This window comes from Burkholderia sp. ABCPW 11 (assembly GCF_001523445.1).
Lineage (GTDB): Bacteria > Pseudomonadota > Gammaproteobacteria > Burkholderiales > Burkholderiaceae > Burkholderia.
In genome coordinates, this window is the sequence record NZ_LOVM01000030.1 from 1 (window position 1) to 57454 (window position 57454).

At 67.3% G+C, this 57454-nt stretch carries 48 protein-coding genes and 2 pseudogenes (1 of these 50 cut by a window edge); 24 read left to right on the forward strand and 26 right to left on the reverse strand.

Annotation, left to right across the window (positions count from 1 at the left end; genetic code table 11):
- The 7 genes from WS61_RS11360 to WS61_RS11390 all read left to right on the forward strand — a co-directional run.
- On the forward strand, window positions 1-3855 hold a 3855-nt coding region (locus tag WS61_RS11360; RefSeq protein WP_179949675.1), incomplete at its 5' end, for a YadA-like family protein.
- Window positions 3856-4007: 152 nt separating this feature from the next.
- Window positions 4008-4733, forward strand: coding sequence for an OmpA family protein (locus WS61_RS11365; protein WP_059500578.1), 726 nt, complete (start codon window positions 4008-4010; stop codon window positions 4731-4733).
- A gap of 96 nt (window positions 4734-4829) precedes the next feature.
- Window positions 4830-6989, forward strand: coding sequence for an Ig-like domain-containing protein (locus WS61_RS34835; RefSeq protein WP_157692726.1), 2160 nt, complete (start codon window positions 4830-4832; stop codon window positions 6987-6989).
- Window positions 6990-7115: 126 nt separating this feature from the next.
- The gene (locus WS61_RS34840) at window positions 7116-9428 is read left to right on the forward strand and encodes an Ig-like domain-containing protein (protein WP_179949676.1); all 2313 of its coding nucleotides are present in this window, start codon (window positions 7116-7118) and stop codon (window positions 9426-9428) included.
- A gap of 484 nt (window positions 9429-9912) precedes the next feature.
- The gene (locus WS61_RS11380; RefSeq protein WP_059500663.1) at window positions 9913-12243 is read left to right on the forward strand and encodes a type I secretion system permease/ATPase; all 2331 of its coding nucleotides are present in this window, start codon (window positions 9913-9915) and stop codon (window positions 12241-12243) included.
- Window positions 12240-13487 (forward strand): HlyD family type I secretion periplasmic adaptor subunit, encoded by a 1248-nt coding sequence (locus WS61_RS11385; RefSeq protein ID WP_059500579.1) that lies wholly within the window; start codon window positions 12240-12242, stop codon window positions 13485-13487. The genes WS61_RS11380 and WS61_RS11385 overlap by 4 nt, the downstream gene beginning before the upstream one ends.
- Before the next feature lie 2 nt (window positions 13488-13489).
- Complete coding sequence (locus WS61_RS11390; protein WP_059500580.1) at window positions 13490-14953, forward strand: TolC family protein; 1464 nt, start codon at window positions 13490-13492, stop codon at window positions 14951-14953.
- A gap of 326 nt (window positions 14954-15279) precedes the next feature.
- On the opposite strand, the gene slmA is transcribed toward WS61_RS11390, so the two are convergent.
- Genes slmA through argB form a run of 3 tightly spaced genes read right to left on the reverse strand, consistent with a single transcriptional unit; the run spans window position 15280 to window position 17596 of the window.
- Entirely contained in the window at window positions 15280-15942 is a 663-nt protein-coding gene (gene slmA / locus WS61_RS11395) for a nucleoid occlusion factor SlmA (protein WP_059500581.1), read from the reverse strand.
- Window positions 15909-16700: an HAD-IA family hydrolase gene (locus WS61_RS11400; RefSeq protein WP_059500582.1), complete on the reverse strand. Its 792-nt coding sequence runs from the start codon at window positions 16698-16700 to the stop codon at window positions 15909-15911. Before WS61_RS11400 ends, slmA begins: the two co-directional genes overlap by 34 nt.
- Window positions 16697-17596 (reverse strand): acetylglutamate kinase, encoded by a 900-nt coding sequence (argB, locus tag WS61_RS11405; RefSeq protein WP_027785735.1) that lies wholly within the window; start codon window positions 17594-17596, stop codon window positions 16697-16699. The genes WS61_RS11400 and argB overlap by 4 nt, the downstream gene beginning before the upstream one ends.
- Window positions 17597-17890: 294 nt before the next feature.
- On the opposite strand from argB, the gene WS61_RS11410 reads away from it, so the two are divergent.
- The 3 genes from WS61_RS11410 (at window position 17891) to WS61_RS11420 (ending at window position 20180) form a co-directional block, all read left to right on the forward strand.
- Entirely contained in the window at window positions 17891-18115 is a 225-nt protein-coding gene (locus tag WS61_RS11410) for a cysteine-rich CWC family protein (protein WP_059500583.1), read from the forward strand.
- Between the two features lie 90 nt (window positions 18116-18205).
- Entirely contained in the window at window positions 18206-19624 is a 1419-nt protein-coding gene (locus WS61_RS11415) for an ATP-binding protein (protein ID WP_059500584.1), read from the forward strand.
- A 13-nt stretch (window positions 19625-19637) separates the two neighbouring features.
- Complete coding sequence (locus tag WS61_RS11420) at window positions 19638-20180, forward strand: response regulator transcription factor (RefSeq protein WP_021156278.1); 543 nt, start codon at window positions 19638-19640, stop codon at window positions 20178-20180.
- A gap of 142 nt (window positions 20181-20322) precedes the next feature.
- On the opposite strand, the gene hslU is transcribed toward WS61_RS11420, so the two are convergent.
- The 8 genes from hslU to dapF all read right to left on the reverse strand — a co-directional run bounded on the left by hslU (window position 20323) and on the right by dapF (window position 28501).
- Window positions 20323-21666 (reverse strand): ATP-dependent protease ATPase subunit HslU, encoded by a 1344-nt coding sequence (gene hslU, locus WS61_RS11425; RefSeq protein ID WP_059500585.1) that lies wholly within the window; start codon window positions 21664-21666, stop codon window positions 20323-20325.
- A gap of 10 nt (window positions 21667-21676) precedes the next feature.
- Window positions 21677-22213 (reverse strand): ATP-dependent protease subunit HslV, encoded by a 537-nt coding sequence (gene hslV / locus WS61_RS11430; RefSeq protein ID WP_006760749.1) that lies wholly within the window; start codon window positions 22211-22213, stop codon window positions 21677-21679.
- A gap of 237 nt (window positions 22214-22450) precedes the next feature.
- Window positions 22451-22867, reverse strand: coding sequence for an RNA polymerase-binding protein DksA (gene dksA, locus WS61_RS11435; RefSeq protein WP_006477498.1), 417 nt, complete (start codon window positions 22865-22867; stop codon window positions 22451-22453).
- 493 nt (window positions 22868-23360) lie between these two features.
- On the reverse strand, window positions 23361-24452 hold the full coding sequence (locus WS61_RS11440) for a GTP-binding protein (protein WP_059500586.1): 1092 nt from the start codon (window positions 24450-24452) through the stop codon (window positions 23361-23363).
- A 191-nt stretch (window positions 24453-24643) separates the two neighbouring features.
- On the reverse strand, window positions 24644-25858 hold the full coding sequence (locus WS61_RS11445; RefSeq protein WP_059500587.1) for a class I SAM-dependent rRNA methyltransferase: 1215 nt from the start codon (window positions 25856-25858) through the stop codon (window positions 24644-24646).
- A 76-nt stretch (window positions 25859-25934) separates the two neighbouring features.
- A complete protein-coding gene (xerC, locus tag WS61_RS11450) occupies window positions 25935-26855 on the reverse strand; it encodes a tyrosine recombinase XerC (RefSeq protein WP_059500588.1) in 921 nt (306 codons plus the stop codon).
- 13 nt (window positions 26856-26868) lie between these two features.
- Window positions 26869-27594: a DUF484 family protein gene (locus tag WS61_RS11455; RefSeq protein WP_059500589.1), complete on the reverse strand. Its 726-nt coding sequence runs from the start codon at window positions 27592-27594 to the stop codon at window positions 26869-26871.
- 37 nt (window positions 27595-27631) lie between these two features.
- Window positions 27632-28501 carry a diaminopimelate epimerase gene (gene dapF / locus WS61_RS11460; protein WP_059500590.1) on the reverse strand — a complete coding sequence of 290 codons (870 nt, stop codon included), beginning with the start codon at window positions 28499-28501 and terminating at the stop codon, window positions 27632-27634.
- 391 nt (window positions 28502-28892) lie between these two features.
- Here dapF and WS61_RS33180 point away from each other — a divergent pair.
- Window positions 28893-29168 (forward strand): annotated as a pseudogene (locus WS61_RS33180) (type II toxin-antitoxin system RelE/ParE family toxin); the annotation flags it as partial.
- Window positions 29169-29184: 16 nt separating this feature from the next.
- Window positions 29185-29486, forward strand: a pseudogene (locus tag WS61_RS11470) (HigA family addiction module antitoxin).
- A gap of 25 nt (window positions 29487-29511) precedes the next feature.
- On the opposite strand, the gene lpxL reads toward WS61_RS11470, so the two are convergent.
- Entirely contained in the window at window positions 29512-30396 is an 885-nt protein-coding gene (gene lpxL / locus WS61_RS11475; RefSeq protein WP_059500592.1) for a lauroyl acyltransferase LpxL, read from the reverse strand.
- Window positions 30397-30661: 265 nt separating this feature from the next.
- Between lpxL and metK the strand changes: the two genes are divergently transcribed.
- On the forward strand, window positions 30662-31849 hold the full coding sequence (gene metK, locus WS61_RS11480) for a methionine adenosyltransferase (RefSeq protein ID WP_006482984.1): 1188 nt from the start codon (window positions 30662-30664) through the stop codon (window positions 31847-31849).
- A gap of 111 nt (window positions 31850-31960) precedes the next feature.
- On the opposite strand, the gene WS61_RS11485 is transcribed toward metK, so the two are convergent.
- Window positions 31961-32302 (reverse strand): hypothetical protein, encoded by a 342-nt coding sequence (locus tag WS61_RS11485; protein ID WP_034208660.1) that lies wholly within the window; start codon window positions 32300-32302, stop codon window positions 31961-31963.
- 352 nt (window positions 32303-32654) lie between these two features.
- Here WS61_RS11485 and WS61_RS11490 point away from each other — a divergent pair, with 352 nt between their 5' ends.
- On the forward strand, window positions 32655-33428 hold the full coding sequence (locus WS61_RS11490) for a phytanoyl-CoA dioxygenase family protein (RefSeq protein WP_059500593.1): 774 nt from the start codon (window positions 32655-32657) through the stop codon (window positions 33426-33428).
- Between the two features lie 150 nt (window positions 33429-33578).
- Here WS61_RS11490 and WS61_RS11495 read toward each other — a convergent pair whose 3' ends face one another.
- Complete coding sequence (locus tag WS61_RS11495) at window positions 33579-33785, reverse strand: DUF3185 family protein (RefSeq protein ID WP_034208658.1); 207 nt, start codon at window positions 33783-33785, stop codon at window positions 33579-33581.
- Window positions 33786-33978: 193 nt separating this feature from the next.
- On the opposite strand from WS61_RS11495, the gene mgrA reads away from it, so the two are divergent.
- Window positions 33979-35022: an L-glyceraldehyde 3-phosphate reductase gene (gene mgrA / locus WS61_RS11500; protein ID WP_059500594.1), complete on the forward strand. Its 1044-nt coding sequence runs from the start codon at window positions 33979-33981 to the stop codon at window positions 35020-35022.
- Window positions 35023-35129: 107 nt separating this feature from the next.
- Here mgrA and WS61_RS11505 read toward each other — a convergent pair whose 3' ends face one another.
- Window positions 35130-35315 carry a hypothetical protein gene (locus WS61_RS11505; RefSeq protein WP_006482800.1) on the reverse strand — a complete coding sequence of 62 codons (186 nt, stop codon included), beginning with the start codon at window positions 35313-35315 and terminating at the stop codon, window positions 35130-35132.
- 352 nt (window positions 35316-35667) lie between these two features.
- Window positions 35668-36564: a DMT family transporter gene (locus WS61_RS11510; RefSeq protein WP_059500664.1), complete on the reverse strand. Its 897-nt coding sequence runs from the start codon at window positions 36562-36564 to the stop codon at window positions 35668-35670.
- Window positions 36565-37385: 821 nt separating this feature from the next.
- On the opposite strand from WS61_RS11510, the gene WS61_RS11515 reads away from it, so the two are divergent.
- Both WS61_RS11515 and WS61_RS11520 read left to right on the forward strand, forming a co-directional pair.
- Window positions 37386-37598, forward strand: a complete 213-nt coding sequence (locus WS61_RS11515; protein ID WP_006477514.1) for a hypothetical protein — start codon at window positions 37386-37388, stop codon at window positions 37596-37598.
- Window positions 37599-37871: 273 nt separating this feature from the next.
- Window positions 37872-38894, forward strand: a complete 1023-nt coding sequence (locus WS61_RS11520; RefSeq protein WP_095211697.1) for a serine/threonine protein kinase — start codon at window positions 37872-37874, stop codon at window positions 38892-38894.
- 79 nt (window positions 38895-38973) lie between these two features.
- Here the strand turns inward: WS61_RS11520 and WS61_RS11525 are convergent, their stop codons facing one another.
- The gene (locus tag WS61_RS11525; RefSeq protein WP_059500596.1) at window positions 38974-40416 is read right to left on the reverse strand and encodes a coniferyl aldehyde dehydrogenase; all 1443 of its coding nucleotides are present in this window, start codon (window positions 40414-40416) and stop codon (window positions 38974-38976) included.
- 725 nt (window positions 40417-41141) lie between these two features.
- Between WS61_RS11525 and WS61_RS11535 the strand changes: the two genes are divergently transcribed.
- A complete protein-coding gene (locus WS61_RS11535) occupies window positions 41142-42782 on the forward strand; it encodes a GMC family oxidoreductase (RefSeq protein WP_059500598.1) in 1641 nt (546 codons plus the stop codon).
- Window positions 42783-42809: 27 nt separating this feature from the next.
- On the opposite strand, the gene WS61_RS11540 is transcribed toward WS61_RS11535, so the two are convergent.
- Genes WS61_RS11540 through fliF form a run of 6 tightly spaced genes read right to left on the reverse strand, consistent with a single transcriptional unit; the run spans window position 42810 to window position 49614 of the window.
- Entirely contained in the window at window positions 42810-44162 is a 1353-nt protein-coding gene (locus tag WS61_RS11540; RefSeq protein ID WP_059500599.1) for a flagellar hook-length control protein FliK, read from the reverse strand.
- Between the two features lie 31 nt (window positions 44163-44193).
- Window positions 44194-44652: a flagellar export protein FliJ gene (gene fliJ, locus WS61_RS11545; RefSeq protein ID WP_059500600.1), complete on the reverse strand. Its 459-nt coding sequence runs from the start codon at window positions 44650-44652 to the stop codon at window positions 44194-44196.
- Window positions 44653-44657: 5 nt separating this feature from the next.
- Window positions 44658-46157 (reverse strand): flagellar protein export ATPase FliI, encoded by a 1500-nt coding sequence (gene fliI, locus WS61_RS11550; RefSeq protein ID WP_373557118.1) that lies wholly within the window; start codon window positions 46155-46157, stop codon window positions 44658-44660.
- Window positions 46158-46189: 32 nt separating this feature from the next.
- On the reverse strand, window positions 46190-46873 hold the full coding sequence (fliH, locus tag WS61_RS11555) for a flagellar assembly protein FliH (protein ID WP_059500602.1): 684 nt from the start codon (window positions 46871-46873) through the stop codon (window positions 46190-46192).
- A complete protein-coding gene (gene fliG / locus WS61_RS11560) occupies window positions 46866-47861 on the reverse strand; it encodes a flagellar motor switch protein FliG (RefSeq protein ID WP_034208648.1) in 996 nt (331 codons plus the stop codon). The genes fliH and fliG overlap by 8 nt, the downstream gene beginning before the upstream one ends.
- Window positions 47851-49614, reverse strand: coding sequence for a flagellar basal-body MS-ring/collar protein FliF (gene fliF / locus WS61_RS11565; protein WP_059500603.1), 1764 nt, complete (start codon window positions 49612-49614; stop codon window positions 47851-47853). Before fliF ends, fliG begins: the two co-directional genes overlap by 11 nt.
- Before the next feature lie 248 nt (window positions 49615-49862).
- Here fliF and fliE point away from each other — a divergent pair, with 248 nt between their 5' ends.
- From fliE to WS61_RS11595, 6 genes are all read left to right on the forward strand, one after another.
- Window positions 49863-50207, forward strand: a complete 345-nt coding sequence (fliE, locus tag WS61_RS11570; protein ID WP_034208646.1) for a flagellar hook-basal body complex protein FliE — start codon at window positions 49863-49865, stop codon at window positions 50205-50207.
- 244 nt (window positions 50208-50451) lie between these two features.
- Window positions 50452-50886: a flagellar export chaperone FliS gene (fliS, locus tag WS61_RS11575; RefSeq protein WP_059500604.1), complete on the forward strand. Its 435-nt coding sequence runs from the start codon at window positions 50452-50454 to the stop codon at window positions 50884-50886.
- Window positions 50883-51215 carry a flagellar protein FliT gene (locus WS61_RS11580; RefSeq protein WP_059500605.1) on the forward strand — a complete coding sequence of 111 codons (333 nt, stop codon included), beginning with the start codon at window positions 50883-50885 and terminating at the stop codon, window positions 51213-51215. Before fliS ends, WS61_RS11580 begins: the two co-directional genes overlap by 4 nt.
- 152 nt (window positions 51216-51367) lie before the next feature.
- A complete protein-coding gene (locus WS61_RS11585) occupies window positions 51368-52714 on the forward strand; it encodes a flagellar hook-length control protein FliK (protein WP_059500606.1) in 1347 nt (448 codons plus the stop codon).
- Window positions 52711-53028: an EscU/YscU/HrcU family type III secretion system export apparatus switch protein gene (locus tag WS61_RS11590; RefSeq protein WP_059500607.1), complete on the forward strand. Its 318-nt coding sequence runs from the start codon at window positions 52711-52713 to the stop codon at window positions 53026-53028. Before WS61_RS11585 ends, WS61_RS11590 begins: the two co-directional genes overlap by 4 nt.
- A gap of 268 nt (window positions 53029-53296) precedes the next feature.
- On the forward strand, window positions 53297-54031 hold the full coding sequence (locus tag WS61_RS11595; protein WP_059500608.1) for a PepSY-associated TM helix domain-containing protein: 735 nt from the start codon (window positions 53297-53299) through the stop codon (window positions 54029-54031).
- Window positions 54032-54086: 55 nt separating this feature from the next.
- Here WS61_RS11595 and WS61_RS11600 read toward each other — a convergent pair whose 3' ends face one another.
- The 3 genes from WS61_RS11600 to rqpR all read right to left on the reverse strand — a co-directional run.
- Window positions 54087-55112 carry an XdhC family protein gene (locus WS61_RS11600; RefSeq protein WP_034208640.1) on the reverse strand — a complete coding sequence of 342 codons (1026 nt, stop codon included), beginning with the start codon at window positions 55110-55112 and terminating at the stop codon, window positions 54087-54089.
- A gap of 257 nt (window positions 55113-55369) precedes the next feature.
- Window positions 55370-56776: an amino acid permease gene (locus tag WS61_RS11605; RefSeq protein ID WP_059500609.1), complete on the reverse strand. Its 1407-nt coding sequence runs from the start codon at window positions 56774-56776 to the stop codon at window positions 55370-55372.
- Window positions 56777-56995: 219 nt separating this feature from the next.
- A protein-coding gene (rqpR, locus tag WS61_RS11610) for a response regulator transcription factor RqpR (RefSeq protein WP_059500610.1) crosses the window boundary here: on the reverse strand, window positions 56996-57454 show its 3' portion. The gene runs 198 nt beyond the window's last position; the window shows 459 of its 657 coding nt (coding positions 199-657); its start codon lies beyond the right edge, outside the window; its stop codon occupies window positions 56996-56998.

Genomic DNA, 57454 nt, shown 5'->3' on the forward strand with positions numbered 1-57454 from the left:
ACGACGCTGTCGAACGTGAAGGCCGGCAAGGCCGACATGGACGCGGTGAACGTGTCGCAACTGAAGTCGTCGGGTCTGGTCGATAAGGACGGCAAGGCACTGGCCGCAGTGACGTACGACAAGAATGCGGACGGCACGCCGGACTATCGCAAGGTGACGCTGGGCGGGATGGATGTACGTCAGACGGTGAAGCTGTCGAACGTGGCGACGGGGGTCGCAGGCACCGACGCGGTCAACGTCGATCAATTGACTGGCGGTCTCGACGATCTCGAGGACAAGCTCGTCAACGGTGCCATTGACTTCAAGTACATCAAGGTCAAGTCGAACGGCATCGCTGCGCGTGCGGTCGGTGACCAGACCGTCGCGATCGGTGCGGGAGCCAATGCAACGAATCGATATGCAATGGCGCTGGGCTCCGGTGCACGCGCTACCGGCGTGAATTCGGTGGCGATCGGCTACAACTCGGTGGCCGAGGAAGCCGATACGATCGCCGTTGGCAGCGAGGGCAAGACGCGCCGGATCGTTCACGTCGGCGAAGGCAGGGTCGATGCGCAGAGCACCGATGCAGTGAACGGCTCGCAGCTGTACGCTGCGCTGGATCAGATCAACGCATCGGTGGCGGAGCAGCAAAACCACCTCATGGCCCTGAAGCAGACTCGTGACGTCAGTTCGAAGCCCGGTAGCTTCGTGGCGATCGAAGGCTTTGGCGACGACGGCAGCATACCCAACATCGCGTCGATGAACGGTCGCGATCCGCTGTCGGGTACGGCTGCGGCAATCGGTGTGGCGTCGGCAGCGGCCGGGGTCAACGCCGTCGCGGTCGGCTTGCAGTCGGTCGCCGGATCGGACCATTCCGTCGGCATCGGCAGCATGGCCCAGACCGGCGTCGATCAGGAATATTCGGTCGCGATCGGCAGCATGGTGACGACGAACGGTGTGCGTGCGATCGCTGTCGGCTCCGAGGCGAAAGCGAACGGTGACAATTCGGTTGCGCTCGGCAACAACAAGGTCAGCGCGATCGGCGACAGTTCGGTGGCTATCGGCGATGGCGCGAAGACGATGGTCGGCGCGCGAAACAGTATCGCAATGGGCACGTCGGCATCGGTCATGCAGAACGTCAGCGATGCGATGGCACTGGGTGCCAATGCAAGCGTGACGGCGGCCGGCGCGGGCGGTGTGGCGCTGGGTGCCGGTTCGGTCGCGAACCGCGGCAATGCGTTGTCGGTTGGCTCTGAGCAGATGCAGCGCCAGATCGTCAATGTTGCGAAGGGTACGCAAGGCACCGACGCGGTGAACCTGAGTCAGCTCAAGGGCGTGACGGACGCGCTGGGCGGCGGCACGAGCATCGCCGGTGACGGCACGATCACGGCGCCGTCGTACAAGGTCGGGGACAAGGTCTACAACAACGTCGGCGATGCGCTCGCGGCAGCTGGTCAAGGCCAGGGCGGCACGGACCCGAACGCGGTGACTTACGACAGTGCACAGAAGGACGCCGTGACGCTGGCCGGTGCAGACGGCACGACGCTCACGAACGTGAAGACCGGTGAATTGTCGGCGACGAGCAAGGATGCCGTGACGGGTGCCCAATTGTTCGCGACGAACGAGAACCTCGCCGGTCTGCAACAGTCGCTGAAGGACGGTGGCGTGATCGACCCGACGACGGGCGAGTCGCTGGCGGTGACCTATGCCGATGCGACGAAGGCGAAAGCGACGTTGGCCGGTGCGGAAGGCACGATCCTGTCGAACGTGAAGGCGGGTGTGGCTGACAAGGACGCGGTGAACGTGTCGCAACTGAAGTCGTCGGGCCTGATCGGTAACGACGGCAAGGCGATTGCCGCAGTGACGTACGACCGCAACCAGGACGGCACGGCGAACTTCGGTTCGGTGACGCTTGGCGGCATGGGGGCCGCGGTTCCGGTCGCGCTGCACAACGTGGCATCCGGCAAGATCTCGACGGACGCGGTGAACGTGTCGCAGCTGACGGGGGTAACGGAAGCGCTTGGCGGCGGTGCGGGGATCGATGCCGATGGGTCGGTGAAGGCACCGTCGTACACGGTCGGCGGCAAGACCTACACCAACGTCAACGACGCACTGAAGGCCGCGGCTGAAAGTGGCAATGGCGGTGTCGGCGGCACGGATCCGAACGCGGTTGCGTACGACGACGCGTCGAAGACCCACGTGACGCTCGGCGGCTCGAACGGTACCGTGATCGGCAATGTCGCCAACGGCTCGCTCGCGGCCGACAGCACCGATGCGGTGAATGGAGCCCAGATGAACGCGATCGCGCGGGATGTCGCGCAAGGACTTGGTGGCCATGCATCGTTCGATCCGGTCACCGGCAAGCTGACGGCGCCGACGTACGAGTTGTCGGATGCGAAGGGTGGAACGACGCAGTATCGCAACGTCGGAGACGCCATGTCGAACCTTGACGAACGCGTGTCGGGCAACACGACGCGAATCGACTCGCTGCAGGCGGTTGCGGAGAATGCCGTGCAGTACGACGACGCATCGCGTGGCGCGGTGTCGCTCGGCGGCAAGAACGCGGCGGCCCCGGTCGCGCTGAAGAACGTCGCGGACGGCGCCGACGACACCGACGCGGTCAACGTGCGGCAACTTCGCTCGGCGGGCCTCGTGGGCGACAACGGCCAACTGCAGTCCGCGGTGGTGTACGACAAGCACGCCGACGGCACGACGAACTACGCTTCCGTCACGCTGGGTGGTGCAGGCGTGTCCGCACCGGTCGAACTGCATAACATCGCGTCCGGCAAGGATTCGACGGATGCCGTGAACGTGAGCCAACTGCGCGGCGTGACCAGCGCGCTGGGCGGCGGCGCGACGATCGATCCGAGCACGGGCAAGGTGATTGCCCCCACGTACGAGATCGGTGGCGAGAAGTTCGACAATGCAGGCGCTGCGCTGACGAACATCGACAATCGCGTCACGAAGATCCAGAACGGCATCGGCGACAGCGTCAGCCTGGCTGGCGCGGTGGTGTACGACAAGCTGCCGGAAGGCACGCCGAATTACGGCCGCGTGACGCTTGGCAACGGCATGTCGTCGGGCCCGGTAGTGCTGACGAACGTGGCCAAGGGCACGCAAGAGCATGACGCCGTGAACTTTGGCCAGTTCTCCGAGCTGCGCGGGAAGGTCGACGATCTCGGTGGCCGTATCGCCGGTCTGGGCGAGTCGGGCAGCGGTAGCGGGTCGAGCGGCGGCGGTACGTCCGGAACCGGCGCGATCGACGTCACCGGCGGTAGTGGCTCGACGAGCGGTCAGATCCTGGCGGCGAAGCCGGGCGACGGTAACGGCAACTCGGCTGCGGGCTCCGGTGCGCAGGTCGCGAACGGTGTCAACGACGGTTCGACGTTCGGTGCGAACTCCAAGGTCAACGCCGAAGGCGGCACGGCTGTCGGTCAGGGCGCAAGCGTCGCGTCCGGTGCAACCAATGCAGTCGCGATCGGTCACGACTCGGCCGCCACCGAAGCCAATACCGTTTCGGTAGGCAAGGAGGGAGCCGAGCGCCGAATCGTCAACATCGCGGATGGCGTGAAGGCGACCGATGCCGTCAGCAAGGGGCAGTTCGACCGTGCGATGGGCGGCATGCAAGGCCAGATCAATGATCTGTCGCGCAACGCGTACTCCGGTATCGCGGCCGCCACCGCTCTGGCGATGATTCCGAGCGTCGATCCGGGCAAGAACATCTCGTTCGGCATCGGCGGGGCGTCCTACAAGGGATACCAGGCCGTATCGCTCGGTGGCGAGGCACGCATTACGGAAAACATCAAGATGCGTGCCGGCGTTGGCCTCAGCAGCGGTGGCAACACCTTCGGCGTGGGTGCTGCATATCAGTGGTAAGACGGGCCCGGGCCTCCGGGCCCGGTCTCACGGCAGATCGCCGCGGGTTGGCAACGTTTCTCCGCCAGTCCGCGCGCGGCGATCCGCCGTGACTCAGCGCCGTTGATCCCATCCCATTCCTTCAATCTTCCGCAGATAGCGGGAACAGCATCATGCAAACACTTCAACACGTTTTTCGTGCCGGCTCTGCCGGTGCGCTCGTCGTCATGCTTGGCGCATGCGCGACCCAGTCCGGGCCAACCCACAGCATTCGTGCAATCGACGTGCCGAATCAGTCGCAGCCAGCCTATCGGGCGACCTGCGATGGCCTGCTGTCGAGCGGCAACGCGTGCCGTGCGGTGGCGGAGAAGCTCTGCGCCGGCAAGGACGTGACGGTTCTGGAGGCCGTGGATCGCATGCGCGGCAATACCGCGCTCGCGGATCCTCGCGAAATCACCTTCGTGTGCGGCAAGCCGGTGCCGCCGCGCGTCGAGCAACCCGCCGCGCAACAGCCTTTGCCGGTGCCCGAGCCTCGCCCCGAGCCCGCCCCGCAACGTCAGGTACTGCTGCAAGGCAATGCCAACTTCGAGATCGATAGCGCCAAGTTGACGCTTGACGCGCGTCGCCGGCTCGACCGGTTCCTGGACGCGAACAAGGGCGTTGGTTTTCAGCGCGTGACGATTACCGGGTACACGGATTCAACCGGTTCACTGGCGCATAACCGGCGTTTGTCGGAGTCGCGTGCGCGGTCGGTTGCAACGTATCTGCGTACCGGCGGCCTGCAGGCCGCGCAATTCGTATCGGAAGGCATGGGATCGTCCGATCCGGTTGCATCGAACACGACGGCCGACGGCCGTGCGCAGAACCGACGCGTCGAGATTCAGGTCATGCCGGAGTAAGTGGCGGACCAAGCCGGACGATCGTACCGCAAGTGGGGTGATGGTCGTCAGGCGCCGACATTCAACGAAACAACGAGATTTCTGGAATAAAAAGCGATGACAACAACCAAGGCAGTGACGCGGCCGTCGCGTCCGACGATCGATGCAGTAATGGACAACGTGCCGCCCTATACGGGCGCCATCGCGAAAGGCGGCCTGACGAACGATTCGCGCCCGTCGGTGAGCGGGCGCGGCACTGCGGGCTCGATCATTCATGTGCTGGTGGACGGTCGCGAAATCGGCACGGCGGTGGTGGCGGCGAACGGGACGTGGAGTTTCGCGATGTCGCAATCGCTGCGCGACGGTGAATACCGTCTGACGGCGCGCGCGAGCAACGACGCGGGCATGAGCGTGCCGTCGACGTCATACGGAATCCAGGTGGACACGACGCCGCCGTCGCAGCCGAAGATCGAGGCGGCGACGCAGGGCACGGCGCCGCAGTTGTCGGGGCGCGCGGAAGCCTACTCGACGGTGACGGTGTACGACGGCGCGAAGGTGCTGGGCACGACGACGACGGGAATCGACGGGACGTGGACGTTCCAGTTGCCGTATGGGCTGTCGAACGGCACGCATGCGATGACGGTGACGGCGATGGATCCGGCGGGCAACACGAGTGCGGCGTCGGCGGGCTACGACGTGGTGATCGGGCCCGTGGCGCCCCCCGCCCCGCACGCGCAGGCATTGCTGGACAGCATGGGGCGAGACAGCGGCAGCTTCAATTTCGACCGCGTAACGAACGACGGCACGGCGGGCCGCTTGCTGAGCGGTCACGTATCGGCGGCGCTGGCAGCGGGTGAGAAAGTGCAGGTATCGACCGACGGTGGCCGCACATGGCAAGACGCGTTGACGAAGTCTGATGGTACGTGGGTGGTGATCGACCCGAATGCGCATACGAGCAACTGGACGATCCAGACGCGGGTGGTCAACTCAGCCGGCATCGTAGGTGGGACCGGCGTGGCAGACGTAACGTTGAAGACATCGGTCGCCGCGCCCACGGCGATTTTTCAGAAGAACGAGATGGTCACCGTGAAGTTTGCGGGCGAACTGGTGCAACCGGGCTCGCTGATCTCGGTGCAGGTCGGCGACAAGCGCTTCATGCACGCGTTGACAGCGGCGGAAATCTCTTCGGGCTCCGCGACCTTCGCCGTTTCCACAGGGCCGGTTGCCGCGGCGATCGTCGACACCGCCGGCAACGTTTCTTCGTACCTCAATGCTAGCGGATTTTCTGAGAATTTCGATAGCCGCCAATCAGTATCGATTTCGGGTGGACAAAAGGTTTCGCTTCAGTACTTCGACTTGACGGGAATCGATACCATCGCAAAAACCAGTTGGAAACAAGGTCTTTATTCGGGTGATACCAGTGGGGGCGGAATGTCTATGCCGTCGCCAAGCATGTCGTTGAATTTGGCTGGCAAGGTTCGGCTCGATCTTCGTGATGGATTGACCGCGTCGCATTTTTCGTTCGACGTGGGAGATGTTACAACTGAAGAAAGAGTCGTGCTGACTTTCTACGACCGCAATGGAAACCTGATTTATACCGCCCCGGATATCGTAGCGAAGAATGGCGCAAGCCAGCATATTGAGATCGATATGCCGGATGGGCTTTTGTTCAGTTCGATCGTGTTCGACCAGGCATGGCGCGAATCCGCGGCACAGGTGTTGACATGGCTGGACAATTTTGAATTCGCTAAAAATACCCCGGATCAACTTGTGGATCCGGCGACGGCCCAGAATCTTGTCGAAGGTGCCTACCATGGCAGCAATCGCGACACGGTGTTTACCGTGTCGAACGTGTCGTATTTCAACCAGGACGGCAGCGGCGCTCACGGCGGTAAGGGAATCGATACGCTGAAGCTGACCGGTGCGAATCAGGTCCTGGACATCACCGCATTGAACAGCGGCATCACGAACAAGGTCACGGGCATCGAAGTGTTCGACCTGACGGGAACTGGCAACAACACGCTGAAACTGTCGATGAGCGACGTGCTTACGTTGGGCCATCAAGATCTGTTCCGTGCCGACGGCCATACGCAGATGATGGTGAACGGCAACGTGGGTGACCGCGTCGAGCTGTCGGGTATGGCCGGCCTGGATGCGGGCAACTGGACGAATCAGGGTCTTGCGGCCGTTAACGGTCTGGCCTACGTGGTGTACGAGAACGCGGCGCTGAACGTCGAGCTGCTGGTGCAGTCGTCGGTTGCGACTCAGCTTGTTTGATTTGCTTTCGTGCCGGAATAGGCGATAGGGCGCGTCTGAATACTGTGTGGTGGTGATATCAGCCACTTTAGATGTGTAGTTTCGCTATCAGGCGATCAATACAACTAATTTAATTCGGGAATGGCTATGACAACAGCCAAGGCAGTGACGCGGCCGTCGCGTCCGACGATCGATGCAGTAATGGACAACATGCCGCCCTATACGGGCGTCATCGCGAAAGGCGGCCTGACGAACGACTCGCGCCCGTCGGTGAGCGGGCGCGGCACCGCGGGCTCGATCATTCATGTGCTGGTGGACGGTCGCGAAATCGGCACGGCGGTGGTGGCGGCGAACGGGACGTGGAGTTTCGCGATGTCGCAATCGCTGCGCGACGGTGAATACCGTCTGACGGCGCGCGCGAGCAACGACGCGGGCATGAGCGTGCCGTCGACGTCGTACGGAATCCAGGTGGACACGACACCGCCGTCGCAGCCGAAGATCGAGGCGGCGACGCAGGGCACGGCGCCGCAGTTGTCGGGGCGCGCGGAAGCCTACTCGACGGTGACGGTGTACGACGGCGCGAAGGTGCTGGGCACGACGACGACGGGAATCGACGGGACGTGGACGTTCCAGTTGCCGTATGGGCTGTCGAACGGCACGCATGCGATGACGGTGACGGCGATGGATCCGGCGGGCAACACGAGTGCGGCGTCGGCGGGCTACGACGTGGTAATCGGGCCCGTGGCGCCGCCGATTCCACCCACTCCGCCGACGCCCCTGGCGCAGGCATTGCTGGACAGCATGGGGCGGGATAGCGGCAGTTTCAATTTCGATCGTCTGACGAACGACGGCACGGCGGGCCGCTTGTTGAGCGGCCATGTATCGGCGGCGCTGGCAGCGGGCGAGAAAGTGCAGGTGTCGACCGATGGTGGACGCACTTGGCAAGACGCGTTGACGAAGTCTGATGGTACGTGGGTGGTGATCGACCCGAATGCGCATCCCGGAAACTGGGCGATCGATACGCGGGTAGTGAATAGTCAGGGTATTGCGGGAACGCAGAAATCTTATGATGTGACGCTCGACATGACAGCGCCGGGAGCGCCCGAGAGTTTGATGTTGGATGCCGCGAAGGGCACTGTCCAGGTTGGAATTGCGAAGACCGGCGGGGCGGCGGGCGATACGGTCAAGGTCATATTGGGCGACTATACGATCGATTACAAATTGACGGCGCAAGACATCAAGTCCGGCAGCGTGACGCTGGCAGTTCCCACGAGTGTAAAGGTTGCACTGGGTGCGGGTTGGAAAGCCGAAATGAAGGTATGCGCGGCAGTGGTCGATCAGGCCGGCAATTCGTCGGATTGGCGCTGGTCGAAAATGGAGGCGAGAAAATCGTTCGACGTGGGCGATCAGCCGAGCGGCGCCTTCCGCAAGTTGGTTACAGACGTCGCAACTCTGGAAGTGGCGGGCATTCCCGGCGTACCGGCCGCACAGAGCGCTGCCAGCATCGGTAAGAACGCATCCGGAGAAAGTACGCTGGGATGTATGGGGCGGCTAAACATATCGCTCGACGGATTTTCGGCGACCGGTATTAGCATGAGGGTGTTCGGAGATCAAACCGGAGCGACGTCTAGTAATGGCTATACGCGAGTGGAAGTCGGAACGGCTGTCATCTTTTACGATGCCAAAGGGTTGGTAATTTCGACTCAATACGTGCCTACCATGCCCAACAATATTGCGGATGTCTCGTTCAGAATGCCAGCCGGCAAGGCGTTTTCCAGCATGAGCATCACGACCGGGTATTACTCTATGCTGGAAAGCACGGGGCAACAGGAAGGCGGTGCGATGGTGTGGCAATGGAACCAGCGCCCTTGGATTCGAACTTCCAACAGATTTGAAAATATCAAATTCGATCTTAGTCCAAGCGATGCGTTGTCGACTGGCGTCGAGCCGGTACACGACATTCAGAACGTCGTCTTGCTGTCGGGTTTCTATACCGGCGGACACGGGGACGATGTCTTCAATGTCGGCGATGTTCGTTATTTCGATGGGGCGGAGGTGGGCGTTCACGGCGGTGCCGGCATCGACACACTGAAGCTTACAGGCTCGGGTCAGGTGATGGATCTGTCGAAACTGGTGAACGTTGGCGGAACCGACAAACTTTCGTCGATCGAGATCATCGATATAACCGGTACGGGCGACAACACGCTGAAGCTGTCGATGAGCGACGTGCTGACGCTCGGTCAGAAGGATTTGTTTCGTAACGACGGCCATACCCAGATGATGGTGCACGGCAACGCAGGTGATCGCATCGAACTCTCCGGTATGACCGGCCTGGATGCGGGCAACTGGACGAATCAGGGTCTTGCGGCCATTCATGGCCGTGCCTATGTGGTGTACGAGAACGCGACACTGAACGTCGAGTTGATGGTGCAGTCGTCAGTGACGACTCAGCTCGTCTGAGCGCTCTTCGCATCGACAGGCGCGCATGACGCAAACGCCGTCATGCGCGCCTGTCGGCGCATCCTTGTCCGATTTGCTCGTCGCCGTACCTCCGCCGTACCTCCGCCGTTTCTCCTGGCGGTGCATTCGACCGGTGTCGCCAGTCACGGAGACACGGTGGACGCTCCCCTGTGTCATTTCGACGTTTCGATCTTGTCCTAATGGTTTTGATCCGACTTTAGGACTCTTCATATGTCGCGTCACTTAGGCCTTCCGTACAGTCGAGATCTTTCGACATAAAGACGCATGGCGCCGTGTCGATTGCCTGGTGTGGTGACGAACAGCGTATGCAGTTTCCCTCGCCTGCATAGCCGTCACCGAGATGCAACGCATCGTGAGCGCGGTCCGAAACGCCGCCGCGATCGCGCGTTGCGAATCGTCCGGGCAACCCGGTCCATGCGAACGCGGCGACATCCTGCCGGCCGCCCCTTTAATGACCGACCTCATGAACTCCCGAACAACTGATAGCGATACCGAGCAGCGCAGCGATACCGTGTTGCCCGAAACGATCGAACGTGACAGTCTGCTGGATGCCGCATCCTGGATCTGTGACTACTACGGCCATGGCCGCACGCGCGATGCGTTGACGGCCGGGCTCGCGATGTCCGCGTGTCTGACGCCGTCTCTTGCACTCGAGTTGCTCACTCAAGCCGGGCTGACCGCGACGCTGGTCGAACGCAAACTGTCGCTGCTGCCCGACGCGCTCATGCCGATCGTGCTGCTGCGACGGGATGGCGGTGCATGCGTGTTGCTTGGCCGCCGTGTCGATCGGGCCGAACCGGGAAGCGCGCGCGTCGTTTTCCGGGTGATGATGCCCGAGCTCGGTGCGAAGCCTGTCGAGTGCCGCGAGGAGGAAATCTCGAGCTCGTATTCGGGATACGCGCTCCTCGTCAAGCCGATCGCGAAAGCCGACGGCCGGGACGGCGATCCGCTTCCCGAGCCGGCCGGGCACTGGCTGTTGCGCACGCTGTGGCGCTACCGCAGCTACTACGCGAGCGCGGCCCTCGGCGCATTCCTGATCAACGTGCTCGGCCTCGCGAGCGTGTTCTTCACGATGAACGTATACGACCGCGTCGTGCCGAATCAGGCCTACGTGACGCTGTGGTCGCTGGCGATCGGCGTCGCGCTGGCGATGCTGCTCGAAGCCGTCTCGCGTCACGTGCGCGCGCATGTGCTCGACACGGCCGGCAAGAAGGCCGATCTCGTGCTCGGCAGCCTGCTGTTTCGTCAGGCATTGGCGATCCGGCTGGAGCGGCGGCCGGCCTCGGCCGGCTCGTTCGCGCATCGGCTGCGCGAATTCGAGTCGGTGCGCGATTTCGCGACGTCGGCCACGCTGTCCGCGGTGTCGGACCTGCCTTTCGTGCTGTTGTTCGTCGGCGTGATCTTCGCCGTCGCCGGCCCGCTCGGCTGGATTCCGCTGTTGATGATCCCGATCATCATCGGCATTGGCGTGGCCGTGCAATGGCCGCTCGCACGCGCGATGCGCGAGAACCTGCGCGAAGCGTCGCTCAAGCAGGGTGTGCTGATCGAATCGATCGAAGGGCTGGAGACGCTCAAGGCGGTCGGCGGGGAAGGCGCGATGCGTCATCGCTGGGATACCTTCAGCGCGAAGGCTGCCGCATCGTCGATGAAGTCGCGACAGCTCTCCAGCATGGCGACGAGCGCCGTTGCGTTCCTGCAGCAGATGCAGACCGTGGTGATCGTGATCGCGGGCGTCTACCTGATCGGCGCGGGCGAGCTCACGCAAGGCGCCTTGATCGGTGCGGTCATGCTGGCCGGCCGCGCGACCGCGCCGCTTGGCATGGTCATGGGGCTCGCACTGCGCTTTCAGCAGGCGAAGGCCGCGCTGAATTCGCTCGACGAGCTGATGGCGATGCCGGTCGACCACGATCCGGCACGGGAATATCTCGCCCGCCCGCCGCTGACCGGTCACGTGAAGCTCGACAATGCGTCGTTCGCTTATCCGGCGCCGCCGATGCAGCAGAGCGCCCCGGTGTTGACCGGCGTTTCGATCGAGATTCAGGCCGGCGAGCGCATCGCGATCCTCGGCCGGATCGGTAGCGGCAAATCGACGCTGCTGCGATTGTTCGCGCGCCTGTACCGGCCCACCGAGGGCAAGCTGCTCGCGGACGGTCTCGACGGCGAGCAGATCGCACCGGCCGACTGGCGGAAAACGTTCGGCTACGTGGCTCAGGACAGCCGTCTGTTCCACGGCACGCTGCGCGAGAACCTGACGATCGGCCGCCCCGACGCGACCGTCGACATCCTGCTGGAAGCATTGAGGCTGACCGGGCTCGACGCGCTGGTGGCGCGTCACCCGCTCGGCATCAATCTTCCGGTCGGCGAAAACGGCAGCGAGCTGTCGGGCGGCCAGCGGCAGCTCGTCGCGCTCGCGCGCAGCCTGATTGCGCGACCGCGCGTGTTGCTGCTGGACGAGCCGACGAGCGCAATGGACACGCAGACGGAGGCGTTGTTCATCGAACACCTGCGGCGGGCGACGGCAGGCCAGGCACTCGTCGTCGTCACGCACCGGGCGCCGTTGCTCGCGCTCGTCGATCGCATCGTGATCGTCGATCAGGGCAGGATCGTGATGGATGGGCCGAAGGCACACGTGCTCGCGGCGCTGTCGGTCGAGACGTCATCGGCCGAGCGCGCGTCCGCGGAGCCGGTGGCGCAGGCGCCGGCAGGAAGGATGACCGTCACGCCGCGACCGTCCGCGTCCGGAGGCGCGGCCGACGACGCATCGGCCACTCCGGCGATGGAGGCGGAGCGATGAACTTTCGATCGATATTCCGACGGCGCGAGCGGCAACCGAAGCTGCTCGTGCAGGATGCCGCATTCATGGACGACATCCGCGAAGCGCTGCTCGTGCGGTCGTCCGTCGGCGCGCAAAGCGTGCTGTATGTCGTGGCCGCCGTGTTATGCGTGGGACTCGCATGGGCCGGTTTCGCGCGCGTCGAGGAGGTCACGCGCGGCGAGGCGACCGTCGTATCGCAGAGCCGCGAGCAGGTGATACAGAGCCTGGAAGGCGGAATCGTCGAGGAGGTTGCCGTGCGCGAAGGCGAGCTCGTCGAGAAAGGGCAACGGCTTGCCAAGATCGATCCGACGCGGGCGGCTTCCAGCTATCGCGAGCTGCGGTCGAAAGAACTCGGTCTGAAGGCGACGCTCGCGCGATTGCGTGCCGAAGCATACGGTACGCCGCTCGCGTTTCCCGACGAGGTGACGCGCGAACCGGAACTCGTCCGGCAGGAAACGGCGGCCTATCTGGCGCGCCGGCGCTTGCTCGACGAAGGGATCGCCGCGTTGCGGCAAAGCCGGGCGCTCGTGTCGCGCGAGGTGGCAATGTCCGCGCCGCTGGCCTCGAAAGGGCTGATCTCGGAGGTTGAAATCCTGCGCATGCAGCGGCAGGCCGCGGAGCTCGACGCGCAGATCGTCGAGCGCCGGAATCGCTACCGGTCGGATGCCGGCACGGAGCTGGCGCGGCTCGAGCCGGAGCTCGCCCAGGCGAGCGAGTCGCTCGTCGGCCGTGCCGACGTGCTCGATCGGACGGATGTCGTCGCACCGATGCGCGGCGTCGTGAAGAACATACGGGTCCACACGCGTGGTGCCGTCGTGCAGCCGGGCGAGCACATCATGGAGATCGCGCCGGCTGACGACAGGCTGCTGATCGAGGCACGCATCAAGCCTTCCGACATTGCATTCCTGCATCCAGGCTTGCCGGTGCTCGTGAAGGTCAGCGCATACGATTTCGCAATCTACGGCGGGCTTTCGGGGCACGTCGTCAGCGTCGGGCCGGATGCGGTGAAAGACGAGCAGCGGGCCGCCGCGGGCCGCCCCGATGCAACGTATTACCGGCTGATGGTCGAGACGGACGCGAACGCGCTTGAGGTGGCGGGCAAGCGGCTGCCGATCCTGCCGGGGATGCAGGCGACGGTCGATGTCCGGACTGGCGAGAAGACCGTGCTCGACTATCTGCTGAAACCGATCTTCAAGGCCCGCGAGGCTTTCCGGGAGCGCTGAGCATGAGTCATCGGAATTTCGGGCGCCGGGTGCGTCTGGCGCATCCGTTCGCATCGCTGTCGGCCGCACTCCTTGCAGCCGTGCCGGCCTTCGTGTTCGCAGCCGCGAGCGACGCTGCCGTGACCGGCATCGTGCGGCCCGCGGCCGCTCTTCAGTCGGCACGCGTCGATCCCGAGGCGGAGCCGACGCAACCGGCCCCCGCGCTACCGGGCGAATCCGGCGACCGGAGCGTATTGTCCGAGCGATCGTTCTCGACCGAGGCCGATGTGAGGCGGCTTCTGTACGCAGCCGCCGAAGCCGCCATCGACACGAGCCCGCAGGTGCGACGGCTGTACGCGGAATATCAGGCCGCGCAATCGGACGTCGACCAGGCGAAGGGTGCGCGCTGGCCGCAATTGCAATTGAGCGGGCGAACGCGTTCGGCGCAGTTCGGCTCGAATGCGGGCATCGGCTACGACCCGGGCAACTCGGTCAATGCCGATCTCACAACGACGCTGTTCGACTGGGGGCGCACCGACAAGCTGATCGGTAGCCGCCGCGAGCGTGCCAGTGCGAATCAGGAGCGCTACGTCCTGCAGATGGAGGATTCCGCGTATCAGGTGTCGAGCACGCTCGTGGAACTCGCGAAGCAACGCAATATCGCGATGCTGAGCCAGCAGTTCGTCGACCGCATGACGCAGCTCGTGAACATGCTCGACGAAATAGTCGCAGTCGATCGTGGCCGCGGCAGCGAACTGACGCAGGCGAAGGCCCGGCTGCTGCAGGCACAGGCGAGCCGCGACACCGCACTCGCCAGATATCGCGATGCCCAATTGAACCTGCGCAAGCTGGTGGGCGAACGGCCGGTGCCGATTCCGGCGGCCGCGAGCTGGCCGTTGCAACCCGGCAGGCTCGAGCGGCTGATGTCGGCGCTCGACGAGAGTCCGCGCATTCAGCAGGCACGCGCGGAAGCCGCCGCCGCCGATCTGAACCGAGACGCCGTGCGGGCATCGTCCCGCCCGCAACTCGACTGGGTCGTCAGTACGAGTACCGGGCGCGACGCGCTGGGACGCCGGATGCCATGGCAAACGATGCTCACGCTGCGCTGGAACGCGTTCACCGGCGGTGCGGCCACGGCGGAGGCCGACGCAGCCGCATACCGGGCGTTGGCAGGATGGCACGACGTTGAACAGACTCGGCTGGATCTCGAGTATCAGGTACGCAGCGCCGATCAGGACGCGCGTGCATTCGAAGCGCGCGCAGACCAGTATCACGATCTGACGGCGGAGTCGGATCGCGTGCGCAGCGCGTTTTTCGATCAATGGCATCAACTCGGGCGGCGCTCGTTGCTCGACGTGCTGATCGCGGAGAGCGATTACTACAACAATCGCGTCAGCGAAGTCGCGTATCGGTTCGACGGGTATGCGGCGACGTTGCGCGGCTATGCGTCGGCAGGGATGCTCGTTCGCTGGCTGCGTGAAGGATGATGCGTTTGGCGGTCCTGTCTGGCGATCGTCGCGACGCGCCGGCGCTGGTCGGCATATCGGAGCGTCGGCAGACCGATTCGGCCATGAACGGATTCGTGCCGCCCGTGCGCGCCGCCGGCCTGTCCGCTGACGCCGTACGGCCGCGGACGTGGTGGCGACGCAACGCCGAAAACCCGCGATTCACGCCGTTCACTCCCGTTTGTATTCCGAGCCAGTGGAAATTGGCGTGATTGGGAGAAGTGCGAAATTGGACGAGTTCGAATTGCGATGTGGCCGGAGCAGCGGCGGATCGCGAGCGGCGCCGGTGTGTGCGCGTCAGATGGCGGTCACTGGAGGATCAGCCGCAAATGCGCATCGGCCTGTTCGCTCGGCGGTTTCTGAAATCCGCCCTTCGCGAAGCGATGCCACCGGCCGATCACGTAGCTGACGAGCAGGCTCGCGCGCGCGGCCGGATCGTAATCGGCCGGCAGCACGAACGGCGCCGCGCCGTCGGGCGCGCCCGCTTCCGTGCGCGCGACCCGCAGGCATTGCTTGACCGTCGCCTCGATCCGGTCGAGCAACTGGTTCACGCGTTCGGTCAGGCGCTCGTCCTCACCGACCAGCGCCTCGCCGGTCAGCACGCGCGTCATCCCGGGGTTCTTTGTGGCGAAATTGAGCATCGTCAGCGCGATCGTGCGCGCCTGCAACACGCCGTTCGGCTCCTTCGCGACGATCTGGTTGACGAGCCCGAACAGTGCCTGCTCGATGAACTCGATCAGCCCTTCGTACATCTTCGCCTTGCTCGCGAAATGCCGGTACAGCGCGGCTTCCGACACGTCGAGCCGGGCCGCGAGCGCGGCCGTCGTGATTTTCTCGGGTTTCGGGGCTTCGAGCATCGCCGCGAGCATCTGCAGGATCATGACGCGGCGCTCGCCCGGCTTCGGGCGCGGGCGGGACGGTGTGGCCTGGCTTTCCGTTACGGCTTGGTCCTGCGGGTAAGTCGGCTGCATTTTTGTCGCCCCGATCGAGTGCCCAGTCGCAGCGATTTTAACGAACGAATGCGCTGGTCGACATAATGAGGGCGTCCGGTTGCCGGCAGATGGCCGGGCAGGTGCCCCGTGATCCATACCGTGCCGATGCCGAGGCGCTTGTAGTGCTTCAGGTGGCTGCGGGTATCCTCGACCAGGATCGCGTCGGCCGCGCGCGCATGCGTGGCGCGCAGTATCCGGCGCAGCATCGCATGGTCGGGTTTCGCGCGCCACGCACGGCGGTCGCGCATGTGCTCGATCGCGATCACGCGCTCGAACAGCCGCTCGATGCGCAGCTCGCGCAGCACCGCGCGCGCGTAGTTCTCCGGCGCGTTGGTCAGCACCAGCTTGCGACCCGGCAGCGCGGCGACGATGCGCGCGAGGCCGCGCTCGGCGCGCACCATCGCGGGCAGGTCGGAAAACGTGTGGACCACGCGCAGGAAGTCGTGCGGGTCGATCGGGTGATGGCGGGTCAGGCCGAGCAGCGCGGCGCCGTAGCGCTCGGTGTAGCCGTTGCGCAGGCGGTCGGCTTCAGCGCGCCCGACCTGCAGCGCGTCGACGATGTATTGCGTCATCGCACGGTTGATCTCGGGAAAGATCGCGTGCGACGCATGGTGCAGCGTGTTGTCGAGATCGAACAGCCAGACGGGTGCGCCGGCGCGCGGCCGGCTGCGAGAGATGCGCCGGCGCCGCAGCGGGGCCGGCAGAGCGGGGCCGGCAGGCGGGCGGCGCGCGCTCAATGCGAGCGGATCATCGTGCCGAACGGCTGCTCGGTCAGGATCTCCAGCAGCACCGAATGCTCGATCCGGCCGTCGACGATGTGCACCGACTTCACGCCGCTCTTCGCGGCGTCGAGCGCCGACGAGATCTTCGGCAGCATGCCGCCCGAAATCGTGCCGTCCTCGAACAGGGCGTCGATCTCGCGTGCGGACAGATCGGTCAGCAGGTTGCCGTCCTTGTCCATCACGCCCGGGATGTTGGTCATCATCAGCAGCTTCTCGGCGTTCAGCACGGTCGCGAGCTTGCCGGCGACCAGGTCTGCGTTGATGTTGTACGAGAGGCCGTCCTGGCCGAGGCCGATCGGCGAGATCACCGGGATGAACGCATCGTCCTGCAGCGCCTTCACGACGGCCGGGTTGATCGCCTCGACTTCGCCGACCTGGCCGATGTCGATGTACTGGCCCGGGTTGTCGCGGTCCGGCATCAGCAGCTTGCGCGCGTGGATCAGGCCGCCGTCCTTGCCCGTCAGCCCCACCGCGTGGCCGCCGAAGTGGTTGATCAGCATCACGATGTCCTGCTGCACTTCGCCGCCGAGCACCCATTCGACGACTTCCATCGTCTCTTCGTCGGTCACGCGCATGCCCTGGATGAAGGTGCCGGCCTTGCCGATCTTCTTCAGCGCGTGATCGATCTGCGGACCGCCGCCGTGGACGATCACCGGGTTGATGCCGACCAGCTTCAGCAGGATCACGTCGCGCGCGAAGCCCTGCTTGAGCCGCTCTTCCGTCATCGCGTTGCCGCCGTATTTGATGACCACGGTCTTGCCGTGGTAGCGACGGATGTACGGCAGCGCCTCCGCGAGGATTTCTGCTTTCAGTGTGGGGGCGATCTGCGAGAGGTCGATGGGCTCGGACATGGCGGCGGCTCTGGCTGGGAACGGTTGAAACAGGGCGAATTGTACAGGAGTGGCGCAGCGCAGCATCGGGTTTTTGGGCCGGCCGGAACGCCGGCGGCGCGGCGCGGCATCGCACGCGGCGGCCCGCCGGCTATGGCGCGGCACGATTCGGGGCGCCGTCGCGCGGGTGGCGCCGGCGGGCGGGCGCGCGTGCGTTGGCGGCCGACCGCGGCCGGGCGGCCGGCGTGCAAAATTCAGCCGCCGCGCTATGCTTGTCGCGTGGGGCGATGTCCCGCCCGCTTTCGCGATTGCGCCATGACCGATTCCGCCGCCGACGCCCGTTCCGTCCCGCGCCGTGCGCGCTGCCCGCACTGCGGGCGCGGCTTCGACTGCGGCGCGCACACGCAGCCGTTCGACTGCTGGTGCGCGTCGATGCCGCTGCTGCCCGACGGCACGCCGCCCGCGGCCGGTGCGCGGTGCCGATGCCCCGAGTGCCTGGCCGACGAAATCGCGCAGCGCATGGCCGGCACGGCCGGTTGACGCGGCTCGCCGCGCACGCGCCTCGCCCGTTCGTACGCGCGGATCCGGCCCCGCTGGAGGCGCCGGGCGCTAAACGGGTAAACTGCCCGGATGCAACGAATCACCACCACCGGGCGCGTCAACCTCAGTCACCTGTTCTGGCTGCGCAATCTCGCGATCATCGGCCAGCTCGTGACGATCGGCGTCGTGCAGACCTATTTCGGCGTGCATTTGCCGTTGCCGGCGATGCTGATGGTCATCGCGCTCGAAATCGTTTTCAACGCGCTGACCTGGGTGCGCGTGCTGCGCGCGCGGCCCGAGACCAATTTCGAGCTGCTCGGCCAGCTGTGGGTCGACCTCGGCGCGCTGTCCGCGCTGCTGTTCCTGTCGGGCGGCACGACCAACCCGTTCGTGTCGCTGTACCTGCCGTCGCTCGCGATCGCGGCAGCCGTGCTGCCGTGGCACCTGATGATCTGGCTCGCGGCGTTCGCGGTCGCGTGCTACGCGGCGCTCGGCTTCGATTCGGTGCCGCTCAACATGGACAACCCGGCGAACCTGTTCGATTACTACCGGACCGGCATGTGGGCGAACTTCATGGTCAGCGTCGGGCTGATCGCGTGGTTCGTCGCGCGCATGTCGAATGCGCTGCGCCAGCGCGACGCGGCGCTCGGCGAGGCGCAGCAGCACCTGCTGCGCGACGAGCGGGCCGTCGCGCTCGGCGTGCAGGCCGCCACCGTCGCGCACGAAATGGGCACGCCGCTGTCGACGATCGCGATGCTCGCCGAGGAATTGCGCGACGCGGCGCGCGCCGATCCGGGGCTGGCGCGCTACGAGGCCGACCTGAAGGTGCTCGAGGAACAGATGACGCTCTGCACGTCGGCGCTCGCGCGCCTGCGCAGCCGCGCGAGCGCGCCGGCGAGCCGCCAGCCGGTGGACGACTGGCTCGACACGTTCGTCGAGCACTGGCGCCTGCGGCATCCGCACGTGCAGTTCGAGCTGCTCGGCGCGCGCCCGTCGGGCGTCGCGCTCGACGATACGGTCGCGGCTGGCCAGATCCTGACGATCCTGCTCGACAACGCCGCGCGCGCGAGCCCGCAGCGCGTGACACTCGCCGCAAAGGTCGCGCACGACCGTGCGACCGACGAAATCGAATTCGAGGTATGCGACGACGGGCCCGGCATTCCGGCCGCGCTGCGCGAATCGCTCGGCGCGATGCCGGTCGACAGCACGCAGGGCGGGCACGGCGTCGGCCTGTATCTCGCGTTCAGTGCGGCCGCGCGGCTGGGCGGCGAGATCGAACTGTCCGATGTCGCGCCGCGTGCGGCCGGCGGCAACGGGCGGGCCGCAGGTGCGGCGAACGGCCACGCGGCGGCCGCATCGGGACAACGCACGGGTGCCCGTGCGGCCGAACGGCCAGCCGGCACGCCGGACGGCCGACCGGCCGGCGCCGCGGCCGGGCGCGGCACGCGGGCCGTGCTGCGCCTGCCGGTCGCGCGTGTCGCGATGCCGGCTGCCTCAACCAACACGTAGACGGAGAAACCCCATGAGCGAGAACAATTTCCTGGTGATCGACGACAACGAGGTGTTCGCGGGCACGCTCGCGCGCGGCCTCGAGCGCCGCGGTTACGCGGTCCAGCAGGCGCACGACAAGGAGGCGGCGCTTCGGCTCGCCGCGGGCGGCAAGTTCCAGTTCATCACCGTCGACCTGCATCTCGGCGAGGATTCGGGCCTGAGCCTGATCGCGCCGTTGTGCGACCTGCAGCCCGATGCGCGGATCCTGGTGCTGACCGGCTACGCGAGCATCGCGACCGCCGTGCAGGCCGTGAAGGAGGGTGCCGACAACTACCTCGCGAAGCCGGCGAACGTCGAGTCGATCCTGGCCGCGCTGCAGACCAACGCGACCGAAGTGCAGGCCGACGAGGCGCTCGAGAATCCGGTCGTGCTGTCGGTCGACCGGCTCGAATGGGAGCACATCCAGCGCGTGCTGGCCGAGAACAACAACAACATTTCGGCGACCGCGCGGGCGCTGAACATGCACCGCCGCACGCTGCAGCGCAAGCTCGCGAAGAAGCCGGTTCGGCAGTAAGCGGCGCGGCGGGCGCGCTGCCGGAGGCGGGCAGGCCGTGCGCGGCTGCCGCCGCACGGTTGCCCGCCGCCCCATCGAACCGGCGCGCCAACGAAAACGGGCGGCCCGCGGGCCGCCCGTTTCGCTTTCACCGCCGCGCGCGTTACAGCACGTAGCGCGACAGGTCTTCGTCCTGCGACACTTCGCCGAGCGCGCGGTCGACATACTGCGCGTCGATCGTCACGCGCTCGCCGGCGTGGTTGCCGGCCGAGAACGACACTTCCTCGAGCAGCTTCTCGATCACCGTGTACAGCCGGCGCGCGCCGATGTTCTCGGTTTTCTCGTTGACCGCGAACGCGATCTCGGCGAGGCGCCGGATACCGTCGTCGGCGAATTCGAGCTGCACGTCCTCGGTTGCGAGCAGCGCCTGGTACTGCTTGACGAGGCTCGCGTCGGTCGCATCGAGGATCGCCTCGAAGTCTTCGACCGACAGCGAATCGAGCTCGACGCGGATCGGGAAGCGCCCCTGCAGTTCGGGAATCAGGTCGCTCGGCTTCGCGAGGTGGAATGCGCCGCTCGCGATGAACAGGATGTGATCGGTCTTCACCATCCCGTACTTCGTGTTGACCGTCGTGCCCTCGACGAGCGGCAGCAGATCGCGCTGCACGCCCTGGCGCGACACTTCGCCGCCGCTGCCTTCGTTGTTGCGCGACGTGATCTTGTCGATCTCGTCGAGGAACACGATGCCGTTCTGCTCGACGTTCTGCACGGCCTTCGTCTTCACTTCCTCTTCGTTCAGCATCTTCGCCGCTTCCTCGTCGGTCAGCAGCTTCAGCGCTTCCTTGATCTTCACCTTGCGGCGCTGCTTCTTGCCGCTGCCGAGGTTCGAGAACATCGAGCGGATCTGCTCGGTCATCTCTTCCATCCCCGGCGGCGCCATGATGTCCATGCCGACGGTCGGCTGCTCGAGGTCGAGCTCGACTTCCTTGTCGTCGAGCTGGCCTTCGCGCAGGCGCTTGCGGAAGGTCTGGCGCGTCGCGTTGTTGTCGTCGTTCGCGTGCTCGGCATTGCCGCCGAAGCCCACCGCGCGCGGTTGCGGCAGCAGGATGTCGAGGATGCGGTCTTCGGCCTGGTCGGTCGCCTTGCTGCGCACCTTGCGCATTTCGGATTCGCGCGTCTGCTTGACCGAGATCTCGATCAGGTCGCGCACGATGCTGTCGACGTCGCGGCCGACGTAGCCGACTTCGGTGAACTTGGTCGCTTCGATCTTGATGAACGGCGCATCGGCGAGCTTTGCGAGGCGGCGTGCGATTTCGGTCTTGCCGACGCCCGTCGGCCCGATCATCAGGATGTTCTTCGGGGTGATTTCCTGGCGCAGCGGGTCGGCGACCTGTTGGCGGCGCCAGCGGTTGCGCAGCGCGACGGCGACGGCCTTCTTCGCCTTCGCCTGGCCGATGATGTGCTTGTCGAGTTCCGAGACGATCTCGGCAGGGGTCATGGTGCTCATGGTGCGGTCCTTACTCGATCGTTTCGATGATGCGGTTGTGGTTCGTGTAGATGCACATGTCGCCGGCGATCTCGAGCGATTTCTCGACGATCTCGCGCGGCGACAGCTCGGTGTTCTCGGCGAGCGCGCGGGCCGCCGCCTGCGCGTACGCGCCGCCCGAGCCGATCGCGCAAATCCCGCCTTCCGGGTCGAGCACGTCGCCGTTGCCGGTGATCACGAGCGTGGTGGTCGCATCGGCCGTGATCAGCATCGCCTCGAGGCGGCGCAGCATCCGGTCGGTGCGCCAGTCCTTCGCGAGCTCGACGGCCGCGCGGGTGAGATTGCCCTGGTGCTTCTCGAGCTTCGCCTCGAAGCGGTCGAGCAGCGAGAACGCATCGGCGGTGCCGCCCGCGAATCCGACCAGAACCTGGTTGTTGTAGATCCGCCGCACTTTCCGCGCGCCACCCTTCATGACGATGTTGCCGAGGGTTACCTGGCCGTCGCCGCCGAGCGCGACCTTGTCGCCGCGCCGGACCGAAACGATGGTCGTGCCGTGAAATTGCTCCATCTGCGTTCCTTGAGAAAAACGGGGAAGAGTCGGGCGGCGCGAGGGGCCGCCGCGTGAATCCGCGGTGCGCCGGGAAGCGGCCCGGCGCACATTCGTTTCATTTTAGGGCGGGCGCCGGGATATCAAGAGGGGGAGGCAAATCGGCCGGCGGCCGGGAGCCGGCGCCGGAAAAACAAAAAGCGCGCGGCAGGCCGCGCGCTTCCGGGAAGCAGCGTGTCTGAGCGGAATGCCGCTCGATCAGTCGCCGAACAGCTTCTGGCGCAACTCGCGGCGCTCCTGCGCCTCGAGCGACAGCGTGGCGGTCGGACGCGCGAGCAGGCGCGGAATGCCGATCGGCTCGCCGGTTTCCTCACACCAGCCGTAATCGCCGGAATCGATGCGGGCGAGCGACTGCTGAACCTTCTTGAGGAGCTTGCGTTCGCGATCGCGCGTACGCAGCTCGAGCGCGTGCTCCTCCTCGATCGTCGCGCGGTCGGCGGGATCGGGGACGATCACCGTCTCGCGCAGGTTCTCGGTCGTCTGGCCTGCATTCTTGAGGATGTCCGCCTGCAACTGTTCGAGCCGATTTTTGAAGAAGGCGAGCTGATCCTCATTCATGTAATCCTTGTCGCTCATCTTCAGGATTTCGGCTTCGGTCAAGAGTTTCTTCGTCATCTGCTTGCTTCTTCAATGTGCGGCAAATCAAGAGATAGTGCCTGCACTTTGGGATTACCCGCAACCGCGCTTGCAATCATTTGCGATTTGCCGCCGCGGGGCCGAAAGCCTCTGGAAACCGGTTCTCAAATACCAGGATAGGCCTGGCGCTGATTTGCGCGCGCTGCGAACCGGTGTGCTGCGCGGCAGATCGCATCGGCCGCGGCCGGGAGGCGGATGGGCGATCCGGCGCGGTTGCGATGCCCGGATAACTGGTTCAGCAAGAACCGGGCCTGTTTGTTGCCGTACTCCAGCGGGCACGTATTGTAACTGAATCGCAAGCGGGCGCCGTATCGGGTCGATCCCCGTCGGCCACGCCAATATCTAGAAAATATAACGCGCAAATCGCGAAAAAGCGATGACGACGAAACCCTGCCCGGAAAAGGCGCCGCGCGACTGCCGCGGCCGCCTGCGAAGGCGGCCGGGCAGCGGGGGCGGCAGGCGCCCGCGCGGGTCAGGCGAGGCAGGCGTCGAGGCCGTCGGTAATCAGGTCCTGCGGCAGGTCGACGCCGATGAACACCATCTTGTTGGTCTTCTTCTCGGCCGGCAGCCACTTGGCCGCGAGGTCGCTGCCCATCATCTGGTGCACGCCCTGGAACACGACCTTGCGGTCGACGCCCTTCATGTACAGCACGCCCTTGTAGCGCAGCATCCGCTCGCCGTAGATCTGCAGGATGCCGCCGAGGAAGTCTTCCAGCTTGTTCGGGTCGAACGGGCGGTCGTTGCGGTACACGAACGACTTGATCTTGTCGTCATGGTGCGCGTGGTGGTGATCGTGGTGGCCATGGCCGTGATCGTGCGCGCATTGGCCGTGATCGTGGTCGCAACCGGCGTGATCGTGATCATGGTCGTGATCGTGATCGTGATCGTGGTGGGCGTGCGCGTGATCGTCCTCGGCGAGGAAATCGGGATCGATCTCGAGCTTCGCGTTCAGGTTGAAGCCGCGCAGGTCGAAGATTTCCTTGATGTCCGCTTCGCCGAAATTGACGATCTTGATCGCGGCCTTCGGGTTCATGTGCATCAGGCGGTGCTTGAGGCCGGCGACGGTCTGGTCGTCGACCAGGTCCGACTTCGTGATGAACAGGCGGTCGGCGAAACCGACCTGGCGCTGCACCACTTCGTGTTCGTCGAGCTGCGCGTTCGCGTGTTTCGCGTCGACCAGCGTGATGACGGCATCGAGCAGGAAATCGTCGGCGATTTCGCTGTCGATGAAGAACGTCTGCGCGACGGGGCCCGGATTCGCGAGGCCGGTCGTCTCGATCACGATGCGGTCGAAGTCGAGCTTGCCTTCGCGCTTTTTCGCGGCCAGATCGCCGAGCGCGCGGGCAAGGTCGCCGCGGATCGTGCAGCAGATGCAGCCGTTGCTCATCTGGATGATCTGCTCGTTCGAATCCTGCACGAGGATTTCGTTGTCGATGTTCTCTTCGCCGAACTCGTTCTCGATCACGGCGATCTTCATGCCGTGCTGTTCGTTCAGGATGCGCTTGAGCAGCGTCGTCTTGCCGCTGCCGAGGAAGCCGGTAAGGATGGTGACGGGAGTGGCCATGTCGGTCGCCTGTGGTTCGTGAATCGGGGTCAAAACCAGGATGTGCGTCGCGCCCTCGCGCTGCGAGCCGGGGCGTACAACCATCCATTGAAACATACCTGTCAAGCCCCCGCCCGTCGTCCGGACGACAGGCGAAAGCACTGTGCCGCCAACGGCGGGTGGGCGCGGTTGTCCGCGCTAGATCGGGGCGATCAGACGATTTGCAACAGCAGGCCCTTCAGATATTCGCCCTCCGGGAACGCGGCGAGCAACGGATGGTCGACGCCCGCGCCGAGCCGCTTCAGGATACGCGCGTCGACCTTCGCGTCGGCGGCCGCGCCCGCGACGATCTTCTGGAACAGGTCCATGTCGATCGCGCCCGAGCACGAGTACGTGAACAGCAGGCCGCCCGGGCGCAGCAGCCTGAAGCCGCTCAGGTTGATGTCCTTGTACGCGCGCGCCGCGCGATCGACGCTGTCGCGGGTCGGCGCGAACTTCGGCGGATCGAGCACGATCAGGTCGAAACGCTCGCCTTCGTCGACGAGGCGGCGCAGCGTCTTGAACGCATCGGCGTCGAGCCAGGTCGCGCGTTCGGCGTCGAAGCCGTTGGCCACGACGTTCTGCTGCGCGAGCGCGAGCGCGTCGCCCGACGAGTCGATCGACACGACGCGTTTCGCGCCGCCCTTGAGCGCCGCGAGCGAGAAGCCGCCGGTGTAGCAGAAGCAGTTCAGCACGTCGCGGCCGGCCGCGTACTGCGCGACGAGCGCGCGGTTGTCGCGCTGGTCGACGTAGAAGCCCGTCTTGTGGCCGTTCGGCACGTCGACGTGATAGCGCACGCCGTTTTCGTTCGCGATCAGCGTCGCGGGCGGCGCGTCGCCGGCCAGCACGCCGGTCGTCTGCTCGAGCCCTTCCTTGTCGCGGATCGACACGTCCGAGCGCTCGTACACGTTCGGGCAGCCGGTCGCGCCGACGAGCGCCGCGACGATCGCGTCCTTCCACGCTTCGACGCCGGCCGCCATGAACTGACACACGAGCTGGCCGCGCGGCGCGGCGCCCGGCTCGGCCGTGTCCGCGATGTAGTAGTCGACGATCAGCCCCGGCAGCCCGTCGGCCTCGCCGAACACGAGCCGCACCGCGCCCGTGCCCGACACCATCGTCGTGCGGTGCGCAACCGCGCGCTGCACGCGGCGCTTGAAGAACGCGTGATCGATCGGCTCGCTCTCGTCGAAGCTCCACACCCGCACGCGGATCTGCGACTGCGGGCTGTACGCACCGCGCGCGAGAAAGCGGCCGTCGTGCGCGCGCACGAGCACGGTCGCGCCGGGCGCGGGCTTGCCGTCGACGCGGTCGATCGCATTGGCGTAGATCCACGGATGGCGGCGCAGCAGCGATTTTTCCTTGGACGGCTTGAGGGTGACGGTTTGCATGATGAGATCGAAATGGGCCGGGCGCGACGCCGGCCGATGCCGGCCGCCGCGCGCGGCGGGTAACACGGGGCGCGCGTCAGTCGCGCTTCTTCGCGCGCGGATGCGCGCTGTCGTAAATCTTCGCGAGATGCTGGAAGTCGAGCGACGTATAGACCTGCGTCGCGGCGACGCTCGCGTGGCCCAGCAGTTCCTGCACCGCGCGCAGGTCGCCGCTCGACTGCAGCACGTGCGTCGCGAACGAGTGGCGCAGTACGTGCGGGTGGACGTTGGCGGGGATGCCGGCGGCGAGCGCCGCGCGCTTCACACGTTCGCGCACGACGCCCGGCGACATCCGGTTGCCGCGCACCGACAGGAACAGTGGATGCGGATCGTGCTTCACGAATTCGCCGCGCACCGCGAGCCACGCGTTCAGCGCGTCGATCGCCTTGCGGCCGACCGGCACCTTGCGCTCCTTGTTGCCCTTGCCGCGCACGGTGACTTCGGCTTCGGCGAGATCGAGCCAGCCGGCCGAGCGGTAGCCGTCGGCCTGCGCGTACCCGACGTCGAGCCCGACCAGTTCGGCGAGGCGCAGCCCCGACGAATAGAACAGCTCGAGGATCGCGTGGTCGCGGATGCCTTCGGTCGTTTCGGGCAGCGGCGTATCCATGAGTGCGACCGCATCGTCGACCGACAGCGCTTTGGGCAGCGATTTCTCGCGTTTGGGCGCGCGTACCCCGGCCACGGGATTCGCGGGCATCTCGATGCGCTGCGCGAACCAGCGATAGAACGCACGCCATGCGGAAAGCCGGTGCGAGATCGAGCGCGCGGACAGCCCGGCCGCGTGCGCGCGCACGACCGCGCCGCGCATGTCGGCGGCTGTCAATGCTTCGAGCGGCCGGCCGGCCGCGAGCTTCTTCAGTTCGTCGAGTTCGTGCGCGTACCCGCGCAGCGTGTGTTCCGACAGCTGCCTGACGTGCTGCAGGTTCGACAGGTAGGCGGCGATCGGATCGTCGGTCATCGCGTGCGGCGAATCAGTGCGGCAGCAGGCGCGTGAGCGCGGCGCTCGCGAGCGTCGCGATCTGCGCGAGGAAGTCGGTGGCCATCCCGTCGTGGAAGCGGCGCGGATCGGGCGAACCGAGCACCAGCAGGCCGAACGCGGGCGCGTCGTTGCCGGCAAGGGGCGCACGCAGCGCGAGCAGCGCGACCGACGCGGCCGAGCCGTCGCCGGCCGGCGCGGCCTCGGCGCCTTCCGCCGCGCTCGCGGCCGGGGCGGCGAGCGCGGGCGCGAGCCACTGGGCGGCCTCGAAGCCCGTGTTCGCGCCGCAATACGGCGTCGACAGGCCGTTCGTGAACAGGCGCACTTCCTCGCCGACCTGGCGTGCGAAGTCGGCTTGCGCGTAGGTGTCGGCCACATCCCACACGCGCAGCGCCGTTTGCGGCACGTCGAACACGTCGGCGATGCCGTCGGCGATCGTGCGCGGCAGCGCGTACGGATCGCGCTCCGCGATCACGCGCGCGGTCCAGCGGCTGAACTTCGCGGACAGGCTGTCGTTCTCGTGCCCGTAGCGCACGAGCTCGGCGAGCCGGCGTTCGAGGTGCTTGTTCTTGTCGCGCAGCATCTCCATCTGCCGCTCCTGCAGCGAGATCGCGGCTTTGCCGTGCGGGTTCGCGAGACGAATCGTCGCGAGCAGCTCGGCGTGCTGCGCGAAGAATTCGGGATTGGCGAGCAGGTAGTCGGCGACTTCGCGATCGTTCATGTGGCTGGAGCGTTCAGTTATCAAGGACGTTGCAGGGTCAGGCGATCAGGTCGATCTCGCCTTCGAACACGGTCGCGGCGGGGCCGGCCATCGTCAGCGCGGCGGCTTCGTCGCGCGCGCCGTCCCAGCCGATCGTCAGCGTGCCGCCGTGCGTGTGCACGGTCACGGGCGAATCGAGCAGGCCGCGCCGGATGCCGGCCGCGACCGCCGCGCACGCGCCGGTGCCGCACGCGAGCGTCTCGCCCGCGCCGCGTTCGTACACGCGCAGCTTTACTTCGCGGCGCGACACGATCTGCATGAAACCGGCGTTCACGCGCTGCGGGAAGCGCGCATGGCGCTCGATCAGCGGGCCTTCTTCCAGCACGGGATACGCTTCGGCGTCGTCGACGACCTGCACCGCGTGCGGGTTGCCCATCGACACCGTCGAGATCCAGCGCGTCGCGCCGCCGACGTCGAGCGGCCACAGCGTGTCGTTGCCGTCGGTCCGGCCGTCGAGGCCCGATGCATCGAACGGCACCTGCGCCGGCGCGAACACGGGCGCACCCATGTCGACGACGACTTCGCCGTTGTCCTGCATCGTCAGCATGATCAGGCCCTTCATGACCTGCACGCGCACGCTGCGCTTGTCGGTCAGGCCGCGGTCGCTGACGAACTTCACGAAACAGCGCGCGCCGTTGCCGCAGTGCTCGACCTCGCCGCCGTCGCAATTGAAGATCCGGTACTTGAAATCCGCGCCGTCGACGGTCGGTTTCTCGACCAGCAGCAACTGATCGGCGCCGATGCCGAAGTGGCGGTTGGCGAGCGCGCGCACCTGCGCATCGGTGAGCGGCGGCAGCGCGCGCGAATAGCCGTCGAGCACGACGAAGTCGTTGCCCGCGCCGTGCATCTTGGTGAACGAGAGTTTCACTGGATCCGGAATTCCATGGCGAACAAGGCGGTCGGCACGGCCGGCCGGTGGCCGCGCCGGGGCGGCCTCGTTCGTCGTGCTGATCTCAACCGCAAATGATACATGCAGCCGACAGGGGCGTCCTGCGTGGGCGACCGGTTTGTACCGCGGGCGAAGGCGGGCAGGGCGCGGTATCTGCCGATCGGTCGACTGGTCGCATGCGAGGCGGGTGGGCAAATTGATGCGGTGTGGCGAACCTGTCGCGGCGGGCGCAAGGCTCGGCGAAAACAGCGGACGGGCGGGACGCGCACTTTCGTACAGGTCGAATTGAGAGCGCAATCGAGCGATTCGTATAGTGTGGCTATACGCATGGGCCATGCTGTCGGCATCGCGACTCGAATGTGGGAGATCCATGATCAAGTCGTGGCAGCACAAGGGGCTGGAAGCGTTTTTCACGAGCGGGAACAAGGCGGGCATCCGGCCCGGCCATGCCCCGAGGTTACGGCGCCAGCTCGCACGTCTCGACGCTGCGAGCCGGCCGCTCGACATGAACGTGCCGGGCTGGCGCTTTCACGGCCTGGCCCGAGGGTTGGACGGCCATTACGCGGCGAGCGTGAGCAGCAACTGGCGTTTGACGTTCAGCTTCGACGGAGCCGATGCCGTCCTGGTCGATTACCAGGACTACCATCGAGGTGATCCAAGCCATGACTCGCATCTTCAATCCACCGCATCCGGGCGAAGCGCTGCGCGAGGACGTGCTACCGGCGCTGGGCCTGACTGTCACCGAGGCTGCCGCGCAACTTGGCGTCACGCGCGCGGCGCTGTCGCGCATCCTGCACGGCCATGCAGGAATCTCGCCGGAAATGGCGCTGCGCCTCGAGCATGGCTCGGCGAGGAGAATGGCGGCCGTGCGGATCTGTGGCTCGCGCGGCAATCCGCCTACGATCTGTGGCAGGCACGCGCGAAAGGCGTCCCGAAGGTAACCAGAGTGCGGACGCGCGCATGACCGTGCGCCCGCAGGCCGATGCTGCTCAGTAGAGGCTCGGCTCGCCGGGCGGGCGCGTCTTGAAGCGCTTGTGCACCCAGTAATACTGCTCGGGCATCAGCGGAATCTGTTCCTCGAGGAATTCGTTCATCCGCCGCGCGTCGAGATCGTCGTCGCCGGTCGGGTAGTGATCCCACGGCTTGAATACCTTCAGACGGTAGCCCTTGTAGTTCGGCAGCACCTCGCCGATGAACGGCACGACCTGCGCGCGGCCCGTCTTCGCGAGCCGGCCGACGGCCGTCAGCGTGCACGCCGGCACGCCGAAGAACGGCACGAACGTCGAATTGCGCAGCCCGTAGTCCATGTCGGCGCCGAGCATCACCGGCTTGCGGTCGCGCAGCCAGCGCAGCACGACGCGCGCGCTGTCCGCGCGGCCGACCATCTCGGCGTCGAAGCGCCCGCGCGCCTTCTTCGCCTCTTCCTCGAGCACCGCGTTCGAGAACGGCTGGTACAGCGATCCGCAGCGGCGCTGCAGCGACCGGTTGAGCCAGATCGAACCGGCCTCGATGCCGACGAAATGCAGGCCGAGGAACAGCGTTGGCGGCAGGTCGGGATCGGTGAGATCGACCGCGCTGTCGACCTGGATCAGTTTCGCGAGCTTTTTCTCCGAGCCGAACCACTGCACGCTGCGCTCGACGTAGCTGCGGATCGCATGGCGGAAATGCCGGCCCGCCACGTCCTCGCGCCGCTCGTCGCTCCAGTCGGGGAAGCAGAGTTTCAGATTCGTATGTACGATGCGCTTTCGCCGGCTGGGGATCTGATACAGCAGCCAGCCGAGGCCGTCGCCGAACCGTGCGGTGAGACCGTACGGCAGCAGGGCGAGCAGCTTCAGCAAGGCGATGGCGAGGTGCGTGCCGAGGCGGCCTAGCATGCGGAAGCTCCGTAGGGCCGGCTGGCCGGCACGTTGCGAACAGGGTGGTAAGACAGCGGAAGATGCAGCACGGGCGGCGCTCTGTGACAATTCAGGAAAGCCGCTATAATACGGGCTTCGCCGAGTTAACTGACAACTTGCGGGGCGAAGCCGGCTGGCGCGACACGCGCTGCCCGGTCCTGGTAATCCGCTAAAGCGTCGCCGCTTCAGGCCCAACGAAGCTGGCTACGTGAAACCAACCGTAACCACACAGGAGCCTGAAAAAGTGGCAAACGATTATCTCTTCACGTCCGAATCCGTCTCCGAAGGCCATCCGGACAAGGTCGCGGACCAAATCTCGGACGCGATTCTCGACGCCATCCTCGAGCAGGACAAATACTCCCGCGTTGCAGCCGAAACGCTGTGCAACACGGGTCTCGTCGTGCTGGCCGGTGAAATCACCACGACGGCCAACATCGATTACATCCAGATCGCGCGCGACACGATCAAGCGCATCGGCTACGACAACACCGACTACGGCATCGACTACAAGGGTTGCGCGGTGCTCGTCGCGTACGACAAGCAGTCGCCGGACATCGCGCAGGGCGTCGATCGCGCACACGACGACAACCTCGATCAAGGCGCGGGCGACCAGGGCCTGATGTTCGGCTATGCGTGCGACGAAACGCCGGAACTGATGCCGCTGCCGATCTACCTGTCGCACCGCCTCGTCGAGCGCCAGGCCAGCCTGCGCCGCGACGGTCGCCTGCAATGGCTGCGTCCGGACGCGAAGTCGCAGGTGACGGTCCGCTATGTCGACGGCAAGCCCGATTCGATCGACACCGTCGTGCTGTCGACGCAGCACGCGCCGGACATCGAACTGCCCGCGCTGCGCGAAGCCGTGATCGAGGAAATCATCAAGCCGACGCTGCCCGCCGACCTGATCAAGGGCGACATCAAGTTCCTCGTGAACCCGACCGGCCGGTTCGTGATCGGCGGCCCGCAGGGCGATTGCGGCCTGACCGGCCGCAAGATCATCGTCGACACGTACGGCGGTGCCGCACCGCACGGCGGCGGCGCGTTCTCGGGCAAGGATCCGTCGAAGGTCGACCGCTCGGCTGCCTATGCCGGCCGCTACGTCGCGAAGAACATCGTTGCCGCCGGCCTCGCGTCGCGCGCGCTGATCCAGGTGTCGTACGCGATCGGCGTGGCCGAGCCGACCTCGGTGATGGTCAACACGTTCGGCACGGGCCGCGTGTCGGATGCGGTGATCACGAAGCTCGTGCGCGAGCATTTCGACCTGCGTCCGAAGGGCATCATCAAGATGCTCGACCTGCTGCGCCCGATCTACGAGAAGACCGCGGCTTACGGCCACTTCGGCCGCGAAGAGCCGGAATTCTCGTGGGAAGCGACCGACAAGGCGCTCGCGCTGGCCGAAGCAGCCGGTGTGGAGCCGACGGCACGCGTCGCGTAAGCGTCGTTCGCCTGAAATGAAAAACCCCGGCCTGGCCGGGGTTTTTTTATGGATTTCGGTCGCCGATGCAATGGCGGCGATCGGTGCGGGCCATGCCCGCCAGGCATTCGCTCAGCGTGCGCCGAACCCGAACCAGCCGTTGCTCGCCGCGAGGCGGCGCGGGCGGTTGACGCGGCGCTGCGGGCCGAGCGTGCGGCGCAGCGCGAGCGCGCGCAGCGACGACGGCTTCTGCAGCAGCGAGCGCAGGCCGGCGCGGCGCGCGAACGTCTGCGCGCTCATCATCGAGAAAAACGCGTGGAACCACGCACGGATGCCGTCCAGCCGGCTGTGCGTGTGCGTACGCTCGGCCAGCGCCTGCGTGCGTGCGCGGTGATGGCGCAGCGAGCGGGCAGGAGCGGACGGCACGACGCGCTTCGCAGCGCGGTTGAAACGGGAAGTCAGACGGAATGGCATGTGAACGATGCTTCGCTTGTATGGGTGGCGCCCTGAAGAGCGCACTGGTATGAACGGCCTCGGATGGCACAACGGATCTTATCGGATCCCGCTGCGCGCCGCCCCCGCCAGAATTGACAGGCCGCGTCAGGCTACAGGGGTTTCGTGACGGGCAAAAGTCGCGATAAACCCTTGTGCTGCAACGCGTGTGCCGCATACCGCCTGTCGCTGAGGCAGGTGCCGCGTCGCACAGTTCCCTTGACCCGGATCAAAGCTGTGATTGGCATGCCCCTGCGCACGACAATGGTGCTGTTCGCGGTATCCGGCGCCGATTTACAATCGTCACATTCACACAATAAACGTCTGGCATCCCATGTCGTCTCCATTGCAGTCGGAATCGATCCGCGCGCAGGTCGCGGAATTGCGCGAGCGCGGCTTCGTCGTCGCGCGCGGCCTCGTCGGCGAGGAGCAGTGCGCGGCGCTCAGGCAGATCGCGGAGCGTCAGTTGCGGGAGGCCGCCGAGCCGATCGAGTTCGAGGCCGACCTGCGCTACCCGGGCGCGCCCGAATCGAAGCATGCGCCGGGCGGGCATACGGTGCGGCGGCTGCTCGATGCGTATTCGCGCGATCCGGCGTTTGCCGAGCGCGCGGTGGCCCCTGAAATCGGCGCGTGGATGCGCGAGTATTTCGGTGAAGAGCCCGTGCTGTCGCGCGCGCATCACAACTGCATGATGACGAAGCACCCGGCGTACGGCAGCCTGACCGGCTGGCATCGCGATTTCCGCTACTGGGCGTTCGAGCGCCCGGACATGGTGTCGGTGTGGCTCGCCCTTGGGCCTGAAACCAACGAGAACGGCGCGTTGTGGCTCGTGCCGGGTTCGCATACGGCCGAATTCGGGCCGGAAGCGTTCGACAACGCGAAGTTCTTCCGCGGCGATCTGCCGGAAAACCGCAGGATGATCGACGCGGCCACGTGTCCGTCGCTGGAGACGGGCGATGTCGTGTTCTTTCACTGCAACACGCTGCATTCGGCCGGGCAGAACCGTTCCGACCAGGTGAAGTTCTCGCTCGTGTACACGTATCACGGCGCAAGCAACCGGCCGGTGCCCGGCACGCGCTCGGCGTCGAAGCCGGAAGTGCAGTTCTAGGTCAGGATCGGGGCAGCAGGGTGTTGCCGCTCCGATCACGCGATGCGGCGCATCGCGCGCGAATGAAGCAACGGGCGGCGTGGCCGCCCGTTTCGCTTGGTGCGGCCCGCGCGCGTGAGGCAGACGGGCGGGCGTCGCGATGCGCAGCGATCAGCGCTTGCTGCCCGGCATCGCGAGGCCGATCAGGCCGGCGAACGACGCGACGGCGCCGCCGACGATCAGCAGGATCGTCTTCGTCGCGGGCGAGCCGGTGAAGAAGCGCGACACGTTGTCGTTGATCGAATGGAACGACTGGCCGCCGAAATACAGCAGCACGATGCCGCCGACGAGCAGTGCAACCGAGATGACCCGGGACATACCAACCTCGCTGAAACGGTGATTCGAGACGCCGCAGTGTAGGCGACGGTCGCGGTCGCGTCCATCGCCGTGCCGCCGTGCGCGATCCGGCCGCTTTCGCTACCATAGTCGTCGTATGACTCCTTCGCCGCCGTCACGCCATGTGCGCGGCCGGCGCGCGCCCCTTCCCCCGATGTCCTGACGGAACAGACTCATGGCCTACGAAGCAGCTTCCGAACGTTATGCCGGCATGCAATACCGCACCTGCGGCAAATCCGGGCTCAAACTGCCCGCCCTGTCGCTGGGTCTGTGGCACAACTTCGGCGACTCGACGCCGATCTCGACGCAGCGCGAGATTCTGCGCACCGCGTTCGACCTCGGCATCAACCACTTCGACCTCGCGAACAACTACGGGCCGCCGTACGGCAGCGCCGAAATCAATTTCGGCCGGCTGCTGAAGGAGGATTTCCGGCCGTATCGCGACGAGCTGCTGATCTCGACGAAGGCCGGCTGGGACATGTGGCCGGGGCCGTACGGCAGCGGCGGCGGATCGCGCAAGTACGTGCTCGCGAGTCTCGACCAGAGCCTGCAGCGGATGGGGCTCGACTACGTCGACATCTTCTATTCGCACCGTTTCGACGCGCACACGCCGCTCGAGGAAACGGCGGGCGCACTGGCGTCGGCCGTGCAGCAGGGCAAGGCGCTCTATATCGGCATCTCGTCGTATTCGGCCGCGAAGACGCGCGAGATGGCCGAGCTGCTCGCGCAATACAAGGTGCCGCTGCTGATTCACCAGCCTTCGTACAACATGCTGAACCGCTGGATCGAGCGCGAGCTGCTCGGCACGCTCGACGAAGTCGGCGCGGGCAGCATCGCGTTCACGCCGCTCGCGCAGGGCTTGCTGACGTCGAAGTATCTGAATGGCGTGCCGGCCGACGCGCGCGTGAACAAGCCGGGCGGCGGCTCGCTGAAGCAGGAACACCTGAGCGCGGACAACCTCGAGCATGTGCGCAAGCTCAACACGATCGCCGAACGGCGCGGGCAGAGCCTTGCGCAGATGGCCTTGGCGTGGGTGTTGCGTAACGGCCGCGTGACGTCCGCGCTGATTGGCGCGAGCCGCGCGGAGCAGGTGCGCGAGAACGTCGGCGCGTTGAAGAACCTCGAATTCTCGGCGGAGGAGCTCGCCGAGATCGATCGTTACGCGACGGAAGGCGGCATCAATCTGTGGGAAAAGCCGTCCACCGATCAGGCGATCTGATCGGGAGTCGATACGGCATGCGAAACGTCGCGTGCCGTGTCGCCGACCCGCGGACCGTACGTCGCGTCGCTGCGATGCAGCGACGCACGTCGCGCGCTGGCGGCGCGCTAGATCAGCGCGGGCAGGCCTTCAACGAGCAGCACCGCGACGCCGACGCCGAGAATGACGCCGAGTACGCGCAGCAGGTTGTGACGGAATTGGGTCGCGCACGGCACCGCGCCGAGAAATAGCGCTCCGGCCAGCGCCATCGGAATCAACAGAATGAAGTCGCCGATCGTGAAATAGGTCGTCATGCGTGTCTCCAGTGTCGACCGAAGTGGGCGCTTCAGTGTTGCCTTGGCGGCTCCATCCCTGCGGGATATCGACCCGAAACGGCACGCGTGCGCTCACCCCGGCCCCATGCCGGGTGTTTCTAGTTGGTCCGGCCCGTTGCGTGCGGGCCGTCCATTCGAGTATAGGCAACCGGCGGCGCTTTTCGCTATCCGAACCATTAAAAATCAGCGGAAAGCCGCGGGAAGCACGCGTTTTTCGTGCAAGCAAGACGAACGCCTTGCACGTATCTTTCCCGTTCCTTTCGGTTCTCGCGGAATCGTCGTACGTGTCCGATGCGGGCCGCCGCACCCGCAGGCGCGGCGGCCCGCCCGCTCAGGCGCGCTCGGATTGCGATCGTGCGGCCGGCGCGCGGAACACGAGCGCGAGCCCGGCGACGATCGCGCTCATGCCGGCGAGCGCGAGCGGCTCGGGCCGATTGCCGAGCCATACGGCATCCATCAGCGTGGTGACGACGGGCACGAGATAGAACAGGCTCGTCACGTTCACGAGATCGCCACGCTGCATCAATCGGTAGAACAGCAGTTGCGCGATCACCGAAATCACGATGCCGAGCCACAGTAGCGGCACGACGAACGCCCAGCTCGTGTCGAACGACACCGGCCGGAACGGCGCGATCGCGACGCACAGCGCGAGGCCGATCGCATTCTGCAGCGGCAGCACGTCGGCGGGCGCCGCGCGTACGCGTTTTTGCAGCAGCGAGCCGACGGTCAGCGCGACGAGTGCCGTGAGTGCGCACGCGATGCCGGCAGCCGACAGGCCGCCCTTCCCGCCGTTCATGCCGCTCACGCCACGGCCGACGACGAGCGCGAGGCCGGCGAGCGACAGCGCGAGCCCCGCGATGCGCACCGGCTGCCAGCGACGCTCGACGATCGCGAGCGTGAGGATCGGCTGCACGCCGAGGATCGTCGCGAGCACGCCGGGCGCGATGCCGCGCTCGAGCGCGAGCAGGTAGAAGATCGAATAGCCGCCCATCATCAGCAAGCCGGTCAGCGCGGCCATGCGCCGCTCGCCGTGCGGCGGCAGCCAGCGCTTGCGCACGAAGGCCAGCGCGAGCAGCACGAGCGATGCGAGCGCGAAACGGGCAGTGAGAAAGGCGAACGCGGATGCGTGACGCAGACCGAGTTCAGCGAAGATCGCCCCGCTGCTCCACAGCAGCACGAAGAGCGACGTCGCGCCATGCGCGGCAAGCGCGCGTTTGAACGAAACCATGTGAATCCACCTGTCGAACGGATCGAAACGTTCCATCCGCGCGCGCGGCAACATGCCGTGCGTCACGACGCACGCAGCTGCAGCCAACGAGGCGAATGGAAGACGAAAACGGAAGCCGGCCGGTCAGCCGGCGCGTGCCGCCGGCGGGGGCGGCGCAGCGCTGACGAGCGGCGGTGCGACAGGAGGGGGAAGGACCGACGGATGCGCGCACGCCTGCGGCCGCGAGTCGAACTGCGGCCGGGATTTGGCAAGGGCGGACGTGAGCGGATGCATCGTGTCGGAATGCGAGTGAACGCGAACGAAAGCCTAAGGTACCGCAAGGCAAGCGCCGAACGCAACTCCTGTCGGCGGCTGCATGTTGCCGGCGATATGTTGTGCCGATGCAGGCCGACGCCGGTGCGCCGGCCGCTGCGCACGCAAGCATTCGACAAACGGTGAAAGGCGATCGACATGCGACGCGCGCGAGGCGATGTCGGCGCCGATCGCAGGGCGTGTGCCGATGCTCCTGCACGGAAGAAGCGAAGCGGTATGCGCGTTGCGTCAATTCCGTGCGCGCGCCGCCGCCGGGCGGTTTCGGTGGGCGGTCACATTCGACAGGGTATGATGGGGGTAACCGGGCAGGCAAGTACGAGCCCGGCGCAGTGGTTGATTGGAGACATTCGACGAATTCGCGGCATTTCGCCTGCTTCTTCTTCTTTTCGCGCTTCGATAAACCGTGAACAATGGGATCACGCGCAACGCTCCGTCGAGAGCGGCGCGGATCGTGCATTTGCCGGCTCGCCAGCGGGCCGGGTTTCAAGATTCAAGAGTGGGGAACCATCATGCATATCGGGTCGATCGTCTGCACTACCCATATCGCGGTGCCGAAAGGCGCGCGCGGCATCGTCCAGCGCATCCTGGGCGACATGGCCATGGTGACCTGGTACGCGGGCGTGCCGGGTGAGTCGAAAGAACTCAACACCGAGCCGTTCTTTCTCGAGGATCTGATCGACACAGGCGAATCCGTCCTGCCGGCCGGCGCGGCGCTTCACTAGGGCCTGTTCGCGCTAGCAACGGGCTCGCGAACGCACCTTTCACCCCGTCCCCCAAGGGGACTTCCTTCGGGCGCGTGCAAGAAGAGAGGAGGTGCAATAGCCGTAGCTATTGCAACGACGAACGACGCCGCCCTGCGGGCGGAAAGGCGCGTTCCCCCGTTTGGAGAAATTCATCCATGGGGGCCAGCGCAAGTCCGTTGTTAGCGTGAACAGGCCCTGGCGCATCGCGCCGGACGCTCGTCTTTCGGCCCGGGTGGCGGCACAATGCGGGGCATGACAGACGCCACTTCCGCTCCCGCTTCTCCCGCCAACCCGCCGTTCGCCGGCCTCACGCCCGAATGCGTGCTCGACGCGCTCGACAGCGTGCTGATGCCGGCCGGCCTGCGCACCGACGGGCGCCTGCTCGCCCTCAACAGCTACGAAAACCGCGTCTACCAGGTCGGTATCGAAGACGGCCCGCCGGTCGTCGCGAAGTTCTATCGCCCGGCGCGCTGGTCGGACGACGCGATTCTCGAAGAACATGCGTTCGTCGCCGAACTCGCCGCGCGCGAGATTCCGGCGGTGCCCGCGCGATCGTTCGACGGCCATACGCTGCACGCGTTCGACGGTTTCCGCTTCTCGATCTTCGAGCGGCGCGGCGGCCGCGCCCCCAATCTCGACCGCAGCGACACGCTCGAATGGCTCGGTCGCTTCATCGGCCGCATTCATGCGGTCGGCGCGACGCAGCCGTATGTCGCGCGTCCCGTGCTGGACATCGATACGTTCGGCTACGAGCCGCGCGACTATCTGCTCGCGCACGATTTCATTCCGGATGACGTAAGAGCGGCGTACGCGAGCGCGGTCGCGCTCGCGCTCGAAGGCGTCGAGGCCGCGTTCGAGCGCGCCGGAGAGATCCGCCTGCTGCGCACGCACGGCGACTGTCATCCGAGCAACGTTCTGTGGACCGATGCCGGCCCGCATTTCGTCGACTTCGACGACAGCCGGATGGCGCCGGCCGTGCAGGATCTGTGGCTGCTGCTGCCGGGCGATCGCGAAGGCGCGTCGCGCGCGCTGGCGGACCTGCTCGCCGGCTACGAGGATTTCTGCGAATTCGAGCCGCGCGAGCTGCATCTGGTCGAAGCGCTGCGCACGCTGCGGCTGATCCACTATGCGGCGTGGCTCGCGCGGCGCTGGGACGACCCCGCGTTTCCGGCTGCCTTCCCGTGGTTCAACACGCATCGTTACTGGGAAGCACGCGTGCTCGAATTGCGCGAGCAAATCGGCGCGATGCAGGAGGGGCCGCTCTGGCCGGTGTGACGGCTGCGTGCGCGGCATGGATGCCGCGCGTCGGGCCCGCAACGGCCGCGACGCGATGCGTGCGTGCGGCCCGGCCGGCTCAGAATTTCAGCATCAGCTTGATCAGTGCGGCGAAGCGTTTGCCGTACGGCGGCGCGAGCAGGTTGCGTGCGTTCAGCCGCGCCTGCGTGAGCACCGGCTTCATCTTCGAGAACGTCACGAAGCCGTCGTAGCCGTGATACGCGCCCATGCCGCTCGCACCGACGCCGCCGAACGGCAGGCTGCCGCACGCGATGTGCATCAGCGTTTCGTTGATCGATACGCCGCCCGAGACCGTTTCGCGCATCACGCGGTCGATCGTGCCGCGATCCTCGTCGAACAGGTACAGCGCGAGCGGACGCGGGCGCGCATTGACGTACGCGATCGCCTCGTCGAGCCGCTCGTACGGCACGAGCGGCAGCAGCGGCCCGAAGATCTCTTCCTGCATCAGCGACGACGCGGCCGGCACCTGCGTGACCGCGCACGGTACGAAGCGGCGCGACGCGGGATCGGACTGCGCGTCGGACAGCGGATGCAATTGCGCGCCGGCTGCCTGCGCGTCGCTCGCGAGTTGCTGCAGGCGTGCGTAGTGACGCGGCGACACGATCGTCGTGTAGTCGCCGTTGGCCGCCAGGTCCGGATACAGCTTCGCGAAGCGGGTCCGCGCGCGTTCGATGAACGCGCCTTCCATCCCGCGCGGCAGCAGCACGTAGTCGGGCGCGATGCAGGTCTGGCCGGCGTTCAGCGTCTTGCCGGCGACGATCGCGTCGACGGCCGCGTCGAAGCGCGCATTCGGGCCGACGATCGCCGGCGACTTGCCGCCGAGCTCGAGCGTGACGGGCGTGAGGTTGTCGGCGGCCGCGCGCATCACGTGGCGGCCGACGTGCGTCGAGCCGGTGAACAGCAGATGGTCGAACGGCAGCGCGCTGAATGCGGCGCCGACTTCCGCGTCGCCGTTCACGACCGCGACGTGGTCGCGCGCGAAGGTCTTGCCGATGAGCTGCTCGAACAGCGCCGACGTGCGCGGCGTCAGTTCGGACATCTTGACGATCGCGCGGTTGCCGGCGGCGAGCGCGCAGATCAGCGGGCCCGCCGCGAGCAGCACCGGGTAGTTCCACGGCACGACGATGCCGACCACGCCGAGCGGTTGCGGTATCACCTTCGCGCGCGCCGGGCGCAGCCACTTGTTCATCGGCTTGCGGATCGGCTTCATCCAGCGCTTGCCGTGCTTCAGCGCGTCGTCGATCTCTTCCTTCGCCATCCAGATTTCCGACAGCAGCACTTCCTGTTTCGCGCGATGGCCGAAATCGGCGCTGATCGCGTCGGCGAGCGCATCCGCGTGGTCGATCAGCATCGTGCGCAGCGCGCGCAGGTGCTGCGCACGCGTGTCCCATGCCGGGTACGGTGCGCGCAGGTACGCCGCGCGCTGGTCGTGCAGCAGCGACGTCAGCGCATCGACCGACGGCAGTGCTTGCGGGGCCAGTTCGGGCAGGTCGTTCTTCATGTCGTCTCCTCCAGTTGGGCCTGGCCGATCGGCCGGCCGTCACGCCGCACGCGCACGCTCGGCGAGCGCGGCGACGCGGATCGGGTGATGCGTGTCGCGCGGCACGGGGCCGGATGCGACGGGTGCTCGAAAACCGGTTGCGGTACGCGGCGGGCGTCGTATCCGCGCGACGGTGCGCGCGCCCGAAAATCGTGCCGCACGGCCCGCGCGCGCGACCCGATACGGTGACGAGCGGGCACGCGATGCCGTCTTGCGATCGTCTGCCGGTGCACCGCAGCAGGGCAATGCGACGCGTATGCGATTGCGGGCCGCCGTGCATCGTGCGGCGGCGCCGACACACCGTCCAAACGGTCGGCGACGACACGCGCCGTTCGATTTCGACCGACCGCACGCATGACGCCGTGCATCGTCGCGCGGGCCGTCGTTTGAAATGAAATGCGGGCCGCGCGCGCGACCTCGGGATCACCCGGTCGACACGCGGCCTGCAGAATCGGGCGCTGCATCGTCGTTCCTCCCGTTTCGCGACGAATCGGCTTCTCGTGGCCGGTGCATCGCGCGAAGCGTATCGGTACATCTTAAATTTAGTTCACGCGGGCGTTTAGAGGAATCGCTCTTGAATCCGCGCGCCGCGCACGCGACGGCCATTCCTACAATGCCCGAACACAAGAGGAGACGCGGTCGCGCGGCGGTGCCGGGCGCCTTCCATGACACGACGGAGACGTGACATGCAATACGACTACATCATCGTCGGCGGCGGTTCGGGCGGCTCGAGCCTCGCCGGCCGTCTCGCCGATGCCTGCCCCGATGCGACGATCGCGCTGATCGAGGCCGGCTCGCATACGGAGCGCAACCTGCTCGTCAACATGCCGGTCGGCATCGCGGCGCTGGTGCCGTTCAAGCTGGGCACCAACTACGGCTACGAGACGGTGCCGCAGCCGGGCCTCGGCGGGCGGCGCGGCTATCAGCCGCGCGGGCGCGGGATGGGCGGCTCGAGCGCGATCAACGCGATGATCTACACGCGCGGCCACCCGGGCGACTACGACGAATGGGCGCAGCTCGGCGCGACGGGCTGGGGCTGGCAGGACGTGCTGCCGTATTTCCGCCGCGCGGAAGGCAACGAGCGCGGCGCCGACGCGTGGCACGGCGCGGACGGCCCGCTGTCGGTGTCGGATCTGCGCTTTCGCAATCCGTTCTCCGAACGATTCATCCAGGCCGCGCACGCAGCCGGCTATCCGCTGAACGACGACTTCAACGGCGCGAAGCAGGAAGGCGTCGGCTTCTATCAGGTCACGCATCGCGACGGCTCGCGCTGCAGCGTGGCGCGCGCGTACATCTACGGCCGCAACCGGCCGAACCTGCACGTGATCACCGATGCGACGGCGCTGCGCGTCGGGTTCGACGGCAAGCGCGCGGTCGGCGTCGTCGTGTCGCGCAACGGGCGGATCGAGACGCTCGGCGCGCGCGCGGAAGTGATCCTGTCGGCCGGTGCGTTCAATTCGCCGCAACTGCTGATGTGTTCGGGGATCGGCCCGGCGGAGCAATTGCGCCGGCACGGGATCGCGGTCGTGCAGGATGCGCCGGACGTCGGCACGAACCTGATCGATCACATCGACTTCATCATCAACACGCGCGTGAATTCGTCGGAGCTGGTCGGCGTGTGCCTGCGCGGCATCGCGAAGATGACGCCGGCGCTCGCTCGCTATTTCTCGAGCCGCACGGGGATGATGACGAGCAACGTCGCGGAGGCCGGCGGCTTCATCAAGAGCGATCCGTCGCTCGAGCGTCCCGACCTGCAACTGCATTTCTGCACGGCGCTCGTCGACGATCACAACCGCAAGATGCACTGGGGTTTCGGCTATTCGCTGCACGTGTGCGCATTGCGGCCGTTCAGCCGCGGCACGGTCGCGCTCGCGAGCGGCGACGCGCGCGACGCGCCGCTGATCGATCCGCGCTTCTTCAGCGATTCGCGCGATCTCGACCTGCTGGTGCGCGGCGCGCAGGCGATGCGGCGCATCCTGTCGCAGGCGCCGCTCGCGTCGCAGGGCGGGCGCGAGTTGTACACGCGGCCGGACCAGAGCGAAGCGGAGCTGCGCGCGACGATCGTCGCGCATGCGGACACGATCTATCACCCGGTCGGCACCTGCCGGATGGGCGCCGATGCGCGCGCGGTCGTCGATCCGCAACTGCGCGTGCGCGGCGTCGACGCGCTGCGCGTGGTGGATGCGTCGGTGATGCCGACGCTGATCGGCGGGAACACGAATGCGCCGTCGGTGATGATCGGCGAACGCGCGGCCGACTTCATCGTCGCGGCGCGTCGGGGCGGCGTGCCGCGCGGCGAGGCGGCGGCCGCGGTGCACGGCCGCTAGATGCGGCGCGCACGGCGGCGGTCATGCTCAGGCAAACGTATCCACGAGGCCGGCGCGGCTCGCGCGTGCGGCGACCGGTGCGGATGGCGCGGCGTCGGCGGGTGCATCGACGGCTGACGGTCCGCCGTTCCCGCGTCGCGACGACTGGCCGCCGGCGAAGGCCTGCTGCGGGTTGGGCTGCTGTTGCGAGGCGAGGCCGCCGTCGCTGACGGTCGCGCTGCCGAGCCCGAGCCCGCCCGCTTCCATCGCCTCGCGCAGCTTCGGCAGCGCGGCTTCGACCGCATCGCGCACCTGAGCGTGCTGCGACACGAACAGCGCGTGCGCGTGATTGTCCGCGACGCGCAGCACGACCTGCAGCGGCCCGAGATCGGGCGGGTTGAGCGTCAGCTCGGCGCTCTGCTGGTGCGCATTCGACAGGAACACCACTTTCTGGCTCAGCGCATCCGTCCAGTCGGCCGTGCCGACGTGCGGTGCGAGCACGTGCGCGTTGGCGGCGGCGATCGCGCCGGCGGCCGGCGACAGTTGCAGGTTCGCCTGCGCGGCGGCGGCGGCCGTTGCGCCGGCCGCGAGCGTCGCGCTGGCGGCCGGGTCCGTCGCGTTGCCGGCCGCCGCGAGCGCGTGCTGGGTGCCGGATTGCGCATTCGCGTCGGCCTGCAGCGTTTGCGGCGTGACCTGAGCCGGCGTCGGCTGGGAGGCGAGCGCGCCTTTCGCGTCGGCGAGCGTGCGGTCGAAGGTCGGCACTTTCGGCGTCAGCGGCGCGGCGGCGTTCGACGCGGTCGCTGCCGGCGCCGTCGGCGCGGTGGAGGCGGCCGAGCCGGTCGCCGGCATCGCGATCGCGCCACCCGTCAGCCTGGCGAGCGTCGCTTGCAGCGCGTCGCGGCTCGATGCCGGGTCGCTCGGCTCGGTGGCCGCGTCCTGGGTTGCGTGGCTGGCGAGCATCGCCGTGGCGTCCGGCTGGCCGGACACGGCCGTCTTTTGCGTCGTGGCAGCGGCGGCAGCGGCGCTCGCCGCGTCGGCCGGCGTCGCAGGGTCCGGGCGTGCCTGCAGTTGCGCCTGTACGGCGGCGGCCGCGAGTGCTGCGGCATCGGGGTTGGCGGCGGCGTTCGCGGTCGTATCGTCGGTCGCGTCGTCGTCGTTCGTGCCGGACGGCTTCGCGCCGGCGGCCGGCTTAGACGAAACCTGTTGGGTCGACACGTCCGGTGTACCGGCGTTGGCCGTATCGCCGCGCGTGGCGACGCTTTGCTTCAGCGTCTGCGCGAACGGCACGGCGCTCGCGGTGGCCGACGCATCGCCGGCGGCGGACGCACCCGAGCCGCGGGCGGCCTTGAGTGCGGCGCCGGCGGTGTCGAGCAGCGCACCGAGCAGGGGCAGGGGAGGCATGGCGGTTCTCTCGTTCGAATGCGGTGGTCGGTTACGACGAACGGGCCGCGTCGGCCCGCATGCGCAGGATCTTCGCGGCGTGTTCGTCGGCGTCGCGCTGTTCGCGCCGGGCGTCGCGCTGCGCTGCCTGCGCGATGCCGCGCGCCTGCAGGATTTCATACGAGCCGACGGTACGTTTCTTCTGCTGCCAGTTCGGGCGCGCCTCGTCGATGCGGACTTCGGCCGCGGCGAGCACGGTGCGTTGCTGCGCGATCGCCGCATCGAGCGTGTCGATGAACGCCTGGAAATTGCGCCAGTTGCCGGCCGGCATCCCGCTCTGCGCCGATTGCGCGAAGCGCGCGTGATATTCGTCGCGATAGCGCAGCAGCGCGTCGAGCTGTTCGGCCGCCGCGGTGCGATCGCGCTGCGCGGTGCCGAGCTGCTTCGCGGCCGAATCGAGGTCCTCCTGCGCGCGCTCGAGCAGCAACTGAAGGGGAAAGCCGTGGGCCATCGGGATCAGCCTCCGTAAGCGTCGAACAGCGCATCGAGCGCGCTGAGGCTCGATGCGAACGGCGCACATTCGCGAAAGCCCTGCTGCAGGAATGCCTCGATGCGCGGGTAGAGTGCGATCGCGCGGTCGAGTTGCGCGTCGCGGCCGGGTGCGTAGGCGCCGACGGCGATCAGGTCGCGATTGCGCTGGTAGCGCGACAGCATCTGCTTGAACTGCCGCACGTGGTCGAGATGCGTTTCGTCGATCAGTGCGGTCATCGCGCGGCTGATCGACGCCTCGATATCGATCGCGGGATAGTGGCCGGCCTCGGCGAGCGCACGCGACAGCACGATGTGGCCGTCGAGGATCGCGCGCGCCGAATCCGCGATCGGGTCCTGCTGGTCGTCGCCTTCGGTCAGCACCGTGTAGAACGCGGTGATCGAGCCGCCGCCTTCGGGCCCGTTGCCGGTGCGCTCGACGAGCGCGGGCAGCTTCGCGAACACCGACGGCGGATAGCCTTTCGTCGCGGGCGGCTCGCCGATCGCCAGCGCGATCTCGCGCTGCGCCATCGCGTAGCGCGTGAGCGAATCCATCAGCAGCAGCACGTGCTTGCCCTGATCGCGGAAATACTCGGCGAGCGACGTCGCGTACGCGGCGCCCTGCATTCGCAGAAGCGGCGACACGTCGGCTGGGGCCGCGACGACGACCGAGCGCGCGAGCCCGTCCTCGCCGAGGATCTGTTCGATGAATTCCTTTACTTCGCGGCCGCGTTCGCCGATCAGGCCGATCACGATCACTTCCGCGCTCGTGTAGCGCGCCATCGTGCCGAGCAGCACCGACTTGCCGACGCCTGAGCCCGCGAACAGGCCCATCCGCTGGCCGCGGCCGACGGTGAGCAGCGCGTTGATCGCGCGCACGCCGACGTCGAGCACGTGATGGATCGGCTCGCGATCGAGCGGGTTGATCGACGGCGCCGACAGCGGCGCGTCGACCTTCGACGCGAGCGGGCCAAGGCCGTCGAGTGGGCGGCCCGACGCGTCGACGACGCGCCCGAGCATCTCCCAGCCGACCGGCAGCCGCTTCGCACCCGCGAGGGGATCGGTGACGGGCGCGCTTTCGCGCGGCCACACGCGTGCGCCGGGCAGGACGCCGGCGACGTCGGTGGTCGGCATCAGGAACAGGCGGTCGCCGGCGAAACCGACGACTTCGGCTTCCGCGTGCGACAGCGTGCTGCCGGGCGGCAGTTCGATCGTGCATTCGGCGCCGACCGACAGGCGCAGCCCGATCGCCTCGAGCACGAGGCCGGCCGCGCGCGTGAGGCGTCCGCATGGCCGCAGCGGCAACGCGTGGTGGCTGCGCGCGGCGAGCCCGTTCAGGTGCGTGCGCCAGTGTGCGAGATGCGGATTGTGCGGCGCGCGCGGGGCGGCGGCCGAGGCCGCTGGATGCGGCGCGGTGTCGTGGGCGGGATCGTGCGCGGCCGCCGGCCCGAACGACGCGAGCGCGAGCTCGCGTTCGAGCGGCGTCATGCCGTCGTGCGCGAGCGCGTCGGGCAAGCGCGTCACCACGTGCTCACCTTGCCGATCGCGGCGGCGACGCGCTGCCAGCGGGTGGGCAGCGTTGCGTCGACCTCGCCGGTCGCGGCGTGCGCGCGACAGCCGCCGCGCTCGATCGACGCGTCGGTGCGCACGTTCCAGCCGAGCGTGTCGAGCTCGTCCTGCAGATACGCTTCGACGACGGGCAGGTCGGCCGGATTCACTGCGAGATGCGGCGCGCCGGACAGCGCGGGCTCGGCCGCGAGCACGTCGCGCACGGCCGCGACCAGCGCGGCCGGGTCGTGCTTCACGTGCTGGCGCACGACCTGCTGCGCGATGTCGAGCGCGAGTTGCGCGAGCTCGGACGCGAGATCGTGTTCGACCGCCGATACGGCTTCGCGGAACGACGCGGCGAGCGCCGCGAGCTGCGCGGCCTGTTCGCGGGCATCGGCCTGGCCAGCCTCGAAGCCCTGTTCGCGGCCCTGCTCGAAACCGGCCTGGTAGCCGAGCGCCTGGCCTTCGACGTGGCCGGCCGCATGGCCTTCGGCGTGCGCGGCGTCGCGCACGCGCTGCAGTTCCTCGGCGAGCGCGGCGGCCGCCGCCGCCGCGTCGTCGGGCGGCGGCGGGGGCGGCGGCGGGTCGAACGACGCCATCTCCCACCGCTGGTACGCGGTGAGGGTGCCCACGCGATCGCTCGCCGAATCAGACATACGCGTCTTCCGCCTTGCCGCCGATCGCGATCTGGCCGCTCTCGGCGAGGTTGCGCACGATCTGCAGGATGCGGCGCTGCTGCGTCTCGACTTCGGACACGCGCACCGGGCCGCGCGCGTCGAGATCCTCGGCGAGAAGCTCGGCCGCGCGCTGCGACATGTTCGCCAGGAACTTCTGGCGCAGCGCCGGCGGCGCACCCTTGAGCGCGACGATCAGCGTTTCCGACTCGACTTCCTTCAGCACCATCTGGATCGCGCGGTCCTCGAGGTCGAGCAGGTTCTCGAACACGAACATCTGGTCGATGATCTTCTGCGCGAGATCGGCGTCGTACTGGCGCACGCTTTCGAGCACGCCTTCCTCGTGCACGCTCGTCATGAAGTTCAGGATCTCGGCCGCCGTGCGGATGCCGCCCATCGGGCTGCGCTTCAGGTTGTCGCTGCCGGACAGCAGGCCCGTGAGCACGTCGTCGAGCTCGCGCAGCGCGGCCGGCTGGATGCCGTCGAGCGTCGCGATCCGCAGCAGTACGTCGTTACGCAGCCGTTCGGTGAAGCACGACGCGATTTCCGAGGCCTGGTCGCGGTCGAGGTGCACGAGGATCGTCGCGATGATCTGCGGGTGCTCGTTCTTGATCAGTTCGGCCACCGCGCCCGAATCCATCCATTTGAGGCCTTCGATGCCGCTCGTGTCGCTGCCCTGCAGGATGCGGTCGATCAGCACGCCGGCCTTGTCCTCGCCGAGCGCCTTCGTCAGCACCGAGCGGATGTACTCGCTCGAATCGAGCGACAGCGCGGTGTGCTGCTCGGCTTCCTTCACGAACTCCTGCAGCACGTCCTCGACCTGCTCGCGCGTGACGTTCTTCAGCGCGGCCATCGCGGCGCCGATCTTCTGGACCTCGCGCGGCGCGAGGAACTTGAATACCTGCGCGGCCTCTTCCTCGCCGATCGACATCAGCAGCAGCGCGCTCTTGGTCAAGCCTTCAGCGTTCATCGGACACCCAGTTCTTCACGACGGTGGCGACGATCTTCGGATCCTGGCGGGCGATCGTGCGCGCGTAGTCGAGGTTGCGTTCGTAGCGGTTCTTCTCGTTTTCGAAACCGAGCAGCAGCGGATCGGCTTCCTCCGCCGCCTTTTCCGGCGCGGGCAGGCCGTCGAGCGCGACCGCTTCGTCCGGCGCCGCGAGCGCCGGCGCGGGCGGCTCGGGCGGCGGGAACGCGCGGCGCATCGCCGGGCGCACGAACATGAAGTAGAGCGCCGCCGCGGCCGCCGCGATGCCGAGCCACTTCGCGGCTTCCTTCGCCATCGCGATCATGTCGGGCTGGCGCCACCACGGCAGGTCGGCGTACGGGTCGCTCGCGGTCGAGAACGCGCTGTTCACGACGTTTACCGAGTCGCCGCGCTTCGCGTCGTAGCCCATCGCGTCCTTCACGAGCTGTTCGACCTGCGCGAGCTTCGCGGGCGGCAGCGGCTGCATCGTCACGTGGCCCTTCGCGTCGGCGACCGGCTGGTAGTTGACGACGACCGCGACCGACAGCCGCTTCACGCTGCCCATCGGCTGTTCGGTATGGCGGATCGTCTTGTCGAGCTCGTAGTTGGTCGTCTGGTCCTTGCGGTCGCTGACGGGCGTCGTCTGCGGCGCGTTCTGGCCGTTGCCGGCGACGATCGGCGCGGAAGCCGGCTGCGGCGGCGTGTTCGACAGCGCGCCCGGCACGCCCGACGCGCCGCCCTGCGCGAGTTCGGTCGCGCTGCTGGTCTGCTGGCTGCGGATCGCGGCCTGCTGCGGCGTGCCGTTCGGGCCGTAGCTTTCCGACGTCTGCTCGATCTTCGAGAAATCGAGATCCGCGCTGACCTGCGAGCGCGCGTTGCCGGCGCCGAAGATCGGCGCGAGGATCGCGTCGATGCGCTTCTGCGTGTTGTGTTCGACCTGCTGCACGTACTTGAGCTGGCTCGCGTCGAGGCCGGAAGCGGAAGCGGTCTGGGTCAGCAGGTTGCCGTCCTGGTCGACGATCGTCACGTTCTTCGCCGGCATGTCGGGCACGCCGGACGACACCATCCGCGTGATCGCCTGCACCTGGCCCTCGTCGAGCACGCGGCCCGGATAGAGGTCGACGAACACCGACGCGCTCGGCGCTTCCTTGTCGCGCACGAACACCGACGGCTTCGGGATCGCGAGATGCACGCGGGCGCCGCGCACGGCGTTGATCGATTCGATGGTGCGCTGCAGCTCGCCTTCGAGCGCGCGCTGGTAGTTGATCTGCTCGGCGAACTGGCTGATGCCGAATTTCTGGTTGTCCATCAGCTCGAAGCCGACCGAGCCGCCCTTCGGCAGCCCCATCGCGGCGAGCTTCAGCCGCGTTTCGTGCACCTGGTTCGACGGCACGAGGATCGCGCCGCCGGCATCGGCGAACTTGTACGGAACGTTTGCCTGCTGGAGCGCGGCAATGATCGCGCCGCCGTCGCGGTCGGACAGGTTGCTGTACAGCACGCGGTAGTCGGGCGCCCGGCTCCACAGCACGAGCGCGGTGATCGCGGCGATCGCGAACGCGACGGCGATCACGAACGGCAGCTTCGGGTTGCCCTTCATTCGCGAGATGCCGGGAATGCGTTCGGCGAAGCCGCCCAGCCCGAAGTCCGCGCCTGCGCCGCCCGCGCCCGGCAACGCGGCGGCCGCGGCGGCGCCGGGCGCCGGGCTGAGGCCCGCGCGGGCGTCTGGGTTGATCAGCGAGTTGGCCTGCGAATCCATGCGTCGAGTTTCTCCGGAGCGGGGCGACTGAGCTCGCTCGGGCGAGCGGGCGGACAATGACACGATGCGATTATCGTGACCCGCAGCGCACTCCGATCGACCGAAAAGAGCGGGGTTTCCCCCGTACTTTCTCGGCTTTGACGCGCGCCGCGCTGCTATCCTTTTTCGCGATCCGGCATGGTGCGCGTGGTGCGGCGCCGGCGGATCGCCCGGCGCGTCCGGGTCTCTTCTCTATGTCTGGGGACAGCATGACTGCGAACGTCAGCGGAATCGGTTCGGTGTTGCAACAGATGCAGTCGATGGCCGCGCAGGCGTCCGGCGGCGTCGCGAGCCCGACGGCGGCGCTGGCCGGCTCGGGCGCGGCGACGGCCGGCACGTTCGCGAGCGCGATGAAGGCGTCGCTCGACAAGATCAGCGGCGACCAGCAGCGCGCGCTCGGCGAGGCGAAGGCGTTCGAGGTCGGCGCGCCGAACATCTCGCTGAACGACGTGATGGTCGACATGCAGAAGGCCAATATCGGCTTCCAGTTCGGGCTCCAGGTCCGCAACAAGCTAGTGAGCGCTTACAACGACATCATGCAGATGTCGGTGTGAGGCGACGGGCATCCCGGGGGCGGCTATCCGACGACGGGCATCCGGGGGCGGCTATCCGACGACGAGCATCCCGGGACGGTTCTGTGCTTGCTGAATGGGGCCGGCGGGCCGGCATCGCTTGCCCGGCGGCAGCTCCAGCGCACCTAAAGCTTTTCAAATCCCTTCCGATAACTCCGGTGAAGGCCGCGCCGTGCGACGCACGGCGGCGGTTCCCGCATAGCCAAGGCAAATAAAGGAGAAGCGCATGTTTTCCCCAGGACACGCTGGAGCCAGTGCGTACGCGCGTGTCGGCGTCGAGACCGGGGTGATGGGCGCCTCCCCGCATCGGCTGATCGCGATGCTGTACCAGGGGGCGCGGCAGGCAATCGCGCTGGCGCGCATGCATTTGCAGCAGGACAACGTAGCCGGGCGCGGCGAAGCGATCGGCAAGGCGATCCGGATCGTCGAGAGCGGCCTGCAGGCGTCGCTGAACCGCGACGCGGGCGGCGAGATCGCCGACCGGCTCGATGCGCTGTATGCGTATATCGGCCGGCGCCTGCTGGAAGCGAACGCGCAGGCGAGCGACGCGATGCTGGTCGAGGTCGACGGCTTGCTCGCGACGCTCGAGGAAGCATGGACGGGCATCGCCCCGGAAGTCGCGCGGATGGCCGCGCAACAGGTAGCGGAAGCATCACGATGAATCACAAGGCCGAATACTTCGCGCGTTACGAGGCGCTTGCCGCCGTGTCGAGCCGGATGCTGTGCGCCGCGCGCGGCGCCGACTGGAACGCGTTGCCGGGGTTGCAGGCCGAATTCATGCAGCTCGTGGACGGATTGAAGGAGGCCGATCCGGGCGTCGCGCTCGACGAATCGGATCTCGGCCGCAAGCTCGACCTGATCCGCCGCATCCTGGCCGACGACGCCGCGATCCGCGATCTCGCGAGCCCGGACATCGCGCGGCTGTCCGCGCTGTTCGAGGCGCGGCGCTCGACCCAGGTATTGACCGATCTCTATCGCGCGCGCGGGTAGGGCCGTGTTCCGGGAGGCGGGCGCCCCGGCCCGGTGCCGCACGTGGCGCGCGCCGTTCCCGCGGGCGGCACCGGCGTGCCGCGCCGGATTCGCAACGATGTGTAGCGTCCGTTTGCATATGCAAACGGACCCAAGGTGAGCAGGCTCCGATCATGACCGGTATCGACTCCGTTGCGGCCGCGCTGCTGGCGAGCCGCCTCGACAGCTTGCTGACCGGCACCGTATCGGCGCCCGCCGGCGGCGGCGCGACCTCGCAGGTCGGCACGCCGGGGGCCGGCGCGTCGTCCTCGCCGCCGGCCGGCAGCCCGCCCGCCGCGCCGCCGGCTTCCACGCAGACCGCGCTGTCCGAGGTCGGGCGCGTGCTCGACGCGATTTCGCGCTCGGGCGGCGATGCGACGCCGGCGATCGTCGGTCGGCTGCCGCTGCTGGCCGATCCCGCGGTGCTGCTCACCGATACGCCCATGCCGGCGCGCGCGTCGGCTGCGTCCGGTCCTGCGGCGTCCTCCACGCCGGCTTCGGCTGAAGCGTCGTCCGCCGCGGCGGCGCGCGAAACCGCCGTGCCGCCGCCGGTCGCGGCGTTGCGCGCGGCGCTCGCCCAGGCCGTGAGCGAAAGCGGCCTCTTCTACGAATCCCATCTCGCGCAGTGGCTGGCCGGCCAGCGTCCGCTCGCGGCGCTGCTGCGCGAACCGCAGGCGCGCCTCGCGACCGCGCTCGCGCCGGCCGACCCGGAGGCCGTTCCGCACGAGTCGACCGACGTGCTCGACGAGCTGCTCGCGCAGCGCCCGTCGCTGCCGGCCGCCGCGCGGGCGAGCGCGCCCCCGCCGGCCCAAGGCGGCGCGCCTGCGCGCGATCCCGCGCAGGCCGCGCCGGCGGCCACCCGGCAGAGCGCATCGTTGCCGCTCGACCCCGCCGATCCGCTGGCTGCACCCACCGATACGCGCTGGACGCCCGCGCGGGCCGAGTTGGCCGCCGCATCGTCCGAGCCGCAGGCGCAGCCGCTCGCGACCGTGCATCCGGCCGCCGTGCCACTCGTTCGGCAGCAGCTCGACGCACTCGCGACCGATCAGTTTCGCTGGACCGGCGAGGCGTGGCCGGGCGCGCGGCTCGACTGGACGATCGAACCCGACGAGCCGGGCCATCGCGCCCCGCGCGGCGGCGACGACCTGGGCGACGGCATCGCGTGGCGCACGCGCCTGACGCTGACGCTGCCGTCGCTCGGCACGGTCGATGCCGAACTGGTGCTGAACGGCGCGCAGCTCGTCGCGCGGCTGCGTGCGAACCAGACGGGTGCGGACCGTCTCACGCGCCACGAAGCCGCGCTGCGGCAGCGGCTCGAAGGATCGGGGCTCAGGGTCGGTGGGCTGTCGATCCGCGCGGTCGACGACGGGCCGGACGGCTTCGACCTGTTCGCCGCGCAGGCCGCCGCCGCATACGCGCGCGGCGCGGCCGGCGGCCCCGACGCGCGGGTGCCGGGCGACGATGACGAGGCGCTGCCATGAGCATGACGTCCCGCAAGCGCGCGGCCGCGCTCGTCTACGATCCGAAAGGCGGCGATGCGGCGCCGCGCGTGGTGGCGAAGGGCTACGGCGTGCTCGCCGAGATGATCGTCGCGCGCGCGCACGAGGCCGGGCTGTACGTGCATACGGCGCCGGAGATGGTGTCGCTGCTGATGCAGGTCGATCTCGACGACCGGATTCCGCCGCAGCTTTACCAGGCGGTCGCGGACCTGCTCGCGTGGCTGTACGCGCTCGATCGCGCCGACCCCGCGCCGGAGGACGCCGCGCCGCGTTTTCCGCTGCCGCCGTTGCGCTGAACGGTCAGCCGACGGGCGGGTTCTTACGAACGGCTGTCCGTGGCTTGCGGGATCGTTCTGCCGGTATTTTTCGTCTATCGTTCGTCATCTTATTGCAACGCATGCCTTCTTACGCGTTTGCGCGTACACCGGACCTCCCGCTTCGTGCGCGTACGGATTGAGCCGGCTTGCGATTTATGTAATGATATCCATTCTCATTTTCATGCTGCCCGGGCGGCGCGCACATCTTGCGCGCCGCCCGTCGTTTTGAACGAATGGATACTTTCGCGTGAACGCGCCCGAAACGATCGACCCGCCCAAGACGGGCATGCCGCGCGCCGGCGTCACCGTGCTGCACCCGGCGGGCCGCCCGCTGACCGACGACGAACTGGCCGCGCGCCGCCAGCGCTCGCGCCGCGCGACCTTCATCAAGTGGCTGCGCAAGGTGCACGGCTGGGTCGGGCTGTGGGGCGCGGTGCTCGGGCTGCTGTTCGGCGTGACGGGCGTGCTGCTGAATCACCGCGCGCCGCCGCTGAAGATTTCGACCGGCGAGCCGCAGGTCGAGGAAATGCAGATCGCGCTGCCGGATCCGGTGCCGAAGACGCCTGCCGCGATGACGAAATGGCTGCAACAGGAGCTGCATTTCGACGGCAAGCCGGGCCGCATGCGCAAGGAGCCTGCGCAGGCTGTCGCGTGGGGCGACAAGCGCGTGATGCAGCCCGAGCACTGGCAATTCGGCGTGTTCGGGCCGCACCAGAACCTGCAGGGCGAGTACTGGGTCGGCAACGGCTACGTGTCCGTGAAACGTACGGGCAACACGTTCCTGACCACGCTGAACAACCTGCATCGCGGCGTCGGGATGAATCTCGGCTGGGTGCTGCTGATGGACACGATCGCAGGCTCGCTGATCCTGCTGTCGCTGACGGGCGTGCTGCTGTGGACCGAGCTGAACAAGCGCCGTACGGTCGGCGTCGTGCTGGTGGTCGGTTCGGTTGCCGCCGCGCTGGCGGCCGGCCTGAGCTGATCGACGTTCGCGCCGGCCGGCGCCCGGCGGGAGCGTTACCGCCCGCCGCCGCCGGTCAGAGGCCGCAGGCCGCGCCGCCGTTCGCCGCGATTTCGCGTGCGGCCTTCGCGCCTTCGACCTGCAGGATCGTCGGCAGCGACACGTTGTTCTTCGCGGCGGTGATCTCCGCGAGGATCGAGATCGCGATTTCCGGCGGCGTCCGGCTGCCGATGTAGATGCCGGCCGGCCCGTGCAGCCGGGCCAGCTCCGCTTCGCTCAGATCGAATTCGCGCAGCCGCTCGCGCCGCGCCGCGTTGTTGCGTCGCGAGCCGAGCGCGCCCACGTAGAACGCGGGCGTCTTCAGCGCTTCCATCAGCGCGAGATCGTCGAGCTTCGGGTCGTGCGTGAGCGCGATCACGGCCGAACGCGCATCGAGCTTCATGTCGAGCACCGTATCGTCGGGCATCGTGCGGACGACGCGCGTGCCCGGCACGTCCCACGCGTCCGTGTATTCCTCGCGCGGATCGCAGACCGTCACCTGGTAGTCGAGCCCGACCGCGATCTGGCACAGGTAGCGCGACAACTGTCCGGCGCCGATCACGAGCATCCGGTAGCGCGGCCCGTGGATCGTCACGAGCCGTTCGCCGTCGAAGGCGAGCCCGTCGGTCGCCTGCGCGGGCGACAGCGACGCGCGGCCGGTCGCAAGCGTCATCGTGCGCGTGACGAGGCGGCCGGCCTCGACTTCCGCGCACAGCGCGGCGATTCCGCTATCGCGCGTGAGCGGTTCGAGCACGAGCTGGATCGTGCCGCCGCAAGGCAGGCCGAAGCGGTGCGCTTCTTCGGCCGTCACGCCGTACTTGAGCGCTTCCGGGCGCGCATCGGCCGCGATGCCGCTCGCATGCACGCGGGCGATCAGGTCGTCCTCGATGCACCCGCCGGACACGGAGCCGACCACCAGGCCGTCCTCGCGCACCGCGAGCATCGCGCCTTCGGGGCGCGGCGACGAGCCCCACGTCTTCACGACCGTCACGAGCAGCACGCGACGCCCTTCTTCGAGCCAGCGCGCGCTGGATTTCAGTACATCGAGATCGACGCTTTCCATCGTTTTTTCCTGTTGCCGGACGGCCCGTCGGGCGGCGCCGTCGTTCGATGGCGGGATTATGAACCGCCCGGCGCGCGCGTGCAGGCGGCGCGCCGGCCGGGCAGGCAAATCCGGAGAATCGGGCAAGAGATTGCGACGATCGGACAGCGATCGCGCGGTGGCCGAGGGTTCGGGAGAGACGGACGTGCGGAGCCGGTGCCGGCCCCGCGTGGGGTTCTCGTGATGGCGCACCGCGGAAGGCGCGCCATCACGGATGCTCAGTGCGCGTCGGGGTGGCCGTGCGCGAGCTTCGAGTGGTGCCGCGAGTACAGCGCGTAGATCGCGAGGCCGATCACGAGCCAGATGCCGAACGCGGCCCACGTGACGGGCTGCAGGTTCAGCATCAGGAACAGGCACGACGCGACCGCGAGGATCGGCACCACGGGCACGCCCGGGCAGCGGAACGCGCGCGGCAGTTCGGGGTGCGTACGGCGCAGCACGAGCACGGCGATCGACACCATCGAGAACGCCGCGAGCGTGCCGATGTTGATCAGCTCGGCGAGCACGTTGAGCGGCACCAGCGCGGCGATCAGCCCGAAGAACAGGCCGACCAGCCAGGTCGTCAGGAACGGCGTCGCGAAGCGCGGATGCACACGCGACAGCGCCGCCGGCAGCAGGCCGTCGCGCGACATCGCGAAGATGATGCGGGTCTGGCCGTAGCTCATCACGAGGATCACGGTCAGCATGCCGAGCACGGCGCCGAGGTCGATGAAGCCCGCCACCCATTTCTCGCCGGCGATCTGCAGCGCGTACGAGATCGGGTGCGAGATGCTCGCGTACTGCGCGGACGGCACGATGCCGGTCGCGACCGCGGCGACCGTCACGTACAGCACCGCGCACACCGCGAGCGACGCGATGATGCCGATCGGCAGGTCGCGCTTCGGGTTCTTCACTTCCTCGGCCGCCGACGACACCGCGTCGAAGCCGATGAACGCGAAGAACATCACGGCGGCGGCGCCGAACACGCCGTTCCAGCCGTGCGGCATGAACGGTTTCCAGTTCGCGGGCGTCACGTGGAACAGGCCGACCGCGATCACGAGCAGCACGACCGAGACCTTGATGAACACCATGATGTTGTTGATGCGGGTCGATTCGCGGATGCCGATCGACAGCAGCGTCGTGATCACGATCATCACGAGGAACGCGGGCAGGTTGAACCACGTGACGACCCCCGGCACCGCGCCGGGCGCGGCGGTGAGCACGGTCGGCAGCGTGAGCCCGAAGCCTTGCAGCAGCGACTGCAGGTAGCCCGACCAGCCGACCGACACGGCCGACGACGCGAGGCCGTACTCGAGCATCAGGTCCCAGCCGATGATCCACGCGACGAGCTCGCCGAGCGTCGCGTACGAATACGTGTAGATCGAGCCGGCGACGGGGATCGTCGACGCGAACTCCGCGTACGACAGCGCGGCGAGGCCGCACGCGATCGCGGCGATCACGAACGACAGCATCAGCGCCGGCCCGGCCTGGACGGCGCCGGTGCCGGTCAGCACGAAGATGCCGGTGCCGATGATCGCGCCGATGCCGAGGAAGGTGAGGTCGATCGCGCCGAGCGCTTTCTTGAGCCCGGCGGCTTGCGCGCCGGCGATCATGCGATCGACGTTTTTCTTGCGGAAGAGGGACATTGCGGATGAATCGCCGGCACGCGCAGGCACGGCGCGCCAACTAAGTGAAAACCCATAATTTTAGCCGATTTGGCGTACAAGCCCCGCTGCGGCGCAGCGGGGCGCCGCGAAATCGTCCGATAAAACAAGCGTTTGTGCGCGAAACGGGTGCGGTCGAGCGCGGCGCGGCCTGCGCCGGGTCGCCGGATCGGACGAATTCGAGTGGGCCGGGGGATCGGATCAGGCGCCGGCCGCGGGCGCCATGTCGACGAGCCGGTTGCTCATCACGTAGAACGTGAGTTCCGCGTTGTTCGACAGCCGCATCTTCTCGAGCAGCCGCGACCGGTACACGCTCACCGTCTTCACCGACAGCGACAGCGTGTTCGCGATATCGGTGAGCCGCTTGCCCGATGCGAGCATGCAGAGCGTCTGGTATTCGCGATCGGACAGCTTCTCGTGCGGCAGCGGTTCGTTCTCGAACGACACGTATTCGGCGAGCGCCTCGGCCATCGCGGGGCTCACGTACTTGCGGCCGGCCGCGACCTGCTGGATCGCGCCGATCATCTGCGCGGCGTTGACCGTCTTCGACAGGTAGCCGGCTGCGCCGGCCTTCAGCGCGCGCACCGCGTACTGGTCCTCGCGGTACATCGAGAACATCAGCACCGGCGTGCGCGTCAGCTTGCGCTTGAGGCGCTTGAG

Coding starts and splice junctions, on each gene's coding strand:
- WS61_RS11365 (WP_059500578.1), top strand. CDS start 4,008: ATGCAAACACTTCAACACGTTTTTCGTGCCGGCTCTGCCGGTGCGCTC.
- WS61_RS34835 (WP_157692726.1), top strand. CDS start 4,830: ATGACAACAACCAAGGCAGTGACGCGGCCGTCGCGTCCGACGATCGAT.
- WS61_RS34840 (WP_179949676.1), top strand. CDS start 7,116: ATGACAACAGCCAAGGCAGTGACGCGGCCGTCGCGTCCGACGATCGAT.
- WS61_RS11380 (WP_059500663.1), top strand. CDS start 9,913: ATGAACTCCCGAACAACTGATAGCGATACCGAGCAGCGCAGCGATACC.
- WS61_RS11385 (WP_059500579.1), top strand. CDS start 12,240: ATGAACTTTCGATCGATATTCCGACGGCGCGAGCGGCAACCGAAGCTG.
- WS61_RS11390 (WP_059500580.1), top strand. CDS start 13,490: ATGAGTCATCGGAATTTCGGGCGCCGGGTGCGTCTGGCGCATCCGTTC.
- slmA (WP_059500581.1), bottom strand. CDS start 15,942: ATGCAGCCGACTTACCCGCAGGACCAAGCCGTAACGGAAAGCCAGGCC.
- argB (WP_027785735.1), bottom strand. CDS start 17,596: ATGTCCGAGCCCATCGACCTCTCGCAGATCGCCCCCACACTGAAAGCA.
- WS61_RS11410 (WP_059500583.1), top strand. CDS start 17,891: ATGACCGATTCCGCCGCCGACGCCCGTTCCGTCCCGCGCCGTGCGCGC.
- WS61_RS11415 (WP_059500584.1), top strand. CDS start 18,206: ATGCAACGAATCACCACCACCGGGCGCGTCAACCTCAGTCACCTGTTC.
- WS61_RS11420 (WP_021156278.1), top strand. CDS start 19,638: ATGAGCGAGAACAATTTCCTGGTGATCGACGACAACGAGGTGTTCGCG.
- hslU (WP_059500585.1), bottom strand. CDS start 21,666: ATGAGCACCATGACCCCTGCCGAGATCGTCTCGGAACTCGACAAGCAC.
- hslV (WP_006760749.1), bottom strand. CDS start 22,213: ATGGAGCAATTTCACGGCACGACCATCGTTTCGGTCCGGCGCGGCGAC.
- dksA (WP_006477498.1), bottom strand. CDS start 22,867: ATGACGAAGAAACTCTTGACCGAAGCCGAAATCCTGAAGATGAGCGAC.
- WS61_RS11440 (WP_059500586.1), bottom strand. CDS start 24,452: ATGGCCACTCCCGTCACCATCCTTACCGGCTTCCTCGGCAGCGGCAAG.
- WS61_RS11445 (WP_059500587.1), bottom strand. CDS start 25,858: ATGCAAACCGTCACCCTCAAGCCGTCCAAGGAAAAATCGCTGCTGCGC.
- xerC (WP_059500588.1), bottom strand. CDS start 26,855: ATGACCGACGATCCGATCGCCGCCTACCTGTCGAACCTGCAGCACGTC.
- WS61_RS11455 (WP_059500589.1), bottom strand. CDS start 27,594: ATGAACGATCGCGAAGTCGCCGACTACCTGCTCGCCAATCCCGAATTC.
- lpxL (WP_059500592.1), bottom strand. CDS start 30,396: ATGCTAGGCCGCCTCGGCACGCACCTCGCCATCGCCTTGCTGAAGCTG.
- WS61_RS11485 (WP_034208660.1), bottom strand. CDS start 32,302: ATGCCATTCCGTCTGACTTCCCGTTTCAACCGCGCTGCGAAGCGCGTC.
- WS61_RS11490 (WP_059500593.1), top strand. CDS start 32,655: ATGTCGTCTCCATTGCAGTCGGAATCGATCCGCGCGCAGGTCGCGGAA.
- WS61_RS11495 (WP_034208658.1), bottom strand. CDS start 33,785: ATGTCCCGGGTCATCTCGGTTGCACTGCTCGTCGGCGGCATCGTGCTG.
- mgrA (WP_059500594.1), top strand. CDS start 33,979: ATGGCCTACGAAGCAGCTTCCGAACGTTATGCCGGCATGCAATACCGC.
- WS61_RS11505 (WP_006482800.1), bottom strand. CDS start 35,315: ATGACGACCTATTTCACGATCGGCGACTTCATTCTGTTGATTCCGATG.
- WS61_RS11510 (WP_059500664.1), bottom strand. CDS start 36,564: ATGGTTTCGTTCAAACGCGCGCTTGCCGCGCATGGCGCGACGTCGCTC.
- WS61_RS11515 (WP_006477514.1), top strand. CDS start 37,386: ATGCATATCGGGTCGATCGTCTGCACTACCCATATCGCGGTGCCGAAA.
- WS61_RS11520 (WP_095211697.1), top strand. CDS start 37,872: ATGACAGACGCCACTTCCGCTCCCGCTTCTCCCGCCAACCCGCCGTTC.
- WS61_RS11525 (WP_059500596.1), bottom strand. CDS start 40,416: ATGAAGAACGACCTGCCCGAACTGGCCCCGCAAGCACTGCCGTCGGTC.
- WS61_RS11535 (WP_059500598.1), top strand. CDS start 41,142: ATGCAATACGACTACATCATCGTCGGCGGCGGTTCGGGCGGCTCGAGC.
- WS61_RS11540 (WP_059500599.1), bottom strand. CDS start 44,162: ATGCCTCCCCTGCCCCTGCTCGGTGCGCTGCTCGACACCGCCGGCGCC.
- fliJ (WP_059500600.1), bottom strand. CDS start 44,652: ATGGCCCACGGCTTTCCCCTTCAGTTGCTGCTCGAGCGCGCGCAGGAG.
- fliI (WP_373557118.1), bottom strand. CDS start 46,157: ATGACGCCGCTCGAACGCGAGCTCGCGCTCGCGTCGTTCGGGCCGGCG.
- fliH (WP_059500602.1), bottom strand. CDS start 46,873: ATGTCTGATTCGGCGAGCGATCGCGTGGGCACCCTCACCGCGTACCAG.
- fliG (WP_034208648.1), bottom strand. CDS start 47,861: ATGAACGCTGAAGGCTTGACCAAGAGCGCGCTGCTGCTGATGTCGATC.
- fliF (WP_059500603.1), bottom strand. CDS start 49,614: ATGGATTCGCAGGCCAACTCGCTGATCAACCCAGACGCCCGCGCGGGC.
- fliE (WP_034208646.1), top strand. CDS start 49,863: ATGACTGCGAACGTCAGCGGAATCGGTTCGGTGTTGCAACAGATGCAG.
- fliS (WP_059500604.1), top strand. CDS start 50,452: ATGTTTTCCCCAGGACACGCTGGAGCCAGTGCGTACGCGCGTGTCGGC.
- WS61_RS11580 (WP_059500605.1), top strand. CDS start 50,883: ATGAATCACAAGGCCGAATACTTCGCGCGTTACGAGGCGCTTGCCGCC.
- WS61_RS11585 (WP_059500606.1), top strand. CDS start 51,368: ATGACCGGTATCGACTCCGTTGCGGCCGCGCTGCTGGCGAGCCGCCTC.
- WS61_RS11590 (WP_059500607.1), top strand. CDS start 52,711: ATGAGCATGACGTCCCGCAAGCGCGCGGCCGCGCTCGTCTACGATCCG.
- WS61_RS11600 (WP_034208640.1), bottom strand. CDS start 55,112: ATGGAAAGCGTCGATCTCGATGTACTGAAATCCAGCGCGCGCTGGCTC.
- WS61_RS11605 (WP_059500609.1), bottom strand. CDS start 56,776: ATGTCCCTCTTCCGCAAGAAAAACGTCGATCGCATGATCGCCGGCGCG.